Origin of the sequence: Algoriphagus locisalis, assembly GCF_900116615.1 — a bacterium.
Classification (GTDB): domain Bacteria; phylum Bacteroidota; class Bacteroidia; order Cytophagales; family Cyclobacteriaceae; genus Algoriphagus; species Algoriphagus locisalis.
Window position 1 is genome coordinate 173015 of sequence record NZ_FPBF01000004.1, and the last position, 57671, is coordinate 230685.

General features: G+C 41.2%; 56 protein-coding genes, 1 tRNA gene and 1 riboswitch (1 of these 58 cut by a window edge). Of the genes, 35 read left to right on the forward strand and 22 right to left on the reverse strand.

Annotated features, from left to right (window positions below):
• Nucleotides 1–32 precede the first annotated feature (32 nt).
• Entirely contained in the window at nt 33–833 is an 801-nt protein-coding gene (locus BM386_RS12950) for an XRE family transcriptional regulator (protein WP_091694903.1), read from the forward strand.
• A 166-nt stretch (nt 834–999) separates the two neighbouring features.
• The gene (locus BM386_RS12955; protein ID WP_091694906.1) at nt 1000–1299 is read left to right on the forward strand and encodes a DUF3892 domain-containing protein; all 300 of its coding nucleotides are present in this window, start codon (nt 1000–1002) and stop codon (nt 1297–1299) included.
• Here BM386_RS12955 and BM386_RS12960 read toward each other — a convergent pair.
• The 4 genes from BM386_RS12960 to BM386_RS12975 all read right to left on the reverse strand — a co-directional run bounded on the left by BM386_RS12960 (nt 1296) and on the right by BM386_RS12975 (nt 5110).
• A complete protein-coding gene (locus BM386_RS12960; RefSeq protein ID WP_091694908.1) occupies nt 1296–2024 on the reverse strand; it encodes an SOS response-associated peptidase in 729 nt (242 codons plus the stop codon). The genes BM386_RS12955 and BM386_RS12960 overlap by 4 nt on opposite strands.
• 115 nt (nt 2025–2139) lie before the next feature.
• Nucleotides 2140–3123 (reverse strand): ArdC family protein, encoded by a 984-nt coding sequence (locus BM386_RS12965; protein ID WP_091694911.1) that lies wholly within the window; start codon nt 3121–3123, stop codon nt 2140–2142.
• A 177-nt stretch (nt 3124–3300) separates the two neighbouring features.
• Nucleotides 3301–4263 carry a gliding motility protein GldB-related protein gene (locus BM386_RS12970; protein ID WP_091694914.1) on the reverse strand — a complete coding sequence of 321 codons (963 nt, stop codon included), beginning with the start codon at nt 4261–4263 and terminating at the stop codon, nt 3301–3303.
• 13 nt (nt 4264–4276) lie between these two features.
• On the reverse strand, nt 4277–5110 hold the full coding sequence (locus BM386_RS12975) for a DUF5694 domain-containing protein (protein WP_091694917.1): 834 nt from the start codon (nt 5108–5110) through the stop codon (nt 4277–4279).
• A gap of 427 nt (nt 5111–5537) precedes the next feature.
• On the opposite strand from BM386_RS12975, the gene BM386_RS12980 reads away from it, so the two are divergent.
• The gene (locus tag BM386_RS12980) at nt 5538–6287 is read left to right on the forward strand and encodes a sensor histidine kinase (protein ID WP_170857094.1); all 750 of its coding nucleotides are present in this window, start codon (nt 5538–5540) and stop codon (nt 6285–6287) included.
• Nucleotides 6287–6982 carry a LytR/AlgR family response regulator transcription factor gene (locus BM386_RS12985; protein ID WP_091694923.1) on the forward strand — a complete coding sequence of 232 codons (696 nt, stop codon included), beginning with the start codon at nt 6287–6289 and terminating at the stop codon, nt 6980–6982. Before BM386_RS12980 ends, BM386_RS12985 begins: the two co-directional genes overlap by 1 nt.
• A gap of 373 nt (nt 6983–7355) precedes the next feature.
• Here BM386_RS12985 and BM386_RS12990 read toward each other — a convergent pair whose 3' ends face one another.
• Entirely contained in the window at nt 7356–7826 is a 471-nt protein-coding gene (locus BM386_RS12990) for a JAB domain-containing protein (RefSeq protein ID WP_091694926.1), read from the reverse strand.
• A 517-nt stretch (nt 7827–8343) separates the two neighbouring features.
• Between BM386_RS12990 and BM386_RS12995 the strand changes: the two genes are divergently transcribed.
• Nucleotides 8344–10140, forward strand: a complete 1797-nt coding sequence (locus tag BM386_RS12995; RefSeq protein WP_170857095.1) for a S41 family peptidase — start codon at nt 8344–8346, stop codon at nt 10138–10140.
• A 362-nt stretch (nt 10141–10502) separates the two neighbouring features.
• Here the strand turns inward: BM386_RS12995 and BM386_RS13000 are convergent, their stop codons facing one another.
• The 8 genes from BM386_RS13000 to BM386_RS13040 all read right to left on the reverse strand — a co-directional run bounded on the left by BM386_RS13000 (nt 10503) and on the right by BM386_RS13040 (nt 23857).
• Entirely contained in the window at nt 10503–11165 is a 663-nt protein-coding gene (locus BM386_RS13000; RefSeq protein ID WP_091694931.1) for a hypothetical protein, read from the reverse strand.
• 337 nt (nt 11166–11502) lie between these two features.
• A complete protein-coding gene (locus BM386_RS13005; RefSeq protein ID WP_091694934.1) occupies nt 11503–12876 on the reverse strand; it encodes a hypothetical protein in 1374 nt (457 codons plus the stop codon).
• 781 nt (nt 12877–13657) lie between these two features.
• On the reverse strand, nt 13658–13990 hold the full coding sequence (locus BM386_RS13015) for a DUF6984 family protein (RefSeq protein WP_091694937.1): 333 nt from the start codon (nt 13988–13990) through the stop codon (nt 13658–13660).
• Complete coding sequence (locus tag BM386_RS23815; RefSeq protein WP_211482909.1) at nt 13980–18074, reverse strand: DUF6443 domain-containing protein; 4095 nt, start codon at nt 18072–18074, stop codon at nt 13980–13982. The genes BM386_RS13015 and BM386_RS23815 overlap by 11 nt, the downstream gene beginning before the upstream one ends.
• Nucleotides 18075–18082: 8 nt before the next feature.
• The gene (locus BM386_RS13025; protein ID WP_091694940.1) at nt 18083–21394 is read right to left on the reverse strand and encodes an RHS repeat protein; all 3312 of its coding nucleotides are present in this window, start codon (nt 21392–21394) and stop codon (nt 18083–18085) included.
• Nucleotides 21395–21397: 3 nt separating this feature from the next.
• Nucleotides 21398–22264 carry a hypothetical protein gene (locus BM386_RS13030; protein ID WP_139235910.1) on the reverse strand — a complete coding sequence of 289 codons (867 nt, stop codon included), beginning with the start codon at nt 22262–22264 and terminating at the stop codon, nt 21398–21400.
• Between the two features lie 31 nt (nt 22265–22295).
• On the reverse strand, nt 22296–23129 hold the full coding sequence (locus tag BM386_RS13035) for a hypothetical protein (protein ID WP_139235911.1): 834 nt from the start codon (nt 23127–23129) through the stop codon (nt 22296–22298).
• Between the two features lie 500 nt (nt 23130–23629).
• Nucleotides 23630–23857: a hypothetical protein gene (locus BM386_RS13040; RefSeq protein ID WP_091694947.1), complete on the reverse strand. Its 228-nt coding sequence runs from the start codon at nt 23855–23857 to the stop codon at nt 23630–23632.
• Nucleotides 23858–24250: 393 nt separating this feature from the next.
• Between BM386_RS13040 and BM386_RS13045 the strand changes: the two genes are divergently transcribed.
• From BM386_RS13045 to BM386_RS13110, 14 genes are read left to right on the forward strand one after another with little or no spacing between them, the layout of a single operon-like run.
• On the forward strand, nt 24251–24685 hold the full coding sequence (locus BM386_RS13045; protein ID WP_091694950.1) for a hypothetical protein: 435 nt from the start codon (nt 24251–24253) through the stop codon (nt 24683–24685).
• Nucleotides 24686–24739: 54 nt separating this feature from the next.
• Complete coding sequence (locus tag BM386_RS13050; protein WP_091694953.1) at nt 24740–25066, forward strand: DUF4134 domain-containing protein; 327 nt, start codon at nt 24740–24742, stop codon at nt 25064–25066.
• A gap of 28 nt (nt 25067–25094) precedes the next feature.
• Nucleotides 25095–25424, forward strand: coding sequence for a DUF4133 domain-containing protein (locus tag BM386_RS13055; protein WP_091694956.1), 330 nt, complete (start codon nt 25095–25097; stop codon nt 25422–25424).
• Between the two features lie 52 nt (nt 25425–25476).
• On the forward strand, nt 25477–27936 hold the full coding sequence (locus tag BM386_RS13060; protein WP_091694959.1) for a TraG family conjugative transposon ATPase: 2460 nt from the start codon (nt 25477–25479) through the stop codon (nt 27934–27936).
• A gap of 25 nt (nt 27937–27961) precedes the next feature.
• Nucleotides 27962–28666, forward strand: a complete 705-nt coding sequence (locus BM386_RS13065) for a conjugal transfer protein TraI (protein WP_211482910.1) — start codon at nt 27962–27964, stop codon at nt 28664–28666.
• Between the two features lie 28 nt (nt 28667–28694).
• On the forward strand, nt 28695–29342 hold the full coding sequence (locus BM386_RS13070; RefSeq protein WP_091694962.1) for a hypothetical protein: 648 nt from the start codon (nt 28695–28697) through the stop codon (nt 29340–29342).
• Nucleotides 29343–29349: 7 nt separating this feature from the next.
• Nucleotides 29350–29973 (forward strand): hypothetical protein, encoded by a 624-nt coding sequence (locus BM386_RS13075; RefSeq protein WP_091694964.1) that lies wholly within the window; start codon nt 29350–29352, stop codon nt 29971–29973.
• Between the two features lie 29 nt (nt 29974–30002).
• Entirely contained in the window at nt 30003–31226 is a 1224-nt protein-coding gene (traJ, locus tag BM386_RS13080; protein ID WP_091694967.1) for a conjugative transposon protein TraJ, read from the forward strand.
• Nucleotides 31227–31238: 12 nt separating this feature from the next.
• On the forward strand, nt 31239–31856 hold the full coding sequence (gene traK / locus BM386_RS13085) for a conjugative transposon protein TraK (RefSeq protein ID WP_091694969.1): 618 nt from the start codon (nt 31239–31241) through the stop codon (nt 31854–31856).
• A 2-nt stretch (nt 31857–31858) separates the two neighbouring features.
• Nucleotides 31859–33145: a conjugative transposon protein TraM gene (gene traM / locus BM386_RS13090; RefSeq protein WP_091694971.1), complete on the forward strand. Its 1287-nt coding sequence runs from the start codon at nt 31859–31861 to the stop codon at nt 33143–33145.
• A gap of 28 nt (nt 33146–33173) precedes the next feature.
• A complete protein-coding gene (gene traN / locus BM386_RS13095; protein ID WP_091694972.1) occupies nt 33174–34013 on the forward strand; it encodes a conjugative transposon protein TraN in 840 nt (279 codons plus the stop codon).
• 60 nt (nt 34014–34073) lie between these two features.
• Nucleotides 34074–34853, forward strand: coding sequence for a hypothetical protein (locus BM386_RS13100; RefSeq protein ID WP_091694975.1), 780 nt, complete (start codon nt 34074–34076; stop codon nt 34851–34853).
• Nucleotides 34854–34864: 11 nt separating this feature from the next.
• Nucleotides 34865–35173, forward strand: a complete 309-nt coding sequence (locus tag BM386_RS13105) for a hypothetical protein (protein WP_091694978.1) — start codon at nt 34865–34867, stop codon at nt 35171–35173.
• A gap of 27 nt (nt 35174–35200) precedes the next feature.
• Nucleotides 35201–35458: a MerR family transcriptional regulator gene (locus BM386_RS13110; protein WP_091694980.1), complete on the forward strand. Its 258-nt coding sequence runs from the start codon at nt 35201–35203 to the stop codon at nt 35456–35458.
• 345 nt (nt 35459–35803) lie between these two features.
• On the opposite strand, the gene BM386_RS13120 is transcribed toward BM386_RS13110, so the two are convergent.
• On the reverse strand, nt 35804–36661 hold the full coding sequence (locus BM386_RS13120; RefSeq protein ID WP_091694985.1) for a nucleotidyl transferase AbiEii/AbiGii toxin family protein: 858 nt from the start codon (nt 36659–36661) through the stop codon (nt 35804–35806).
• Nucleotides 36658–37296: a type IV toxin-antitoxin system AbiEi family antitoxin domain-containing protein gene (locus tag BM386_RS13125; protein WP_091694987.1), complete on the reverse strand. Its 639-nt coding sequence runs from the start codon at nt 37294–37296 to the stop codon at nt 36658–36660. The genes BM386_RS13120 and BM386_RS13125 overlap by 4 nt, the downstream gene beginning before the upstream one ends.
• A gap of 1193 nt (nt 37297–38489) precedes the next feature.
• On the opposite strand from BM386_RS13125, the gene BM386_RS13135 reads away from it, so the two are divergent.
• From BM386_RS13135 to lepB, 5 genes are read left to right on the forward strand one after another with little or no spacing between them, the layout of a single operon-like run.
• Entirely contained in the window at nt 38490–39272 is a 783-nt protein-coding gene (locus BM386_RS13135; RefSeq protein ID WP_091694991.1) for a ParA family protein, read from the forward strand.
• Nucleotides 39273–39274: 2 nt separating this feature from the next.
• Nucleotides 39275–40186 carry a ParB/RepB/Spo0J family partition protein gene (locus BM386_RS13140; RefSeq protein WP_091694994.1) on the forward strand — a complete coding sequence of 304 codons (912 nt, stop codon included), beginning with the start codon at nt 39275–39277 and terminating at the stop codon, nt 40184–40186.
• A gap of 2 nt (nt 40187–40188) precedes the next feature.
• Nucleotides 40189–40797: a DUF5683 domain-containing protein gene (locus BM386_RS13145; protein ID WP_244545522.1), complete on the forward strand. Its 609-nt coding sequence runs from the start codon at nt 40189–40191 to the stop codon at nt 40795–40797.
• Nucleotides 40798–40799: 2 nt separating this feature from the next.
• Nucleotides 40800–41522, forward strand: coding sequence for a 4-hydroxy-tetrahydrodipicolinate reductase (gene dapB / locus BM386_RS13150; protein ID WP_091694999.1), 723 nt, complete (start codon nt 40800–40802; stop codon nt 41520–41522).
• A gap of 15 nt (nt 41523–41537) precedes the next feature.
• Nucleotides 41538–42611 (forward strand): signal peptidase I, encoded by a 1074-nt coding sequence (gene lepB / locus BM386_RS13155; RefSeq protein ID WP_091695002.1) that lies wholly within the window; start codon nt 41538–41540, stop codon nt 42609–42611.
• Between the two features lie 37 nt (nt 42612–42648).
• Here lepB and ung read toward each other — a convergent pair whose 3' ends face one another.
• Nucleotides 42649–43311, reverse strand: coding sequence for a uracil-DNA glycosylase (ung, locus tag BM386_RS13160; protein WP_091695005.1), 663 nt, complete (start codon nt 43309–43311; stop codon nt 42649–42651).
• Between the two features lie 62 nt (nt 43312–43373).
• Between ung and apaG the strand changes: the two genes are divergently transcribed.
• Together apaG and BM386_RS13170 are read left to right on the forward strand one after the other, a co-directional pair.
• Nucleotides 43374–43760 carry a Co2+/Mg2+ efflux protein ApaG gene (gene apaG, locus BM386_RS13165; RefSeq protein WP_091695007.1) on the forward strand — a complete coding sequence of 129 codons (387 nt, stop codon included), beginning with the start codon at nt 43374–43376 and terminating at the stop codon, nt 43758–43760.
• A 1-nt stretch (nt 43761) separates the two neighbouring features.
• Nucleotides 43762–44541: an O-methyltransferase gene (locus tag BM386_RS13170; RefSeq protein ID WP_091695010.1), complete on the forward strand. Its 780-nt coding sequence runs from the start codon at nt 43762–43764 to the stop codon at nt 44539–44541.
• On the opposite strand, the gene BM386_RS13175 is transcribed toward BM386_RS13170, so the two are convergent.
• On the reverse strand, nt 44530–45120 hold the full coding sequence (locus tag BM386_RS13175) for a class I SAM-dependent methyltransferase (protein ID WP_091695012.1): 591 nt from the start codon (nt 45118–45120) through the stop codon (nt 44530–44532). The genes BM386_RS13170 and BM386_RS13175 overlap by 12 nt on opposite strands.
• A 17-nt stretch (nt 45121–45137) precedes the next feature.
• Between BM386_RS13175 and BM386_RS13180 the strand changes: the two genes are divergently transcribed.
• The 4 genes from BM386_RS13180 to rplI all read left to right on the forward strand — a co-directional run bounded on the left by BM386_RS13180 (nt 45138) and on the right by rplI (nt 47297).
• Nucleotides 45138–46067, forward strand: a complete 930-nt coding sequence (locus BM386_RS13180; RefSeq protein ID WP_091695015.1) for a hypothetical protein — start codon at nt 45138–45140, stop codon at nt 46065–46067.
• A 127-nt stretch (nt 46068–46194) separates the two neighbouring features.
• Complete coding sequence (gene rpsF, locus BM386_RS13185) at nt 46195–46566, forward strand: 30S ribosomal protein S6 (protein WP_091695017.1); 372 nt, start codon at nt 46195–46197, stop codon at nt 46564–46566.
• Nucleotides 46563–46814, forward strand: coding sequence for a 30S ribosomal protein S18 (rpsR, locus tag BM386_RS13190; RefSeq protein WP_057937597.1), 252 nt, complete (start codon nt 46563–46565; stop codon nt 46812–46814). The genes rpsF and rpsR overlap by 4 nt, the downstream gene beginning before the upstream one ends.
• A 39-nt stretch (nt 46815–46853) precedes the next feature.
• On the forward strand, nt 46854–47297 hold the full coding sequence (rplI, locus tag BM386_RS13195; protein WP_091695020.1) for a 50S ribosomal protein L9: 444 nt from the start codon (nt 46854–46856) through the stop codon (nt 47295–47297).
• A 55-nt stretch (nt 47298–47352) separates the two neighbouring features.
• Here the strand turns inward: rplI and BM386_RS13200 are convergent, their stop codons facing one another.
• Nucleotides 47353–47595 carry a hypothetical protein gene (locus BM386_RS13200; protein WP_091695023.1) on the reverse strand — a complete coding sequence of 81 codons (243 nt, stop codon included), beginning with the start codon at nt 47593–47595 and terminating at the stop codon, nt 47353–47355.
• Nucleotides 47596–47911: 316 nt separating this feature from the next.
• Here BM386_RS13200 and BM386_RS13205 point away from each other — a divergent pair.
• A tRNA-Gln gene (locus tag BM386_RS13205) sits at nt 47912–47984 on the forward strand.
• 65 nt (nt 47985–48049) lie between these two features.
• Here the strand turns inward: BM386_RS13205 and BM386_RS13210 are convergent.
• The 4 genes from BM386_RS13210 to BM386_RS13225 form a co-directional block, all read right to left on the reverse strand.
• The gene (locus BM386_RS13210; RefSeq protein ID WP_091695025.1) at nt 48050–49207 is read right to left on the reverse strand and encodes an aminotransferase class V-fold PLP-dependent enzyme; all 1158 of its coding nucleotides are present in this window, start codon (nt 49205–49207) and stop codon (nt 48050–48052) included.
• 50 nt (nt 49208–49257) lie between these two features.
• Entirely contained in the window at nt 49258–49974 is a 717-nt protein-coding gene (locus BM386_RS13215; RefSeq protein ID WP_091695028.1) for an EcsC family protein, read from the reverse strand.
• Between the two features lie 73 nt (nt 49975–50047).
• Complete coding sequence (locus BM386_RS13220) at nt 50048–50791, reverse strand: hypothetical protein (protein ID WP_139235912.1); 744 nt, start codon at nt 50789–50791, stop codon at nt 50048–50050.
• 201 nt (nt 50792–50992) lie between these two features.
• The gene (locus tag BM386_RS13225; RefSeq protein ID WP_244545523.1) at nt 50993–53686 is read right to left on the reverse strand and encodes a M14 family metallopeptidase; all 2694 of its coding nucleotides are present in this window, start codon (nt 53684–53686) and stop codon (nt 50993–50995) included.
• A 394-nt stretch (nt 53687–54080) separates the two neighbouring features.
• Here BM386_RS13225 and BM386_RS13230 point away from each other — a divergent pair, with 394 nt between their 5' ends.
• The 4 genes from BM386_RS13230 to BM386_RS13245 form a co-directional block, all read left to right on the forward strand.
• The gene (locus BM386_RS13230; RefSeq protein ID WP_091695037.1) at nt 54081–55007 is read left to right on the forward strand and encodes a ribose-phosphate pyrophosphokinase; all 927 of its coding nucleotides are present in this window, start codon (nt 54081–54083) and stop codon (nt 55005–55007) included.
• A 24-nt stretch (nt 55008–55031) separates the two neighbouring features.
• The gene (locus tag BM386_RS13235) at nt 55032–55610 is read left to right on the forward strand and encodes a 50S ribosomal protein L25 (RefSeq protein WP_091695040.1); all 579 of its coding nucleotides are present in this window, start codon (nt 55032–55034) and stop codon (nt 55608–55610) included.
• Between the two features lie 80 nt (nt 55611–55690).
• Entirely contained in the window at nt 55691–56251 is a 561-nt protein-coding gene (gene pth / locus BM386_RS13240; RefSeq protein ID WP_091695043.1) for an aminoacyl-tRNA hydrolase, read from the forward strand.
• A gap of 59 nt (nt 56252–56310) precedes the next feature.
• A riboswitch (SAM riboswitch) is annotated at nt 56311–56413 on the forward strand.
• A 101-nt stretch (nt 56414–56514) separates the two neighbouring features.
• Nucleotides 56515–57671, forward strand: partial view of a trans-sulfuration enzyme family protein gene (locus tag BM386_RS13245; protein WP_091695046.1) — the 5' portion only. 16 nt of this gene lie beyond the right edge of the window; 1157 of the gene's 1173 nt are visible here — the first part of the coding sequence; its start codon is at nt 56515–56517; its stop codon lies beyond the right edge, outside the window.

A 57671-nucleotide genomic window follows, 5' to 3' on the forward strand; every position in this document is an offset into this window, starting at 1 on the left:
CATTGTATCGCCATTAATTGTATCGAATAAAAATGAGAAGTCAAAAATATTTTTGGGCAAGCAATCTTAGATTCCTCAGAAAGAGGAAGAAATTAAGTCAGGATGAGCTCGCTGAAAAGCTGGGTGTAACCCGTGCAAAACTGAATGCCCATGAAAACGGGCGCAGTAAATCACCTCCCATTGATGACCTGCTGCTCTGCGCTGATTTCTTCCGGATGAGTGTTGACACCCTACTGAGGATAGATCTCTCCAAACTCAGTGAACTGAAAATACGGGACCTTGAAGCTGGAAACGACGTTTTTCTGAGTGGATCCAAAGTAAGGATATTGGCAACCACCGTAACCGGAAACAACGAGGAAAACATAGAATTGGTGCCGATCAAGGCAAAGGCAGGATACCTGGGAGGATATGGGGATCCTGAGTTTATCAGTACCCTCCCGGTGTTCCAGTTGCCCAATTTACCCAAGGATAAAAAGTACAGAATGTTTCAGACAGAAGGTGACAGCATGCTTCCTGTACCCGGGGGATCCTACATCATCGGCTCTTATCTGATGGACTGGAAATTCAGCAAGGAAACTCCCTGTGTGGTGGTGACTGAAAATGAGGGGATCAGTTTCAAGATGGTCAGCTTCATGGAGGAGGAACGGACTTTTATACTCCGCTCAATCAATCCACTTTATGAACCCTTCCGGATACGGGCAGAAGAAGTGCGGGAGATCTGGAAGTTTGAATACTCCATGATACGGGAATTGCCGACCGAGACCCTAACGCTGCAACAGATTGGATTGGGAATAGCAGAAATCAACCGGAAGTTGGAAGACCTGAAACTTTAAATTCTAGGGCCAGCAACTTCAGATAAACACATCAATTTTAAAGGGATTAATTTGGGTATAAAAACCCTGGAAATTCTAAGCCCGTAAATAGCCATTGACTAAAGATCATTACTCAAATGTTTGTCAAGTATTTTACATATTTGCAGCAGTAGAGAAGTAGAGACGCATGAGAAAATTAACCGTCCATTTTATCGAAAAGGACAAAAAAAGCAAGGATTCTATCCAGATCCTGAAGATCGGTGGAGTAAACAATACCGGTCAGCGATGGGCAATCAGCACCAAAGAGGCAATTCAGGGAATCGAATCCGGACAATGGGAACTGTTTGTTTTATCCAACACCAATGAAATTCCGGTGCGGATCAGACTGGGAGAAAACCAACCTCCTGTATTGATCGCTCAGGGGGACGGATACCTCCATAACCTCCTGGAAGACCTGCCGGAAATCAATTTGGAGGAGCCTGTTTAAGAAAGCAGTTGGGGAAGTTCTTCGTATACCTCCTGTGCTGCCACTTCCGCCACATTGGAGTTTTCGGTACGGGAAGTCACCAGCCTGCTGATGGTATGGGCTTTCATCTTTGATGCCTCAAGGGGGTTCATTAAAGTTTTAATTTCTTCCTTAACCAATCCAGAGTTTAGCCATTCCCTGGCGTTAGCGCTATCTAAAATCAGGGGCATTCTTTTCTTGGTATTATGGATCTGTTCCATCAATCCATTTGCCGCAGTGGTAATGATGGAACAAGTATTTCTGATTTCTCCGGTTTCCTTATCGGTCCATTCTTCCCAGATCCCTGCCAACAGGTAGACCTTGCTATTCTCCGGATAGATAAAATAAGGATAGGTATTGCTCTTAAAATGTCTCCATTCGTAAAATCCGGTAACAGGGATTATACATCTGCGCTGCTTGATGGCTGCCCGGAAGGAGGGCAGTTCAAATACCGTCTCAGATTTTGCATTGAGGGTTTTATTGGCAATATCCGCAGCCTGCCCGGCGTTTTTCACCCAGAAGGGAATCAATCCCCATTCCATCTGCTGGAGTTCCCCAGGCTTATCCGAAGCAATCACCCAAAGCATAGGATGGGCAAATCCGTTCAAGTGGTGGCGATCTGCACTATCCTTTACATAATACTCAGGAACTGTCACTTTGAAATCCTCATCAAAATCCAGGGAAAACTGGTTCACATGATAGCACATAACAATCGGTATTTTGTTGTGAAGATTTCAATTTAATCAATCAAAAGTAAACTAGAAGAACAAAGCCCATTCAGTATTCAGCCAAGACCAAAAAAAGGGGATTGCTCCCCTCTCCCTAAAACGGAGGTTCCATCAGAATGTAATCCACCGCCTTCTGTGCTTTGCTCGCTGCCTCTATCAGTAAGTGCTTATCATTTCGAAGCTCTTTTAGCCAGTTTTGGATATAGGCTGCCGAGTTCTCCAGCAGATGCTGATCCAATATCCCTGTAAGGTTATTCAGGTACCCTGCTCCCATCTCGGCTATCAATTCCTCACGGCTGTAAATCTCAGAGGCAAACTGTTGGGGTTCTGAAACTCCTATTCTGTTTAATCTGGATGGGTGCCCTGTAGAATGGACTAGCTCATGGTACAATACCCCAAAATATTGCTCAGCGGAGTCAAACAGTTTTTTCTCCGGTATCGTGATCTGATCCAGGTCTGCCCGGTAGTAGGCTGAGGAACCGGAATGAATCAACTCAGGAGCCCGAAGCATTTCCTCATAGATCTTACGGCATTGTTCAATATCAGGTAGTGGCTCTTCTTTGCTGATTTCTGGAAACTCCCAGTCTATTCCCTCAATCTGTTCTATGGGAAACACTTTAAACTCCTTGAGAAAACCGGATTTACTCACCAGTTTCAGATCATATTCTCCTATCCTATCTTCCGGAATCACCTTTCCCGTTTTCTTGTCCCGAAAGGCAAAATTCCAGTAGCAGATCGGAAGTGCCTTTGCTCCCTTCTTTATTTTGCCTCCAAGTGAGTTCGCCTGCTTAAAAGTTAAATAGTAGGGATACTGATGTCCACAGGATAATAAAAGCCAAAGGTTAATTCCCTTATATGGCTTTTTAGTCAAGTAATTAGAGGGCATTCCCATCTCATGCCAGGGCTGCTTCCAGGGTATCACCCCCTGCTCCAGTTTCTCGATGATCAGATCCGTAAACTTCTGATAGATATCCGATGATCCTTTTGGGCTTCGCGAGCTGTAACCTCGACTTCCAAAGTCATTTCCCCCTTTTCTCTTAGTGGATGTTTTTACTGATGATTTTGCTTGAGTCTTCATAGTCTTTTGTGTTTTGGTTTGACAAATACTTATGAAGCTGCACCAGCCTGAGACTGGCACTAAGTGCAAGAGGAATCGGAATAAACCAGCAGAAGCAAGAGCATGGGCTTTATGCCGAAGTCTCTTGCCTCGTGTGACCGGATCAGGCTAAATTGGCGGAAGAAGGAATGGAAAAAACTACTTTTTAGTACTGATCATCAAATAATCTTCTACCTTACTTTTCTCCAAAAACTCCTCATAGTTCTGGATAGTGAGGATATCTTTCAATACTTGCTCAGTATCCTTAATTTGGTGAAAATATGCCTTACATATGGTATACCCCATCCAATATCCCGCATTTCTGGGCCTGGCATCACTAGCCTGTTGCCACGGACTCCAGATGCTTTTGTTTTGGTCTTTTTGAAAATCTTCCCAAATCTCCCATTCCATTCCTTGAAATCCCTGGTAATCAGCATCGGTTTCTCCACTGATCAGTTCAGCAATAAATTCTGCGGATCCTTCTCTGATACATTTCCAGAGCAAGGTATTCCCTGCTGCCATCTTGTCCTGATTGAAATGCACCAATTCATGGCATACGGTAACAGGTATGTGGTTTCTTTCAAGACTGACCTTAAGCAGGTTTTCATTCCAATTGACAGTATCTGAATGGGGTGTCCTTGCGAGTACCTCTGTACCGATCAATATTCCATCATTCGAGACGGTCCCATTGGACTGGAATTTACCGACCAAGAAATAAATTGAAGGAAATTGTGCTTCTGGATAGAGCTTCTCAAATGCTTGGAAATTTTTATCAATTACTCCCTTAAAATCATCCAAACAGGAAACATCTTCCCTTATGGACTGGTAATAATCTTGAAATGAGATAACAAACTCTGCAAACTTTTCCTTGGACTGAATCTTTGATTTGTAAAAATCATGCAGTCCCTTTGAGCCCTTTTTGAAATAATGCTTATTGAAGATCTTTTTTGCATTTCCTGGATCCGCCTTGGCCAAATCAAAAGCTTCATAAAAGTGACTAATATCTGAGGTTATAATTTGCGGCTCTATTGATAAGGAAATTACCAGATTATAGTTTAATCCGGGAAGGAATTTGATTATTAAAACTAATAGAAGAATTAGCTGCGCTTTTACTAAACTCATATTTGTTTATAGTTTAATCATCCAACTGTACTGCATTCAAATATTCAGTTACATCCTCTAATTCATATTTAGGACTTCTTTTTAACCACATGTTGAAAAAAGCGGTGTGAGTCCCTCCCATCAGAATAAATACACGATCACCTTTGTCTAATCGAATTTGATTCAGATGGGAATACATAACCAGGTTTCGATGGTACATTTTTGTAGCTTCATCTGCCCCCTCATAATTCCCGGGACTTGAAATATGAGTTAGCATATCTGCATTAATATTGAGTAGTATATCAAGGTAGCGTGGGTCATTGGTCATCTGCAAATGCTCCAATACAGTCATTTCTTCGGCTACATATTCTTCTTCCAGCTTTTCCAATAGTTTCATATACTGAAAATAAGATTCGCTATCCACACTGTTTTCAAGCTGATAGGCCAATGAGTAATTATATCCCTGTTGATAATCTATGCCGTATATCCTAGTGCTGTTTGCCAACCTTCCTACTTCAAAAGCCAATAACTGGACTTCACTGGTATTTGTAAACTCCATATCCGGGCTCATCAAATAATCCTGATAAGCCTGCTGTAGTTTTTCATTTTCAGAAGGCTCCACCTCTACCAAAATTACCGTCGGCTTGAATGCGGCAATTGCCTGAGCGATTTGATGAACCTGGGCGATATTCCCTTTGTCATGCTCATCAAATTCAATGGTATTAGCATCGGGAGAATACCCCATGTGAAAGGTCCCCAAGTTTAAAACCGGAATAGGGTTATCCAACTTCAAGGAGATATCCTTGTTTTGAGCTTTTACGTGAGTTGCCAAAAACATCATTATTGCAAAAATCAGCTGTATTTTCATATCTAGTTTGTTTAATTACAGCTCAAACATGCGACAAATAGCACTTTATAAGAAGTTTTTTCGACAAACCCCTTAAGTATTTCGGCAAACCAGTTCTCGGAAACTTTTTTGAAAGAGTAGCTTTACATTCATGGAACCAATGAATTTCAATTCTGACTTGACTGCAAAGAAGGAAGTAGGGTATCATGTGGCCTTTTGGCTTTTGGTAGCCTATTTTACACTGTTGGATTATAACGGTGCGTCACCTACCAATTTTTCTGTTCAAAGACCTGACATCCTGAGTTTATTTTGGGCTTTGGTATTTGTGATCAGCTTTTATTTCAATTACCTAGTTCTTTTGCCCTGGGTCTTTAAACACCTTAACTGGGGAAGGTCAATTTTAGGTTTGGCATTATTTTACATCTTTTTTGCCTTTTTAAGGTATCTCATGGAAGAAATTACGATGCCTTATTTCTTTAATTACAGCAATTACGCCGAGGGGACACCAATTCAATATTATCTTATCGATAACCTGTATTACTGTACTCTTCCACTTATTCCAAGTTCTATTTTCTGGCTAATAGTTTATTTGATCCGGCTGCTGAAAAACCATGCTTCTCTCTCTGAAGAAAAAAGAAATATGGAAGTGAAGCTCTTAAAATCGCAGCTTAATCCCCATTTTCTGTTCAACACATTAAACAATATTTATTCACTGGTCTACATGAAGTCTGAAAAAGCTTTGCCCGCAATTGATAAACTGAGTGGTATCATGAGATTCACTACCTATGAATCTCAAAAAGATTTCATCTGGCTACAGGATGAGTTAGACTATATGAATTCATTGATTGAACTTGAACAACTCAGGCATGAGAGAGGTATAAATATTTTAATTCAATCAGACACTGATAAAACGACTATTAAAATCCCTCCCCTACTACTTACACCATTAGTTGAAAACTCTATTAAACACGGTTCCTTTGATGAGCACCACCCCATTGAAATTGCATTGACATGTGGTGATTCAAAAATGATTTTTACGGTAAAAAATCGAATTGGAAAACAGAAAAAGGATCGACTGAACGGAATTGGCCTGGATAATCTCAAAAAAAGGCTTCAGCTTTACTATCCAGGCAAACACAGGTTAGATATAGAAAACAAAGGCGGTTTTTTTAAAACAAAATTGGAAATTGAGTATTAATGAAAAAAAAGGTAAGCTGTATAATCCTTGACGATGAACCCTTTGCGGTGGAATTGCTTAAGAACTATTCTGATAAAGTTTCTTATCTCGAGGTAATGTATGCGGGTGGAGATGTCTATAAAGCAATAGAACTTTTGAAAAATCACACCATAGAGCTCATATTTATAGATATTCAAATGCCTGAATTAACAGGTATAGAATTCATGCAAATTGCTAATAAAGACCAAAATTTTATCATCACTTCAGCCTATCAGGAATATGCTTTGGAAGCCTTTAATTTCAACGTAATTGATTTCCTATTAAAGCCTATAACATTTACACGTTATTACCAAAGTCTTGAAAAATATTCTCAATGGAAAGAACGGTATGTCGAAATAAACTCACAGGAGGACCTCTTTGTTAAAGCAGACCGAAAAATTCACAGAATATCTATTGACCGGATTAACTATATCGAGGGGCTGCGGGATTACATCCGTATTCACACAGATGATGAAAAAATAATGGTCTATGAAAACATGAAGGACATTTTAAAGAAACTACCACAGCATAAATTTTTACGTATTCATAGGTCATATATCGTTTCGATCCAGCATTTAAAAGTACTTGAGGGAAACTTTGTTATACTCAAAAATTCAACACAACTAGGCATTGGGGAAACTTATAGAAAAAAAGTCAGTCAATTTTTTAAGATATAAATATAGTTTAAGGCTTTACTTAATAAAATATTACAAGGATATGGGCAAATTTTTAAATCCTGGCTTCTTGCCTCGTGTGATGGGATCAGGCTAAATTGGCTGAAGAAGGAATGGAAAAAAACATAAGTCCTATTATTGGCTTTTTTGAAATTCCTAACTAAAAGACTGAATGATCCACTTGTACACATGGCATTTACCCCAGCTAAAATCACATACAAAAGGCTACTGGATCACGAAATGCTCATTAGTAGAAATACCCATGTATAGAAATCTGCAATCAATCGAGATTTTATAAAAATGAATGCCTACAAATAGCTTCCATGGACTTTCCGAAACGGAAAGTTCATGGAAGCTAAAAAAAGAAAAGAGAGCCCTAAAGCTCCCCTTCATCTGCAAAGGAATAGTATCCCTCTGCTGTCATGATCAAATGATCAAGTACCGGGATATCCAGTATTTCACCCGCTTTTCTAATCCGCTGGGTTATTCTTTTATCCTGTTCTGAAGGCAGAAGATTCCCACTCGGATGGTTATGGGCCAAAATCATCGAACTACTGGCACTTTTCAAGGCAGCTGCCAACACTAGTTTGACATCCACTACCGTTCCTGCTGTCCCTCCTGAACTGATGGTTACAATACCCAGCACACGGTTTGCTCTTGAAAGCAGCATCACCTTAAAGTCCTCTACAAACTCTATCCTGTCCTGATCCCAGGCTTGGGCAAACACTTCATATACCTGTCTTGAACTTGCTACCCTAGGTCTTTGGGATGACTTTACCTTTGTACTGTAGCTCAGCTTGATTTCAGCTACTTCAAACAAATCAATTTTTCTTTCCTGAGTCTCCATAATCTTTTTCGTTTTTGTGGAACAATGAATTATGAAGCTTCATCAGGCCGTGGGCGACAAAGACCTGAAGGCAAAGGAATAAATAGCGCAGCGCAGCAAGCGGCTTTATGCCGGAAGCTTACGGTCGCTCAGAGCCCTAAGGACTAACTTGGTGAGGAATTCAGGGGTGAAAAAACATTATCTCTTAATTAGTCTTCTACATGAAAATATCCAGAATAATAAAATGTTTACTCTAACCGCTCTGTACATATTAAAATTGGATACAACGATAAAAAGTCGTGTCAACCCAAGCTGAATCACTGCTATTGAAGATGGATAAATAAATCCTCTCCGGGATTGAAAAAAACACAGCCGCAGGAACGGTCAAACGAGTTAAAACAACAAAGCTCAAAACGGCTACATCAACTAATCTAACTTTTTTCGATATATTGAGTAGTCCATATGGTAGCCTTGATATAGCACTTAATTTCCCAACACGATGAATCTTATCCGAAAATCACTTTTTTGTTATCTCATTATGGTATCCTTCATACTCTCCTGCCACGCGCAGAACAATCAGGAGATCAATAACCTGGTTTCCTTTGCCAAAGCATATGGCTATGTCAAGTATTTCCACCCCAGTACCGAAGCAGACCAGGTGGATTGGGGATGGTTTTCCGTTTATGGAAGTGAACAAGTGATGCAATGCGAAAACACCGAAGAGCTGTTGCAGACCATGCAGCGGATCTTTGAACCTATTGCGCCGACGGTAAGCTTCTCTTTCGCCCAACCTTCTGCTGATTATCCCATAGAAGCAAAGCCGACAAACGAACAGGGTTACTTACTGGTATATTGGCAGCATTTCGGTGTATCCAGGGACATGAATAAAGGAAATCCACTTTACCGGAGTATCAAAGTGAATTCGCTTCAGAAGACAGATGGAAATGAAACGCCATCAGGCGAAACCCAAGAGTCCAATCCTAATAAAAAGGCGGGAAAAGATGAATTGGCTCCTGCCCCACCGCTCTTTCAAGGTTCCCCGAAAGAAAATGAAAACTGGACAGCCCAGATCGGAAAAGAACTGTGGATCAGTATGCCCTTGCTACTCTATAGTAAAGACGGGCAAACCTTCCCAAAAAGCACTACAGACATAGAAGAATTCATGGTCTCCGGAGAGCAAACAACCGCAACAGATGCATCATCCCTTTCCTTTCGATGTGGCAATCTGATCAATACCTGGAATGTGTTCCAACATTTCTATCCCTATTTCACAGAAATGTCAATAGATTGGGATAATGAGCTGAAGGCGAGTCTCACAAGAACCTATAAAAGCGATTCAGATGGACATGTGGATGACCTGAAACGCCTTACCTCTGCCCTCAAGGACAACCACGTCAGCGTTAGGGGAACTGAAAACCCCTATTTCGCACCACCCATTGATGTAGCATGGATAGAAGGACAGCTGGTCATCACAGAGGTGTTTGATCCTACGATGGGATTTAAACCGGGAGATACGATTGAACAGATCAACGGAGCAACTCCGCAACAACTCTACGAAAACCTAAGACCAAAGATCTCTGCTGCCACGCAAGGCTGGTTTGATTACATCGCACCTATCCTAATGATAACCGGTAAGCTTAATACTACCCTGAATATCACGGTAGCTGGAAAGACCGCTGAACTGGAAAGAAAACTGAACTACTATGCCCAGAAAGATTCAATAAAGCCCTCTGAGCCGGGATATAGATTCCTTGAGGATGGCATTGTCTATCTCAATCTGGACGCAATCCCCATGGATACTATCAACAAAATCATGCCCCAACTGGAAAAAAGCAAGGCAATCATAGCGGATGTCAGAGGCTATCCCAATAACAACCATGAACTGATCAGACATCTAATCTCCAAAAAGGATGATCACAAGTGGATGCAGGTGGATCATTTCATCTATCCTGATCAACAGCAAATACCTGGATATTCAGATTTTGGATGGTCAATGGAGCCGAAAGATCCTTTCTTGGGAGATAAAAAAGTCATTTTCATAACCGACGGCAGAGCTGTAAGCTATGCAGAGAGCTACCTGGGATTTATAGAAGGATACAAACTGGCTACTATTATAGGGCAGCCCAGTTCCGGTACCAACGGAAATGTCAACAGCTTTACGCTGCCCGGTGACTACATTATTTCCTTTACTGGAATGAGGGTTTTAAAACATGACGGATCCCAACTCCACGGAATAGGCTTCCTACCTGATGCATATGTAGAAAGGACAATTGAAGGAGTAAGAGCTGGAAGAGATGAGTTTTTGGAAAAGGCTATTGAACTGGCTAAGCAATAACATGGATCAGGCCATTTTCTTTGGAAGACAATACCTTTATTTCAATCCGTACAGATTAATTATAAACCATCCAATTTTATCCTCTAATACAAGGTGTTAAGAACTCAAAGCGTTAATCGTGTAGTCATCCTCATACGGTCATGCTAAAGAGCTGGAAATCATTACCACTAAAGTTAAGGTTCGAATCGGGGGGGAGATTGAGTAAATTCCTGCAAGCATAAACCATGATCTATCATCATTGGCAATTTAAATTACTGTCCAAAACGTAAGCGACTTGTTAGAGATTTTTCCGTCACTATCCCAAATCAGGTCAAAACACAGTGCCTAGAGTATTGCTATCTCAGTCTTTAGATTCCAATTTTTCAAGTCGTAATTGTAATTCGATAAGTTTTTCCATTAATCAACTTTAGTTGTTCAATTTCTTCTTCCTGTCTAATAAGTTTAGAATTTTGTTCATTTAAATTTTTCTCCTGAGCAATTATATACAGCGTCAATTCCTCAATTTTCTGCAATAATTTAGAGTCCATTTCCCCTAGGAAAATCCCATTCTCTGCAACCTCCTTAGCACTAGGTATGTCCTTTAAATGCCCCTTCTCATTGATATGATTTTCCACCTCCTCTAGAGTGGGTAATTGATAGTCTTTTTCAAAAACAAAATCAGACCAACCTGTCTCAACTTTAATTTCCTTTGCCCGGATTTGTCCGTTTACTGCAAGCTTCCAATCACCTGCATTGCTAACTCCAAGTCCAACATTCCCGAATCCATTCATCGTAAATTGCGAACTATTCAACAATCCTCCTGCATTCAGACTAAACATACCCCCGTTTGATCTGTCAATACCCAATGAATACCAATTATCGTTAGGGTCATGAAAAGTAAGCCAAGAATCCTCATTGTCTCTTTCCATCATTAATGTCCTTCCTGTAGGATTTACTAGCAAAGTTTGCCCAGTAATATGCTGAACTTGGCATTCAGCCAAATAGCTTATTAAAAATGCTGTAATTAATAATAATATTTTTTTCATTTATTAAGTGTTTTAATAGACTAAATTAAATTTATATAATTGATGTGGAATTACTTGAAACCAAATTATCTTTAGTTAAGACAGAATGCAGTTATTTCATCTATCTGATTTGTAACATCAAAATGATTTCATTTAAGGAACGCTTTGACAAAATAAAACTATCAATATTACCTATATGTATAAGGATTGAACTGAATTATTGATCCTGGTAATAAGTGAAGCTTAAGTTCTCGTGTATAATCCAAATTTTTAAATTTATACCAACTATTATTTATGTTTTCCACTATCTTAAGAGTAGAGCCATTTTCAAAGACTCTAAGACATCAAAGGATGACCATCAGTTCTCCAGATTCTTCAAGTAATACTCAACCTTCTCATCTGCTTTATCCTCCAATCCATCCAGCGGAACCAACTCCTTCACTTCTCTCCTGATCTTCTTAAAGGACCCGATTTCAAAGCCTATCTTGAGTTGGACCCTGCTTTTATAAAAAGAACTTTGTTCATTAAAAAATGGATCAATTGATCCGATCACCACGGATCGAATTACTTTGCCCATAGGAATCGTTCTACCAATGGCCAAACTAGAAGCCCATGCTTTTCCATTAAAATTCCTGGATTCATACCCCGCAGGATTGGTTATGGTCATCTGATTGCGGTTTACTGTACCTTGAGCAAACCAATTCCCCTTACTAAAACGTAAACCGGTAAATACACCGAACCCTTCTCTTCTGAGATGTTCATCTTCATCAAACTGTTTTTTCCATGTAACTCCTCCCAAAATGGATAACTGCTGGGAAAAGGAAAAGGAAAGTCCATAATCCAATAATAACCCTTCACCAAAGGAGGTAAGCGGATCATACCAGAGTAGCATTCCTATACGATGAAAATAAGGCTGTCCTGCCAATTTATTTGCCTCGAAGAAGTTTGCCTTTTTCTTATTAAGGTCAGATGAAATAGTTTTGACATTCCCAAGTGAATCAATTTTCAGTTTAGAAAAATCCTTTCTTGCCTTTTGAATGTATTCTTCGCTGATATGTCCCGCTTTCTCGGTTGCAAGTGCTTTGGCTTGATCAAAAGGTACTTCAGAAGGCAATCCATTTTTTGTCAGTTCTGCCAGTGCATCTTTACCATAGAAGTCTGGAAGTTCGGTGCTTCTGGGATCAAACCCATCTTGTACTACTCCTGAGATTTGCGCTTCAATTTTGGGCATGATCCATTCATTGGTAAGTGCCTTGAGATTTTCATTGTTCTGATCTATGAGTGATTCCAGCTCATCAACTTGCCTGATATCCTCCAACTTTGCTTTGGAATCATTCACTCGATCCAACGTATTTTTTGCGGCATTTTTGATTTCTTCCCCTGGGATATCCCCACTTTGGATCAGGCTTTCCAGCGTTTTGTTTTCCTTTTCCAGCACTTCCATGCTCCGTTCCTTGACCAGGGTAAATAGGCTATCCCTTTGGGTACTGTCAGCAGTGATTTCCTTGAGGTCTTTTAGTTCTTTCCGCAGGGAATCGTAGGATTTCTTCAGTGACTGGATTTGCTTGAGTTCTTCCAAATAGGGGATTTCAGGTTTGGAGGGTAATGCAGAAATAGAATTTGAAATCGAAGGCTTTGGAAGTTTTGAATTCAAGCTACTTGGCAAGTTTTGAGCTTTCAAAAAACAGGATGAGAGCATCAAACTAATTACAAAAATGAATTCTTTTTTCATAGTAGAATTGTCAAACCAAACACATTTATACCCTTCCTTCGAAAGTTATTTATCTGGTAGTTTATATCCTCTTTTCACCTTTTGAATTACAAATTCTACTATATAGAAGGTGTAGATACAATCTACACCTAGTCCAGCAAAAGATGGAACCCAAAGTCCTGATGCTAGGACGAGGAAACAGAAAAGAAAAAATACTTTAGAAGCATTTGGTTATTAAAATGAGATTTATTGAATGAGTTGAAGTTTTATTTATTTCTCATTCTATTTATTACTACATTAATTCAATTTTCAAACTACAATTTTGCATTGATATAAAGGTGTAGATGCAATCTACACCTAGTCCCGACCATATTTCTTCTACTCCCATAGGGGGGGGGATGCCGTACCCTCCATCGAGGCGGCAAAGAAGATAGCGGACGCATTTGGCGTATCGCTGGACTATCTTGTCGGCGAGGGGATCAACAGCTCCTTCGACAGAAAAACCGTCAAACGCCTGCAGGATATCGAAAAACTACTGCCCGAGGACAGGGAGCACATCTTCGCACTCATGGACGCATTCCTGTTCAAGTGCCAGGTACAGAACTCCCTCAGCGCATAAAAACACAAAAGCCCGGCATTCCTGCCGAGCTTCTTAATAGCTACTAAAGCCTATATTTTTCTAGTTCCAATTTTTGATGACATAGATTATCAATGCTATTCTGCCCTTTGATTTAAAATATTCAATTAAACTTTTCCTATATTTTTCAACCACTTTAAGTTGACTAAAAACGAAAACATCAATTCATTCCAATTCAGGAAAACATCTCAAAGGACTAAAATCAGTCTTCCAAACATCTAGTTCAAAAAGCTTGCCTTCTTTATCAATATTTAGCGACACAATTACTTCAACTCCATCACAGTCCGTATATTGATACTCACTTACTTGGCTTCCGAACTCTCTTCCCTCAATAATCTCTCCATTAGGAAACAATAACAACCCCCCCATCCCATCATCTTTCATTGGCATAACTAATAATTGAGACTCCCAATCTATTGGAAGAGCCATTCCTGCCTTTTCAACTAAAATATTAAGCAATCCGCTTTCTTGTCTTGTTATTTCTCTGCTATAAACCATGTATTCTACCTACATTGATAACTCCATTTTCCAATTTAAACGCCGTGTATTGAATCTTTTGTCCAGCAACTTCAATTACTTGATTAAAAGGCTTACCTGTGACTATCTTCTGAGAAACTCCTTTGAGATGAGTTTCAACGGCTGACATAACAGCATTACGACTCAGTCCTAGCTTATCTGTATGTCTAAACGCATGGCTAACCTGATTTGCAGTTTGTCCAAATTGTATTGTGGGAGTTCCAAAACCACGTGCAATCATTCTAGACGGCCTAATAGTACTTCCACTACCCCCTCCTGTCATAAACGAAAGGCCAAAAGAAATGTCGGAAATCAAGTCACCTGTTGCGACTAATCCCTCTGTGTTTATTTTGTCTTTGAAGGATTGGTTGACATTAGTCTGGAAATCAGAAACTTGCCCCATATCAAAATTATTCGAAACAAAAAAGTCATTGACAAATTGACCTCCGTTATTGAAAATTTCATCCTGACTCATCCCCTCCTTAAACGCACCATCATAAACGATAGCCTCTCCACCAGCGCCAAGTTCATCATACCCCAAAAACTGTCCTCGGGAATTGACTATCGGATTAGTCCATTCTCCAAATGGATTCTCCATGTTATCCTCAACCCACATCCCGTTGGGATCGATCAGTCTTACAGGATTGTTCAACGCATAGTTGTAAGGGCTAAACGCCTGGTACATTTCCGCCAACGGATCCGGACTGGTCCAGCGTCCTATCACTGGGTCAAAATACCTCGCCCCATAATCGTATAGATTGAGGCTTTGGTCGTCCAGAAGCTCCTTCCCGTTGTAGAGGTATTTATTTGCCTTAATTAATCCATGCTGAAAGCCCAGCCCTTTGAGTTCCAAACCCCAAGGATCATAATGGGTTTCTTGGACTATGGCCGAACTCACACTCATCACCATCATATTGTCAAACCAGACATCCTCTGAAGTCTCGTTCACCACAAAGGTTTCCATATAGCCGTCCTTGGAAATATACATCTCCTCTTCCAGAACTTCATGCTGGTTTGCCGCATTTTTGGTCAGGACTTTCTTGCCGACTTCATATCGGTTGCTGTCCTGGTCATACAATGCATACATCAGGTAAGCCTCCGGGGCTTCTTTCTTCTGAAGGTCCTTGGCTAAGATATCTGCCAGGTTAAGCAATGCAATCGGGTTGGCTCCCCCTGCACGCTGGTTGCTCAGCGCCAGTTCATTAAGGTCGGCAATTAGCCTGTCCTTGCCCCCTGCTGCCATAAAGCTGGCAGCATTGGCTTTCTGCTTTTTATCTTCTAGATACTTGCCATGCACCTGTAGCTTCAGGCTGTCGCCGGCATAGATTTCCTGGGTTCTTCCCGGACCTACCATTCTTCCTCTGTTGGCATTCAGCCAAGCAACCTTGTTTCCACCCTGTGTCACATTATGTTCAGGTTCGGTCTGTCTGGATGATGACACCTGTGAAAACGCTGCTTCTTCCGCTTCGGCGTTCTGGGTTTCCATCGTCGCCATAAAAGTCTGGGTGGATGTGTTACGCAGTACCTGTCGGATATTTCCCAGATGATCTTTCACATAATACTCGTAATTATAAGCGCCGCTTTCATAGGCTACTCTACCTTCCTCATGGAGCAGATAGTCCAATGATCCGTTGAGCAGCACCACTTCTCCAATGTAATCCTGGGTCTTAGTCAAAGCTCCCCCGCTGTCGTAAACTTTTTGGGTCAGCTTGTTCCCTTCAGCATCATAGGCGAATTTTAACTTTGTACCTGTGGTGAAACTGATCTCCTGCGGTAAATTCAGGTGATTATAGGTGATCAGACTAATCTGCTTATCCAAGTTACTTTTCTGGTTCCCGTTGGCGTCATAGCCATAAGCTGTCGTGCTGCGCTCCTTAAAATCTTGAGCCAGATAACCTAATACGGTATTGTTATCTTTTACCTGGGAAAGACGGTTACCATTTGAGTGATATGAATAAACCAAATCATCTACCAATGCCCATGTGGTAGAGGTCCGCTGGTTATTCCGCTGCATTGTTTTGATATTTCCATTCCCGTCATAAGTAATCCCAGTAAGGGTGAAATTCTTTGAAGCATCTCCGGAGAATGTCGCTGCAGAAATTCTGTTGGCGTTGTCATAAGCATAGGTATAGGTACGTGATAATGCATCCTGTCCGCCTGTCCACGACATCTGTGCTATGTTTCCATTGTTAATTAACGTGGCGTTATAACTGAGTGTCTGGGTAAACACCCCTGTGAAACCTGTTCCCAGTCCTGTAAGCCAACCCCGAATATTAAAGCTGCTGGTCTGGGTGGCATTGGAGGCCACATCAGGGAAGGTCTTACCCACCTGACGCCCAAGATCATCATAGGTATACTGGGCAATTGTTTTGACCCCATTAGTTCCTACCTTATGAGTAACTGAAGCTAATTGGCCGATCACATTATAGTTGTAAGTCCGCAGAACCGTATAATTTGTAGAAAGAGAATTGGTCACCAGACTGTTGGTCGGCTGGTCTTCAAAGTTATAGGCGGTGGAAGCACGGACAGTCCCTCCTGCCTGATGCTGCCCCACAGTCTGGATTACCCTGCCTTTATTATCATAAAAAAACGCACTGGTATAAAACTCGCCTGTCTCCAGGTTCTTGACCTTTTTGCCGGTCTGAAGACCATGAACCCGTGTACTGGCAGACGACGGAAAAGGTGATCCTGGATTGGCATACGTATAGCCGGTCAGGTATTGATAGGAATCGTAATAGTTTACCGTAAGAATTTCTCCCTCATCGGTGGGCCATGCGCCCGCGGATCCAGAAGCCGGTAGTGTACCAATCCTTGCGGTAAAGCTCTGGTTTTCCGTCGCTTTCATAGTAAACCCGCTCTGGAGGGTAATTGAGCTTGAGGCCACGTACTCCTGGTAACCATCGTATTTGGAAGATGTAATGGTTGTCCCGGTTTTTATCTTTGCCGTGTTTGCTTTAACCGTAGCGTTGTTGGGACCTGAATTCAGGCCTGACTGCAGGACACTCATCGAGTCTGTACTTGTAGTAAGGCCGGTGACAATCACTCTTCCAAGTGCATCATATTTGGTGTAAAGCCACTGGTTCTTACCCCGGAGGTTTCCGTCCTGAAAGCCAACCTGTCTGTCCTGAGCGTCGTAGAGGTAATACTCCCCGCTTTTACCGGGTACATATTTTTTGACCAATCTCCCCCTCCCGTCATAGAAATACCGAAAGTATAATTCCGCCGAGACTGTTTCATTTGCGCTGGTCGTACTAGCCCATGAGGCCGCAGCTATCAATTCTAAAGCCCGGGGCGGTATCACCACCCGAAGCTGCCCGAGGTCATCATAAACATAATAGGTACATAACCAGCCTGTGTGTCCACTTCCGGTGGGGCTAGCCGTATTCTGTACCTTTTTAAGAATTAGCCTTCCAAGCTTGTCAGTATACTGAACAGTTGTCTTATTATCCTCATCCTGGGTGATATCAACCCACAGCAGGTTGTTGCCGTAGGCAGCAGAGGTAACAGGATAACCAGTACCGTTTATCGTAAATATCCTTACCCCTTCCCCTGAGGTGTTGGTCCTTCTGCTGAACTTCACTTCTTTGGTGGATCCCATTCTCCAGGCATTGCCCGGAGCTGCCTGCTTGTCCAACCGGTTCAACGGGGAAGGCTCAAACAGTTTTTGGGAATAGCCATAGGTATCTCCATATATGGGATTGGTCCGGCTGGAATGGTCGCTAAGGGCGGTGCTTCTGTATCGTCCATCCTGGCCTGTCGATGATGCCTCATAATATGGTAGGTACTCTTTTTCCTGGCGTCCATAATCATCGTAGTCCATGGGCGTAATGAGATCCTTTCCGTTGATTGTAGCCTGTTTGCCAACGGTTTGTTTCGGCCGGCCAAGACCGTCCAGATAGGTAAAGCTTTTATAGGACTGGCTGGAAGTACCCGTGGTAACGGTTGTTGTGGATGTCGTAGGAATTCTGGCCTTATACGTCTTCACAAAGTTCTCTGTCGTCTGACCGAAGGATGCCGATACAGTTACCAGAATCAGAAAAAGGGTCATAAATAAATAGTGTCTCATCTTAAAAATCAGTTACCGGTACCGTAATTATATTCGTAATGTTCAACGATGTTCCCGTCTTCGTCCTTAATAGTTTTCAGACGGTTGGCAGTATCGTATTCGTAGATGAGAGTATATCCCCTAGGATCGGTCTGGCTGGTCATACCAACCAAGGCTTCATAGGTATAGCTGGTCATCATTGCATCCAAAGGATGAAGCCTGAGCTCATCTATTATAATATTGCTACCTGATATGGTAAGACTGGTAGAGGTAATGTTCTTTTCCACCCACTTCCATGCGGTCGAGAGGGATTCGGTCTGGCCCCCTACATTCACAGAAGCAGTACCTGATACTGTCTTTGCCCAAAAGCCCACACGGTAAGGGCTGGCAGTGGAAGCTGTAATCCCCGTTTTGGTAACCGAACCCGAACTTAAATTATACCCCTTCTTTCCGGTCTTATAGGTTGTAATTGGCGCACCACTATACGACCAACCTCCTTTGTCTGTGGTCTCAAATGATGTAAAGGCAATTTGACTAAGAGTTGCATTGACAGCTTCGGCGATTGGAAACTGATAATTGTATGACCAAAGGTAAGATGTAGATGTACCTTCCTTATTTTTCAATTGTTGGATATTTCCTTTCAAATCATATAATTCGCCTAATACACGTAGACTATACTTACTATCCGGTAAAAACCCAGTGCTTGAGCCCGAAGGCGGTAGGACACCATTTGATCTATTACTGAATTTAAATGAACTCAAGGATATAGGATTCTGGACTTCCAGATTTAACACCTCGTCAATCAAGCCTGCTCCTCCTGTTTTGTACTTATTTATCACACCGGAGACGATTGTCCTGACTGTTCCAACCTCATTATATCTAACAGTCTCAATAGGATAACTGAGAAGGTTTTTTGTTTTCAAGTTATCTATAAATGTGCTTCCTGAAGGGTAATCCGACGGATAGGAAACATTGGTTATTTCCTTGGCTCCATCACTTTTTTCAACAATAGTTTTAGTAGTTTGAAAGTGTAAAGGATTGTCATATGCATAAGTGGTGGTTGTTACAAATGGATTTAAACCTGTTGTATTATAATCCTCTACTATCTGGCTCTTTATTCTAATAAGTGCATTTGGTACATAGTATCTAGAATATATGAATTCTTGTGAGGCGCTCCATCCGAAAATTTTATACCCGGGTGTAACAGACAAAAGAGTTCTTTCATAATCAAATTTTTCCTTCTTTAAAATTTTGCCCAATTCGTTATATGTACTTCTTGATTTCAACCTACCTCTTTTCCACGAATTGCTATAAGAAACAGGATAAGGAGCATCCAATACGCTAATGGTTTTTTGCAAATTTGCACCTTGAGGAGTTTCGGGAGATACAATAGAAGTAATATGTTCAGAATTAAATAGATTATCCATATGGAACATATCAATATCATCGTAAATGTCATCAATGCCATTATAATCAGGAAACAAAAGGTTGTTGTCAAACTCATTTATCACATACCCATTTCCTGGCTGTACAACTTTTACACTACCGTATCCAAATTCAGAACCACCCCCAAGAATTGCTTGAGGTGAAGTTGATATTTTAATATAGCCACGTTCAAGAAAAGGAGAGTTTCCAGGAGGCAACCCAAAATGTGATAATAATTCAGACCCTAAAAGTGGAGAAGTATCAGATCCCCTATATTTAATTGTAAAATACTTATAATAAAGGTCTCTGGGATCAGAGGTCAGCAATCTATAATCATAGATAAAATTGGTTTCCTTTGTTTCATTATTACCAAAATGATCAATAATCTTACCTATTCTTAAACCATCTCCAACCCCTGAAGCACCGGTAAACACATTTGATTCAAATTGAAATTCCTTGCTCCCACCAGTGGGATAGTAAACAGTCTTAAGTGAATTAGCCTTAACAGGCTCAGCACTGGGTTCCCTGTTCGCGCCATTTCCAATGGTGGTGGTAACATAAATATCTGAATACTCTGCAAATTCGACGTACCATCGATCACTGCCAATACTTCTTCCATCACTGTTCCCTGGAAAAATATGCTGATTGCTCGAATTGTTAAAATATCCCCAATGATCCTGCTTAGGAGAAAGACGATAAGGTAAAGTGTAGACATCATTTGTTACTGGATTATTATCTCCCCAATACTCAAATTTATAAGGTTGCCCTATTTCAATTCCGGCTGATGAAAATTGTTGCAGGGAATCTAATCTCAGTCGGTAATTTAAATGTTGGTATACACTTGGATTGCTCCCATTGTATTTATTGGCATTATTTGCTTCAAAATGACTGGTATATAAATTCATTCGTTTAGAAATACTACCGTCAGCATTATATATAGTAATGAGGTTCAAAGGATATGAACTTGTTTTATAATCAAGTCGTTGTTGGCTGCTTGTCGTAAATTCCACCCATCCACTAGAAGTAATTATTTTTTTTACCCTCATTTCAGTTACAGAGACTCCAGTTACAGGAGTTAATGCTGGTATAATTGTTGGTGTAGTTGTAAGCTCTACCACATATTCAGAATATTGTCTGATATCGTGACTTACTGAAGGCGTAGATTGGTATTCAAATATTATTTCGCTACCCGTTGGTGACTTAATTTTTGTAATATACCAAGCGGTAATATGCATTTGATTAATTCCTGTGAAATAGGTCTTTTCATAGGAACTAAATTCATATATATTTCCATCTTCGGTAGTAATAATAATATTGAAATCAAAACCACTAACATATTGCAATTCTACACGGATATCATCGGCTTGACTTAACTTCACATTTCCGTTGCTATCAAACACAAAACTCCCTGACCTGCCATTAAAATTAAAAATGTACTCATCGGGCTCAGTATCAATACTATTATTAGCTGCAGCATCTAAATTATTCTGCTGAATAAATTGTGCCCGAGTAATCCCTTGAGAAAGACTGAAGAATCCGATATTTGCCCTTTGAGGGAGAAGTACTCCTGAAGATGACAAATATTCTGCTCTCCCCCTTACCTTTCTTACTATTACCCCTCCGGCGTTTAATGACCAGCCTAACCCTACCCACGAAGCCACTTCATCCACTTTTATCCCTGAACCATGATAAGACAAAGAGATATCTAGGGAAAGATTACCTTCCCGCATAGTACAAACAGGAATAGATATGTCAGGAAGGCCGTTATATAAATTCACTGGAACATCTCCGTATTTTGCCAAACCATATGAATTTGGAGAAGGTGGAACAAATTCCGGCTTATAGATCTGCCCAAATAAATTGAGAGAATTTAGGGATAAAAGCAGCACAAAACTTGCTGAAAATAATTTTCTCATTGCTTAATTTTTATTTTCTAAAAGTTCAATTCTACTTTTTAATTCATTATTATTTTTCTGAAGTTCAATAACATAAAGTGTTAACTCCTCTACCTTCTCCAGCAACTTCTTATTCATCTCTAAAAGATTCACTCCATGTTCCAAAACTTCCTTTTCTTTAGGGACATTTGGAAGGTGCCCATTCTTGTTGATAAAAGCTTCTACTTCTGAGAGAGGCATCAATTCATAGTTAGTTTTAAAAACATAATCAGCCCAATCAGAAGTAGTGATGTTGATTTCATGGGCTTTTATTTTTCCATTAACCGATAGCTTTTCCGTAGGTGAAACAGTTCCAATACCAATGTTTCCATTCTTACTGATTCTCATTCTTTCAATATAGGGACCCGATTCATTGGTTACGAATTTTAAATTATAACCTTGGCCCGTCATGATAAGTCCGTCCTTTCCATTAATAAACAGACCCGATGAATTGGAAAAACCTTCTATAGATGAAGAATAATCTACAAGGTCAAGAGTGGTGTTACCATACTGAAACCTAGATCTCTGACCGGCAATAGACAATAGATGAAACGGATTCGTTGTAGGACTGACACCAAACCCAACATATCCTAGCGAATTTATCACTATTGCATCTTTCCATGTTGCTGAATTATGCCTAGCCTGTAAGTTTAAAGTTGTAGCCCCCCCTGGATCACTACTTATCAATCTATGTCCAAACCCAGAACCAAAAGATGATGTATTCCAAGAAATAGTTTTCTGAGATCCAACGTTGGAATTCATATAATCAAACGTAGTTGTTTGGGCGCTTACATTCAGTATTGATCCAATACTAACTAAGAGTGTTAAAACATGAATAATGCTTATTTTCATAATACCTTATAGTTAAAAGTAGATTCTGTTATTATAATTGAAATTCATCTAGTTTTGCTAGCATAGCCTTTATTCGTTCGTTCTGTCTAACCAAATAAAGTATCAACTCTTCTACCATTTCTAAAAGCTTAATTTTCATTTCAGAAAGGTTCACCCCATTTTTTAAAAGCCCTTTTTCCAATGGAATATTTTCTAAATGACCATAGGAGGAATAGAATTGAAGAACTTGCTCCACGGTCATTAAAGAATTTCCATTATCAAAAACATAATCAGCCCATCCACTAGCGGTAACATTAACCTCTTTGGCTTCTACAGTTTCATTAGCACCAATTCCGCCATGTCTAAATTCTGCCTGATAGGTACCTGAATAATCTCTTGTAAGCCAACTGAATATACCCGCAGCTTTATACTGCCACATGTAAGAACCACTTCCATTGGAATTAACCTTTGTATAACTTGAGGAAGAATCATTAAATCTTCCTGAACCACCGACATGGAGTTTATGTGATGGAGACATTACGCCTATACCAACATTTCCGTTATTCTGGACTCTCATCTTCTCAGAATTACCAGAATTCTTGGTCCAAAAAGAAATGTACCCACTTCCTCTATTTGCCTGCAATGAAATCCCGTTACTTGAACCTGCATCTCCTGTTGTTCTAATGAATCCCGCATCATTTCCATCCAAACTTTGGAGTCTCACATCTCCCTGCATTCTGGTCTCTCCCAAAACATGTAATGGAGCACTAGAGCCTGTTCCAATCCCAATTCCCACATTACCTGTGGACGGAAAATAGTTTGACTGTCCATATGCAGTAAAGGCTATAAAAAGTATTACAATTGGAAATAGTATCTTCTTGATCATCTCTTGATTTTTTGTAAAAGCCTGCAATTCAAATCAAAATCCTAATAAGAAAAAAATACCCTATACAGGGTATTGTAGGTGTACTGATATTTACATTCATATACATAACAATAATTTCTGTATATAAACTGCAAAAAAAATGTGTTTTAAAAAAAAATATACAAATCACAGTATTTCTTAATGTGCTGAAAATCAATAGATTTATTTTTATTTTTTTTTCACTTAAAAAAAATTATTTTAGGTGTTATTTAAAATTTTGAGGAATGATCTACTTAATTATAACCTTCTAACCAAACCTTTTATAGGTATTTTTACTATTTCCAACAGATAAAATAAATTAGTAATCATGTACTAGTCCGAAGCGATAACTTACATAAAATGGCAAAAACGACCTACAAAATAAAAAGTTCAACTCCCACCACCCAAGCACAGGTAGGTTTGAAATAGCCATTACTCAATCAATTTCAAAACTGAAAAGCCCAATGGTAGACCTTGATATTTTAAAAAAGAGGGCTATAAAGCTCACTTTTACCTGCAAATCTAAAATTGCCAACTACAGTAAGAATGACATGGTCTAAAAGAGGTAGATCCCTAGCTTTGGCAAACACTTCATACACCTGTCTTGAACTTGCTACCCTAGGTCTTTGGGATGACTTTACCTTGGCACTGTAGCTCAGCTTAATCTCAGCTACTTCAAACAAATCAATTTTTCTTTCTGCAGTCTCCATAATCTTTTTCGTTTTTGTGGAACAATAAATTAGGAAGCATCATCAGGCCTTGGGGGACAAAGACCGAAAGGCAAAGGAATAAAAAGCGCAGCGTAGCAAGCGGCTTTATGCCGGAAGCTTACGGTCGCCCAGAGCCCATAGGACTAACTTTGTGAGGAATTCAAGGAACTAAACTCTCACCATATTATCAGATTTTAGGTTTTCAAGAAAAAACCAAGCACTATCAACGGATTCACGCGATACTGCAATCAGTCCATCCTCACTTTGGCAGTAGAAAAACTTTCAAAACTTTTTTTAGTAGCTACCACAACGGTGTAAAAAACTGGGATTTACACTACCCAAATTTGCTTCTGTCAGCGGGAAAAAAACCCGCATCAACAAAACAGAAATCCTATGTTGGAAGCAATTACCTGGAACAGCTACTTCAGCACCTTGGCATTAGGCATCACAGCTTACTACCTAATCATTATAGGATTATACTATCCCAAAGAACTCCGCAGCTTGATTTCCGGAAAATCATTGCAGTTCAATCCTTCCGGTCAGCAGGATAAGGAACGGCATCTGAACAGGACTGACCAAAAGGACATTGATCTCTTTGAAGAACTGGAGATTACGGTTGCGGAACTCCAAGGCATCCTCGGAAGGGCGGGAAACATGACAGACAAGAACCAGCTGCTTGGGCAGCTAAGCCAAGTTCTGTCCAACCACCCCGGGCTTCGGGATCCCGTCTACCGGGTTGCCATTGGTAACTACCTCTCAGAGAACATTCCCAAACTAACCCACCTCAACTTCAGAGAATCTGAGCTGGAAAAGATCTGGGATGAATAATCCAATTAACTAAACTCCAATCAAAACATACCAACACTTCTAAAACCCCTTCCCATGAAAAAGCCAAACCTTCTCAAACCAACAAGTAGCAAAGCCTTTCTCGCATCATTGCTCCTCTTACTTATTTCCATCACAGCACAGGCCCAGGATGGCCTGGCAGGAATAGCTGAAGCAGACCGTCAGGTCAGAAGTTACTTTGCCGCAGGCACCAGTCTGATGTATGCCATCGGAGCCATCCTGGGACTTATTGGCGCGGTAAAAGTCTATCAAAAATGGAATGCGGGAGACCCCGATACAGGAAAAGTCGCTGCAGCCTGGTTTGGCAGCTGTGTGTTTCTGGTGGTAGTAGCCACAGTCATCCAATCCTTCTTCGGAGTCTAATCAACCAAACATCCAAATCTCCAAAGCCATGGCCAACAGCGTCTACAAAATCAACAAGGGAATCAACAAGCCCATTGAATTTAAAGGATTAAAAGCCCAGTACATCTGGTACCTCGGTGCCGGTGTGCTGGCACTACTTATCGTATTTGCAATCCTGTATTTTCTGGGAATCAATCCATTTGTCTGCCTTTCCATTGTGGGGATTTCAGGAACCCTACTGGTCATCCAGATTTACCGGTTCAGTAAGGCCTATGGGGAACATGGATTAGGCAAAAAACTGGCTTACCGCCAAGTTCCCCACGCTATCCGCCTCAAATCCAGAGGAGTATTCCGAAAGGTGAAAACCACAAACAAATAACCATAATATCCCAAAGCTAAATCAATCCCTCATTTCCTAACCACTGAATCTAATGGAACGATTACTGGAAAAGCATTTCCCAATTCTTAGCATAGAGCAAGACTGTATCCTTTCCAAAATGGGAGATATCACGGTAGCTTACCAAGCCATCCTTCCTGAAATCTTTACACTCAGCGACCGGGATTACGAAGCATTTCATCAGGCCTGGATTAAGGCAATCAAAACACTCCCTAAAAACAGCATTCTCCACAAACAGGATTGGTTTACAGAATGCAACCATCAGGCAAATTTCAGCAAAGACAACCCCAGTTTCCTGAACAGAAGCAGTGAGCGCTTCTTCCATGAAAGACCCTTTCTCGACCATTCCTGCTACTTGTTTCTTACCCTTAAACCCAAAAACAGGAAACAATCCAGTAGTCTGTTCTCCACCTTACTCCGCTCCCACATCATTCCGGATGAACTGAACTTGCCACAAGGACTTCCTGATTTCCTGGATGCCTGCGGACAGTATGAGCGAATCCTATACGATAGCGGATTTGTCAGCTTAAACAGACTTAAAGAGGATTATCTGTATAGCAATCAAACTCAGGCAGGGATTTTGGAAAAATACTGCAGCCTTACTGGCGACAACAGACCTTCCTGGATTTCGGATATCAGCTTCAAACCCAGCCTCCAGGTCGGAAATAAATCCTGCAGGATTTTCAGCATAAGTGAAACCGATGATCTGCCATTGCTCTGTGGCTCCCGGATCAACTACGACAAGTACAGCACGGACACCACAAAATTCAGTGTGGGTTTTGCTTCCTCCCTGGGCCAGCTGCTCCCATGCAACCATATCTACAACCAGTACCTCTTTATCGGTGACACGCAGCAAACCCTCAAAGATCTGGAATCCAAACGGCTGCGGTTGCAGTCCCTGGCCAATTACAGCAGGGAAAATGCTATCGCACGGGATGCCACCAACGATTTTCTCAATGAGGCCATCAGCCAGCAACGCATTCCGGTCAAGGCACATTTTAATATCCTGGCCTGGACAGAAGACACAAATCAGCTTTCAGAAATTAAAAAGCAGGTTGGCTCAGCCTTCTCCCAAATGGAGGCCTCGGTCAAGGAGGAAACCGTCGGTGCCCCACAGCTCTTTTGGGCAGGGATACCCGGAAACAGCGCTGACTTCCCTATGAATGACAGTTTTGACACCTTTGTGGAACAGGCCAGTTGCTTTCTCAATCTGGAAACAGGCTATCAAAACTCCATCAGTCCATTTGGAATCAGACTGGGTGACCGACAGACCGGAAGGCCTATCCATGTGGACCTGTCCGATGAACCGGTAAAACAGGGAATCTGCACCAACCGGAATAAATTCATCCTCGGTCCCAGTGGGTCCGGTAAATCCTTTTTCACTAATCACCTGATCCGAAGCTATTACGAACAGGGCACCCATGTGGTCTTGGTGGATGTGGGAAATTCCTATAAAGGGCTCTGTGATATGGTTAAGGGATATTATTTCACTTACGATGAAAAGAACCCTATTCGTTTCAATCCCTTCTTCATATCCGAAGGAGATCAACTGGACACCGAGAAGAAAGAAAGCATCAAAACCCTCTTGCTTGCCCTCTGGAAAAAAGACAATGAAACGTTCAAACGAAGTGAATACGTCGCCCTTTCCAATGCCTTAAAAGGTTATTATGAAAAGCTGGATTCAGATAAATCCCTGTTTCCAAGTTTCAACAGCTTCTATGAGTACCTGCAATTAGATTTTCAGGAAACACTCACATCCGACAAGGTCAAAGAAAAAGATTTTGACATCGGCAATTTCCTATATGTCTTACGCCCTTACTACAAAGGTGGGGAATTCGACTATTTGCTCAATGCCTCTGAGAACCTAGACTTGCTTCAAGAACGCTTTATCGTCTTTGAACTGGATAATATCAAAGACCATCCTATCCTTTTCCCTGTGGTGACCATTATCATCATGGAAGTCTTCATCAACAAAATGCGCAAACTAAAAGGTATCCGCAAACTGATCCTCATAGAAGAAGCCTGGAAAGCCATAGCCAAGGAAGGTATGGCCGAATACATCAAGTATCTGTTCAAAACTGTCCGCAAATTCTATGGGGAAGCCATCGTGGTTACCCAGGAAGTAGAAGACATCATCAGCTCACCTATAGTAAAGCAGGCCATCATCAACAACAGTGACTGTAAAATCCTGCTGGATCAGTCCAAATACCAGAACAAGTTTGACCAGATCCAGCAACTCCTGGGACTTACCGATAAGGAACGGGCCATGGTACTTTCTGTCAACAAGGCCAATGACCCCAAACGCAAGTACAAGGAAGTCTTTATCAGTCTGGGTGGGACGCTTTCCAAAGTTTACCGCACCGAGGTCTCCAAAGAAGAATACCTGGCCTATACCACTGAAGAAACTGAGAAAATCAAGGTCATGCAATATGCTGACCGGTTTGGCTCCATTCAAAAAGGAATCGCAGCTCTTTGTGCTGAATCAACAACCTAAACCGCAACCCAGAAACCATTCACTTATGATGATTTACAGAAACATCCTCCGAAGAAGTCTGATCCTAACCCTATTGTGCTCCTTCCTGACGCTATCCCCACAGCAGAGTGAAGCAGCGGTTCCCTTGGCCATACTTGAAATCATCAAAGCTGGTGTGAAAAAAGTGATTGTGGCCATGGACCTAAAAATCCAGCGTGAACAGAACAAAGTACTCTGGATGCAGAATGCACAAAAGGTACTGGAAAACACCCTATCCAAACTCAAGTTGGAACAAATCGCCGGTTGGACAGAAAAACAGCGGGACTTATACGAGAGATATTTCAATGAATTGCAGTCTGTCAAATCAGCCATCTCAGGATTTCAGCGGGTCAAAGATATCTCCCAGAAGCAGGCCCGCATCGTATCAGAATACAAAAAGGTCTGGGCAGTCATCCAGCAGGACGGACATTTTACCGCAACCGAAAAAGAATACATGTCCAGGGTCTATACAGGCATTTTGGCAACTACGGTGGAAAATCTGGATCAGATGGCCATCCTGGTCAAATCCTTTACCCTGCAGATGAGCGAGGGGGAACGACTGGCACTGATCAATGAAACTGCCAACCGGGTGGACCAAAACTATCAGGATCTGATCGCTTTCAATCTCAGCAACGGGCAGCTCAGTCTTCAACGGGCTGCAAATACCAAGGAGATCAACCAGATACAACTTCTCTATGGAATCAACCGCTAAGCCAAATTTCAATTAAAATCCAAAAAACATGAAACGATTGATTCTCATTTTCTATCTGGGAAGCATATCCCTGCCTTCCCATGCCCAAACTTGGAACGAATGGTGGAAGCAGAAAGATACCCAAAAGAAGTATCTGGCAGAACAGCTCATTGCCTTGAAAGCCTATGGAGCTGTGCTTAAAGAAGGGTATGAAGTAGCATCCAAAGGATTGGGTTTGGTGCATACCATTCAGAACGGTGATTACACGCAGCATGAAACTTATTTCAGCTCATTTTCTTCCATCAATCCCCAGATCAAAAACCATCCGAAAGCAGAAAAAACAATCGCCCTGTATTCGAAAACCAGGCAACTGACTCTTCAGATTCCCAATAGACTCTTTGCCGAGAACAGGTTCACTGCCTCAGAGGAAAATATCATCCGGCATGTGCTTCAGTCCATTTATAAAGACTGCGACCAGATGCTACTGGATCTGCAAACCCTGCTTAGAAAGGATCAATTGAATCTCAGTGATTCTGAACGGATTTCTCAACTCAGCCAAATCCATGCTGGGATGCAGGAAGCCCATAGCTACACCATCTGGTTTTACCAGAACTGCCATAATCTAAGCCTTTCCAGGCAGAATGAATCCAGGGCAATTGAGCATCAGAAAAGTGTATTTCTCCCATCCATAGACTAAATCATTTATGAAACCATTCCTTATTCTCTTACTTCCTATTTATCTGACTCTTGGACTTCAATCTTCGAATGCCCAGGCCGAGGAGGCTGCACAACTCCTACTCAACGTCACAAAACTGGAACAGCTCAAACAGATCCTGACAGATTTGGAAAAAGGGTACACCACCCTTAGGACAGGCTATTCCCAGATTGAAAATCTGGCTTCGGGGAATTTCAGCCTGCATGAAGCCTTCCTCAATAATCTCCTTCAGGTCAGCCCTGCTGTAAAAAACTACCACAAAACAGCGGAAATCATTGGCTATCAGCTCAAGCTGGTCAGGGATTACAAACAGGCAATTTCCGGCTTCAAAGCTTCAGGCCAGTTTACCGCAAATGAAATTTCCTACCTATCCCAGGTCTATGGGAGTCTATTCGAAAAAAGCCTGCACCAACTCGATGAACTGACACTGGTATTGACCGCCGGAAAACTGAGAATGTCCGACGAAGAACGGCTGGAAGCCATAGATCGTATCCACACGGATATCCAGGACAAGCTGATGTTCCTGACTGCATTCAACCAGGAAACACGTGCACTGGCTATCAGCCGATCCAGAGCCGAGCAGGAACTGGATGGAATAAGAAACCTCTATTAAAATAAGGACAACTAAGCCTATCAAACACCATGAAAGCACTTCTTAAATCCATCACTACCCTTTTATTAACCTTCCTTCTTCCGCTGACTTCCCATGCACAGGTTGGATATGACAGAGGACTGCATGGTGTATTGGAAGAGCTATACACCGAGATGATGCCACTGTGCAGTCAGTTGATCAGCGTGGCACAGGGAATAGCAGGATTTGGTGCTTTATGGTATATCGCCTCGAGAGTCTGGCGGTCCATTGCCAATGCGGAACCCATCGATGTTTACCCCCTATTCCGCCCCTTTGTCATCGGTTTTTGCATTCTTCTTTTTCCCTCAGTATTATCCCTCATCAATGGGGTGATGAATCCAACAGTGAGGGCAACCGCTGCTATGGTGGAGCACTCCAATTCATCGATCGAAGCACTACTCAAGCACAAAGAACAGGTTGCCAAAGGGACTACCAAAGGTCAAATGCTCGGAACCAACATCCAGGAGCACGATTACGACAAATGGCTCAAATACTCAGAGGGCTTAGATGATGACAGCCCAACACCCGAGCAGGGTCTTTGGGATTCAATCAGTAACAGATTGGGCTTTGCCGCTTCTAAGTCAATGTTCAATTTCAAGTATTGGATCAAACAGGCTCTATCCGAAGTCCTTCAGGTTGTCTTTCAGGCAGCTTCCCTCTGTATCAATACACTGAGAACCTTCCAGCTGGTTGTACTGTCCATTCTTGGCCCCTTGGTTTTTGGACTCTCTGTATATGACGGCTTCCATCACACATTGACGGTCTGGCTTGCCCGGTACATTAATATCTATCTCTGGCTTCCGGTGGCCAATATCTTCGGGGCCATAATCAGTACTATCCAAGAAAAAATGCTGATCCTGGACATCGGTCAAGTTGAGAATTATGGCGACACCTTCTTTTCTGCTACTGATACTGCTTATTTGATCTTTATGGTCATCGGTATTATCGGGTACTTCACTGTCCCCTCGGTTGCCAATTACATCATTCATGCCGCATCAGGCGGAGCTTTACCTCATAAAGTCACCGGTATCTTTTCACGAACTGCAACAAGAACTACGGGCATGGTAGGAAAAGCCGCCGGCATGACCTATAGGGGATCATCCATGGTAGCAGACTACCTGGGAGATCAAGCTGGCAGACTCCGCCAATCCATGTCCTCTCACAGCACCTCCTCGGGATACTTCAATGAGGGAAACGGGTATCAATCCGACAAACTCAAAGGAAACAACAGCTAAAAAAGAACGACCATGTTTACCAAACCAAAAAACATCGATACTGCCTTCCGTCAAGTCCGACTGTTCACGCTCGTAATAATTATCGGCTGCCTATTCTTTTCCGGGTTTACCCTATACCAAAGCCAGCAACTGACTGCCGCATTGCAGCAAAAGGTTTATATCCTGGCCAATGGGAAGGTACTGGAAGCCCTGTTGACTGACCGGAGGGAAAACCTTTCTGTAGAGGCAAAAGATCATATTTCCACATTTCACAGATATTTCTTTAGTCTGGACCCTGACGAAAAAGTGATCAGTTCCAATACGACCAAGGCACTCTACCTGGCCGATGCTTCTGCAAAAAGACAATATGACAACCTGCGTGAAAGCAATTACTACTCCAACATCATTGCAGGAAATATCAGCCAGGAAATCCAGACTGACAGTGTGCAGGTGGACTTAGGTCAAACCCCTTATTATTTCAGGTACTACGGCAAACAGGTTCTTACCAGGACTGGATCCATTGTCACCAGACAATTGATCACAGAAGGCTATTTAAGAACTGTTTCCAGAAGCGGGCACAATCCCCATGGATTCCTCATCGAAAACTGGACTACCCTTGAAAATTATGACATCCAAATCCAAACACGATAGCTATGAACCATTCAAACAACCAAAAATTCCGGAAAAAGCGACAGCTGCTGCTTATGATCCCAATCCTGACTGTACCCTTCCTGACCCTTACCTTTTGGGCCCTGGGCGGTGGAAAAAACCCGCGTGACTTCCTTAATGATTCTGCACAGAAAGGCTTCAATCTGGAGCTTCCGGGAATAGCAGAAGAAGGAAAAAAATTCCTGGATAAAATGGGGCATTACCAACGTTCCCATGCTGACTCCACCCGATACCTTCAGGAAGTCAAAAAAGACCCCTACTACCGGATGGCATTCAATGCTGAAACAGAAGTGGGATCCAATCCATCATTGCAATCAACAGGGATACCAAGAAGTCCCAACCAGCATACTTCCGACAAGCTGTACAGTGATGCACAGGAAGAATTGATACTGGAAAGACTGGAAGCACTTAAAAGTACACTTTCTGAGAGACCTGAACCTGTGACTGCATCAGCAACCCATCCTAATGAAGTCAGTTCCACATCAATTCCATCAAACTCAGGATTGGATGGGGATCTGGACCGGCTGGATCAAATGATGCAGCAAATGCAGAATTCCCATGCTGAACCAGATCCCGAATTTGAGCAAATGGCAGAATTGCTGGACAAAATACTCGACATCCAACATCCAGACCGGGTTCAGCAACGGTTGGATGCAGAAAGAAAAGCATTAAACGAGAATCATCATCCAGTCATTTCAACAGTTTCCATTCCTCAGTCCACGAGTCTGGATAACTCATTACCAGATATTAAGAATGAAAGCCCAGCACAAAACGGCTTCTTTGGATTGGAATCCGATGCAACAAAACCCAGTGTTTCCCAATCAATCCAGGCGGTAATCCATGAAGAACAAACCTTGGTTTCCGGAGAAACGGTCAAATTACGGTTAACACAAGAGACAAACATTGCCGGAACCCTACTGCCCAAAGACCAGCTGGTGTATGGCATAGCTTCTTTGAACGGGGACCGGTTGAAGATTTCCATCCGGCATATCCGCATAGCCGACAATATTATCCCTGTAGATCTCCGCATCCATGATGCCGATGGCATGGAAGGGATACGGATTCCCGGTTCCATTCCCCAGGAAGTCAGTAAACAATCAGGAAGTCAGACTTTACAGGGCCTGGGCTTCAGCAGCTTTGACAATTCTCTGGAAGCCCAGGCCACCAGTGCCGGAATAGAAACCGCAAAAAGCTTCCTAGGTAAAAAGATCAGGCAGGTCCGGGTTAATCTCAAAGCAGGCTATCAAGTCTGGATTATTGAGAACAGATAAACTTTACCAACTCCTTAAATCCACTCCCATGAAAATCACCCATCTCATTTTATTTGCCGCCTTGGGCCTGCTTACTACCGTTGATTTAACCGCACAGGTGATTTCCAGTGGTGAATCACAGTCCATCCCTGCCTCCCATCTCCAGATCAGCGATCAGATGACCACCAACCTGATCTTCCATCATACTATAAAAAGTGTTGACCGGGGAAACCGCAACATTCTCGTTCAGAAAGCCGATGCTGTTGGAAACATTCTACAGGTCAAAGCTAAGAACAGCGAAATGCAAAACAGCAATCTCACGGTAATAACTGAGGATGGCAGCTTCTTTTCCTTTGCAGTAGAATACGCAGAAGTACCTGAAAACCTTAATCTGAAAATCCAGAAAGCAGGCAATTCTGACTTAGCAGATTTTGGGAATCAGATTCAAGCAGAATCTGAACTGGAAGAGACAGCAGGAAAAGTGGCCAGAAAAAACAGATCCATGCCTGCTATCCGCCAACGGAGGTTTTTGACAGGGGTTGCACTCACTGGAATTTACATTGATAAGAACCTGCTTTACTTTCAGCTCAGGTTGGAAAACCAGACCAATATCCCTTATGACATAGAGCAGTTTCGACTGTTTATCCGGGACAACAGGCAAGGTAAACGCAGCGCATCCCAGGAGCTGGAACAGATTCCCAAGTTGATTTATGGAGATGTAGATCGCATCCCTGCACAATCCACGCAAACGCTGGTTGTTTTACTACCCAAATTCACCATTCCCGATCAAAAGCACCTGAAAATCGAACTGATGGAAGAAAACGGTGGACGTCACCTACAGATCAAAGTAAAAAACCGACACCTGATGAACGCCATGCCAGTGGACTAGAAAACCACGCCAGTAAACATCCTTCACATACCTAATCTTTAAACACAAAACACAAAAGCCATGAACGAACAAAATTTTGATTACCTCAAAAACCAGGTCAAGTACAGCGGATTCGGAGATTCTCTGGAAGCGCCCCTAAAGGAACTGATCCAAAAAGGAGAACCTGATTTCTCGCTCAAGCATCAGGCTGATTTCGGAGGCGATACGGTCAATGCCAATCTCCACTTCAGAAAATCGGCCATGACAGATATGTATTTCTTCAACAAATACGATCTGAGCCTTACCAAATCAGGACAGGACGAACCTGCCATCAACCAGACCTTTTACATCGGAAAGGACAACAACATCACCCTGAAAGAAGGCTATAATCTATTGGACGGACGTGCTGTCAACAAAGACCTGGTAAACAAGGAGCAGGAAAAGTACAATGCCTGGATGCAGCTGGACTTTAAGGAAACCGATAATCAGGGAAACTTTAAGCTCAAGCAGTTTCATGAGAATTACGGATTTGACCTGCAAAAGGCGTTGGAAAAACATCCGATCAAGGAGCTCAATAATCCAGAGGATTTATCCAGATTGCAGGATTCACTTAAAAAAGGAAACCGACAATCCGTCACCTTTCAACTGGAAGGTGGAGAACAGAAACGGTTTATTGAAACAAGCCCCCAGTTTAAGAACCTCAATGTGTATGACTCCAACCAGATGAGGACTTCAGAATCACAGAAGGAAACCGCCTCAGAATCAAAATCAAAAACCCAGAAAAAGGATGTAGCTGAGGAGTCGGAAGATTTACCCTCGAAGAAGACAAGAAAAAGGAAAAGAGCAGGAATAGCCAGTTGATTTACCCCAGAATGGAGCAGATAAAAAAAGCACTGGAAAACTTTATGACCGGGATTGATAAAGATCCAAGGATCAGTCTTTCCCATATCGGACTGTTCTCCGTGCTGCTCCATATAAGGGAAGAATTTGACGGCAAAGAACCCTTTCCTGTCAAGCGGGACGAGTTGATGAAATCAGCCAAAATATCCAGCACTGCCACTTACTTTAAGATCATCCGACAACTCCATGAATACGGCTACATCCACTACCTACCTACATTCAACCGGATGAGCCAAAGCAAGGTAAGCTTATCCTCCAAAGATGAAACTGTCCAAAATTAAATCTAGACAACCTGAAATCAGAAAACCATGGAAACCATCACCAAAGAAGATCTGGAAACACTACGCTTTCAGCTGTTTGCCGACCTGAAAGAACTGTTGGAAAAACAGGATGAACCCAAGACAGACAGCAAAGAATGGCTAAGAAGCAGGGATGTCAAAAAAATGCTGAGCATCTCCGATGCAGCATTGCAGAACTTACGCATCCGAGGAGTAGTGCATCCTGTCAAAATCTCTGGACTTTACTACTACAAAACAGAAGAACTCAAATCACTTTTCAAACAATAAAACTGCGACCTATGACAGCTCTCAAAATGGAACATTTGGTGGAAAGAATCGTCAAGGAAAAAGGACTGCAGCCAAGCCGGACGGCTGTATTCCTAGCGATGCTCCAACTCTGGAAAGAACAGAAACGTTGTAACCCCTTTCAAATATCTCGCAGAAAGATCATGAAACTCTCAGGCATAAAAAGTATCGTCACGTATCATAGCTGCATTTGTGAATTAAAAGACCTGGGTATTGTGGAATACCTGCCGTCTTATCACCCGAAACTGGGGAGTGAGGTGAGGCTAAAATCAAAGTAACCATTTAAGCTATTTCAATTGAAATTACCTTAAAGTAATAAAGACCGACTTATCCCTCCTTGAATTTTAAACTTTCTATGAGGTCTGTAAAATATTGCGGACTCCAGATTGATAATGATGAATCATCTTGGATAAATCGGATTACATCCTCCCTAATACTATTAAAGTCTACACTTTGTATTTTTTCTCTTATAAGTTCTAAAACCTGCGCTTTCGTAATTGATTTTTCCTGCCAATCACCCGTGTCTAAAGTCCTAAGTAGAAAATGGGAAAGATCTAAAGGAACTCCTTTTTTAATATACCATTCCAGATCATACCAATCCCTCCCCTTCACTCTTTTTTGCCACTTCCTGAAAAGCAATGCATGCATTTTGCCTGCAAATAAACTTGGAGGCGTAAAACATTTAACATAGAAAGAAAATGGGCGCAACAGCAATTTCTCCTCAGTTTCAAAACCTAAAGGTGGAAGTCTGTCAACTTCCAATTTAATCTTTATACTAGGCATCAATTTAACACCTGATTGGGGGATGATACCTTCCAATATCAACTCTTTCCAAACAGTTGCAGATTTGAGAAAAGCGGAATCTATACTTGACTCTTTCTGCTTTTTCTTTTCAGCAATTGTGACCTTCATCCCAAGAGCGTCAAATTCCGTGATAATAGCTTCAAAGTAAATATCCAGTGAAAATTCAGGATCAACTTCCAATAGTGAAAAGTCAAGATCTTCAGAAAATCTCTCCAGTCCATAAAAAATCCGTAATGCCGTTCCTCCATAAAATGCGGCTTTCTCAAAAAAACCCGCACGCTGCAGTCCTGCCAAAGCTACCTCCTGCATGATTTCACGTAAAGCTGAGAATGCCTCATCCTGTGATTTGGGATCATATTCGGCTAGCCACTCCTTTATCATAAATTTCGGATTGTTTTGATGAGCATAAGTAGGCTGTTCTGCTTTGGAGCATCTGAAGACCAGGTTTCGATCATTTCTAGGTTCAAACCTCCAATTAAGTCTTCGTCAATCCTCATGTCCTCTATTAAAAATTTCATTACCTGTTTGATACTTCTCAAATTCAGTCTGCTTGTCATAACAATTTTGTCACAAATAGCCTTTTCAGGTGAAGCAATCATCACTGCCTGCTTAGAAGAAACATCAACCGTTCTGATACCAAAAGAATAATACGGTAATGAAGCATGTTTAAAACTAAATCTCCCAAGCTCAGTCTTGAATATCTTAGAAGGTTTAACTGTGACTGAAGTAGTTTCAAAAACCCGTTCAGGTATAAATCCCCAGTAAGAAAGAGCTGATTCCATAGAGACATAACTTGGCCCCCATAGGTGATTTGCAACAAGAAGGGATTCAGGCAACAACAGTTTACTTTTTGGTCCCGGAACATACAAGCCATTTTTCAAACCTATCAGCCATCCTGCCTTTATTAATTCAGAAATTTTATCATTCGGTCGCTTATATTTCTTCAATAGAGACAAAATAACCTGCCTCGTTAGTGGTTCTTCTTGGTACTCATATAAAAGATCTTTAAACTCCATGATGTCACAACATAGCACAATAATCGGAAATTTTCCGATTATTTATCAAATATTTGACAATAATTGAAAACATCATTCAAAATCAGACTTGCACGTCTACGTGGGAAGCGTCCACCAACGGGCCGAAAGGACCGGTATAATCTGAAAGACTATTTATAGCATAAAAGGTTCAACAAGCGTAGGAATTGGATAGCATTTAAATGTCCTCAAAGTCTTTGGACTTGAAAAGAATATCCTGAAATTGGCTAAAGATGATAAGATGGGAAGAAAGCCACAAGATGCCGGATTGGTAATAAAAAACATGCCTCCTAAAAAGTAATAATTGAAGCAACAAGATCAACAAGCCCTGGCTTTTTCTCAGTCACATGAGTGAGATTTATAAATCTGCCAAACCTAAAATTGTCAAAATTCCAGACTATAATCGGAAAAATTCCGATTCCCTCCCCGTTAATTAACAACATTGTGATATACTTTTCATTTGGATTACCATAAATTCCATAAAGCGTAATAGGAAGGAATTAAAACTATCCATACAGATAGGATATTCTCTAGTGAATTTTATAAATTTACCCATGGAATAAAGTTCATTCAAATAATAGAAGTAGTACAGGTTCTAAAAAGGAAGATTTCACACAACTAACTGTAAATCAATTATTTAAAAACCTAGCGTAAATCGTGTAGTTCTTAAAAATTTACAATTATAAAGGACTGAAAACCAGACATATAAGACCTAGGTTCACTTCCCTCTTCCTCTGCACTACAAAACCCTAACTTCAGAAAGTTGGGGTTTTTCTTTTTACCCTATTCTGTAATCTTTCTAAAATATCTCAAGAGGGTTTAGTTATAACTACTCTTTAAGCTAACTGCATCCCTGTTTAACAAAATTTGTTCTGAATGAATAAGAAATACGTTATTCTAGTACACGAATAATTAAATGAAAAACCATTCGCTGCACTTGCCTAGGCTCTTTTATTGCAATTATTAAAAAATGTTAGGTTGGCATGGTAATGCCAACTTTGGCAAAGTAAACCAAACCACTAAACATCAATAGATTACCGTATATACCCAAGAAGCTTTGATCTTAAAAAGGATAGCATAGATCAATTTACATCCGCTAAAAAAAGCAGGGATTTCAGCCAGAAAAGAATTCATTTTGCTTAATATTGAAATTAAATTACTCTTCAATTAACACCATGGGAAAAATCATTGCCATAGCCAACCAGAAAGGCGGAGTAGGCAAAACTACCACAGCGATGAACCTGGCGGCTAGTTTGGCTGTCTTGGAATTTAAGACCCTGGTGATTGACGCTGACCCTCAGGCCAATACTACCTCTGGGCTGGGTCATGATCCCAAATCAATCAACACCAGTATTTACGAATGCATGGTGGATGGAATTGATGTAAAAGAGATAATCCATAAGACAGAACTCGAACACCTTGATCTAGTACCTTCTCACATAGACCTTGTTGGCGCGGAGGTTGAGATGATTAATTTGGATAATCGGGAGGAGAAGATGAAGGAAGTCATTCAAGATCTGAAAGAACTCTATGATTTCATCATCATCGATTGTTCCCCGTCCTTAGGTTTAATTACCATCAACGCCCTGACAGCGGCCAATTCTGTGATAATTCCTGTTCAATGCGAATATTTTGCACTGGAGGGTCTGGGTAAATTGTTGAACACAATTAAAATCATTCAGACAAGACTGAATCCAGATCTGGAAATCGAAGGCATTCTACTCACCATGTACGATGTCAGACTTCGCCTGTCAAATCAAGTAGTAGAGGAGGTTAGATTGCATTTCAAAAACATGGTTTTTGAAACGATCATCCCTCGAAATGTAAGACTCAGCGAAGCACCAAGCTTTGGTTTACCTGCTATTTCCTTTGATGCAGATGGAAAAGGTGCAGTTGCCTATTTGAATCTGGCTGGTGAGATAGTGCAGAAAAATGATGTACAAAAAGTGACCAAATAACTATGTCAGATCAAAAACCTAATCGAAAAAAAAGTGTCTTGGGAAGAGGTCTTGGTGCCTTACTGGAAGATAGTCCAGCCAAGCACAAGTCTGAGGAGATTTTGCCTGAGGTAGTGAAAACAGGCATTTTTGAAATTCCTCTTGATCAAATCCAAGTCAATCCTTTTCAGCCGAGAGTTCATTTTGATACCGCTGCACTTGCTGAACTTGCAGAATCCATCAAGGTTCAAGGCATCATCCAGCCTATCACCGTCCGCAGACTCGATACTGATGAGTACCAATTGATCTCTGGGGAGCGTAGATTTCAGGCTTCAAAAATTGCCGGATTAACTCAAATTCCTGCTTACGTCCGTACCGCCAATGACCAGCAAATGCTGGAAATGGCTCTTATCGAAAACATTCAGCGTGAAAATCTAAACGCCTTGGAAATCGCTCAGTCTTACCAGAGACTACTTGCAGAATGTGATCTAAAGCAGGAGGAATTGGGTGATAGAGTCGGGAAAAACAGAACAACTGTCAATAATTATTTGCGACTGCTAAAACTTCCACCAACTATACAGGCTGCAATCCGAGACCAGCAATTGTCCATGGGACATGCACGCGCCTTGATCAACATTGAAGATGTGGATAAGCAGTTAGCTATTTTCAAAAAAGCTGTTGAGGAAGAGTTGAGCGTAAGAAAAGTAGAGGCATTGGTCAAAGCTTTGAATGAAGGAAAGCCAGAAAAACCTGCAAATAAAGAACTGGATCCTGTACGTAAATACGAGATCAATAAACTTCAACAGCGATTGGCCTCCCATTTTGGGACTAAGGTAGCTTTGAAGTCAAACCCCAAAAATAAGGGGGAAATAAAAATCCCTTTTAATTCTGCCTCTGATCTAAACCGAATTCTGGAAATCCTAGAAATCATCTAACATTGAAGTTCCTCTTTTATCATAGACTATTTCAAAGTAAAACCCCACTCATTTTAGTGGGATTTTTGCTTTTTTGTTTTAGTCTAAGTTCGGTATCATTTGCTCAGGAAATAGAAGTCGAGGCAACTGAGCAGCCAAGGTCCTCTAAACCAGAACCTGATTATTCCCTGCTTCCGAAAAACCCTAAAAAAGCAACCATCCTTTCTGCTATTTTACCAGGTGCTGGACAGGTATATAATGGGAAATCGTGGAAGGTCCCTCTTATTTATGGAGGACTAATCACAGATATTTACTTCATTAATTTCAACAACAGGAGATATCAGATCTTTAAGCAGGCTCTTTCTGATTTTGATGATGAGCTCCCAACTGATTTCCCAAGCTTAAACCGTGATGGATTAGTTCGAAATGTAAACTATTGGAGAAAAAACCGTGATCTTTGCTACCTCCTACTGGTGGGAATTTACGCACTAAATTTAATTGATGCGAATGTAGATGCTCACCTATCAGGCTTTGATGTATCGGACGACATCGCATTGAAATTCGAGCCTCACTATGAGCGGTTTTCTTCAAATAATAATTCGGTGGGGCTTTCTGTAAAACTCAACTTTTAAACATGAATATTTTACTCCTAGGTTACGGAAAAATGGGACAACTGATAGGTCAGTTGTCAGAAGACCGTGGCCATAGTATTGCTGGAAAAATCAACATAGACAACCGAGAGGATTTGGATTCTCTCGATGTCGCCAATATCGATGTAGCTATTGAATTCAGCCAGCCGGAAGCTGCTGTAGAAAACATCAAATGGGCGGTTGATAAAGGTATCCCAATTGTCTCAGGAACCACCGGATGGCTAGATCAAAAGCCTGAAATCGAGCAATTAACGCTGGCTAAAAACGGGGCATTTTTCTACGCCTCTAATTACAGCATCGGTGTCAATATCTTTTTTAAAGTAAATGAATTTCTAGCCAAACTGATGAATGAAACTTCAGGCTATAAAAGCTCCGTGGAAGAGATTCATCACACCGCAAAAAAAGACGCACCATCTGGCACAGCCATCACGCTGGCCGAAGGCATAATCAATAACATAACCGACCTGAATTCCTGGAACCTGTCCGAAGGTGTGAGCGATATTGAACATTCGCTTCCGATTACATCCAAGCGCATTGATCCAGCTCCGGGGACGCATATTATCCGCTATTCGTCAGAAATCGACGATATTGAAATCACTCACACCGCACACAGCAGGCAAGGATTCGCCCTTGGCGCAATTTTAGTGTCTGAGTGGATTCAGGGAAAGAAAGGCGTGCTTTCCATGGATGATTTTCTATCTTTCTGAACTTAAAAACCAAACATGAGTAAGTCAACTAAAAAAAAATCAGCTGCCAGAGAATGGGGTGATGCTTTGATTTTTGCCGTAGTAGCAGCCAGTTTAATCCGCTGGTTACTATTAGAACCATTTACGATCCCGACCGCATCGATGGAAAAGTCATTGCTGGTCGGAGATTTCCTTTTCGTCAGTAAGATGCACTATGGGACGAGATTCCCGATAACTCCACTGCAAGTGCCTTTGACCCATCAGAAAGTCTGGGGAACAGAAATCCCTTCTTATTCTGACGCCATCCAGATCCCTTATTTCAGACTTCCTGGCTTCTCAGATGTAGAGAGAAATGATGTCGTAGTCTTCAATTACCCAGTGGAATTCCAATATCCTACAGACCTTAAGACCAATTACATCAAAAGAGCCGTGGGGATTTCTGGAGATGTAGTCCAGATTAAAAGCGGAGATCTTTTTGTCAACGACCAACCAGCCGAGATACCTCAGGAAATGCAATATTCTTATGATGTCACTACTAATAGAGCCCTTACGGAAGATTTTCTCAAAGATTATGACGTCAACCCAGATAGTTATATGATCCTTAAGGATGGTCTATACATCGTTTTTGCCACGGATGAAGTGATCAAAAGACTGGAATCATCCCCTGTAGTAACTTCTGTAACTAAACGAATCATGAACACCGGTGGAGAATCTGAGATTACTTTTCTCGATGGGGCTAAACTAGGATGGAATCGTGATAACTACGGACCACTACAAGTCCCTCAAGAAGGATGGACTATCGAGATGAACAGTGACAATGTGATGAGGTATGCTTTTACAATCGAAAAATATGAAGGGCTCGAAAATGTAGAAGCCAAGGACGGTCAACTCTTCATAGATGGCCAGAAAGTGGACAGCTACACCTTCAAGCAGAATTATTACTTTATGATGGGTGATAACCGTCACGATTCATTGGATTCTCGCTATTGGGGTTTTGTACCAGAAGATCATATCGTAGGCAAAGCTTGGTTCCTGTGGCTTTCTCTGGACAAGCATGAATCCATGTTCAGTAAGATTCGATGGAGCAGAATATTTAACGGAATAAATTAAGCTAAGAGCCCTGGGAAAAACTTCAGGGCTTTTTCATTTACCACTCTATCGGTTTTTTGCCTTGTGCAACTAAGTACTCATTCGCTTTTGAAAAGTGCTTACACCCAAAGAAACCTCTATAGGAGGAAAGTGGGCTTGGATGTGGCGCTTTTAAAATCAGATGCTTTTTAGAATCAATTAATGCTGATTTTTTTTGGGCATAAGCACCCCAAAGCAGGAAAACAATATGTTCACGTCTTTCACTGATTGTGCGGATCACCTCATCTGTGAATTCCTCCCAGCCTTTTTTCTGATGAGAACCAGCCTGATGAGCCCTCACCGTCAGGGTAGCATTTAAGAGAAAAACGCCTTGATCTGCCCATCGGGTCAAATCACCATCTGTAGGCATAGGCTTACCCAGATCAGTTTCTATCTCCTTAAATATATTAAGCAGACTAGGAGGAAAAGGCACCCGGGGTTTAACAGAAAAAGATAAACCATGCGCTTGACCAGGACCATGGTAGGGATCCTGTCCCAGAATCACCACTTTGACCTCATCTATTGGACAATGATCAAATGCATTGAAAATTTCTTTTCCAGGCGGGAAAACCTTAGTGCTACCATACTCGTCTCTCACAAAGGCAACTAGATCTTTAAAAAACTGTTGCTCAAATGTGGTATGCAAAGCTTCGCTCCAACTTGCCTCTATCTTTACTTGCATAGGTATTTATTGATATTGCTACTATAAATCATATCTTTACAAACTTTTAAATGCTTTAATTCATGGTAATAGCAGTTACATCTGGGATTCAGGTAAGTGTGGAAGTCACTTACCAATCAGAATTTTCGAGCCCCCATCAGCACCATTTTGTATTTACTTACAAAGTAACTATCGAAAACAAGAGCAGCCAAACCGTTCAGCTATTACGCAGAAGATGGGAAATTTTTGATGCTGCAGAAACAAAAAAAATCGTTGAAGGTGATGGTGTAGTCGGTCAGCAGCCAATTTTGGAACCCGGAGAATCTCACAGCTATGTATCAGGTTGTAATTTAAAGTCCGGCTTAGGAAAAATGACCGGAGTTTACAGCATGGAAAAACTTTTTGACGGGACGAAATTCGATGTGGTAATTCCAGAATTTCAAATGATCGCCAGTTATTTCCAAAATTAGTTTGCTAAATAAAGTTTACCCCCTTCTGTCCTACTTCGGCTATTGGCTGAAGAAAGAAGATCACTATTCACTTCAGTCTCCATTACTCTATAACACCCACCGGGATCTTTCCAGTTTTATTCATTCCAGACAAGAGCAAGATCTGGATATAGAAGCATACAGAGAAAGGCTTCTTTCTTCTAAAGAACTAATAGAAGTGAAGGATTTTGGAGCTGGATCAAAACGCGTAAATACCAGCCGGAGAAAAGTTGCTGATATTACCAAATTCAGCACCAGCAGCCGAAAATTCGCACAACTTTATCAATTTTTCACCTCACTTACGCCTGCAGAAACAGTACTAGAACTAGGAACCTGCATGGGAATAAGTAGCAGATATCTATCAAAAGTCACCAAAGGCCGACTATTTACTTTCGAAGGGTCAGAAGAAATAGCCCGAATAGCCCAGCCATCAAAAGGCTTTTCTAACCTGGAAATCATCTTGGGAGAACTAAACAAAACGCTTCCTGAAACCCTTGGAAAAATAGAGAAAATAGACTTCGTATTAATCGATGCTACCCATACCTACGAAGGAACTATTCAGTATTTTGATCAGATCTTAACAAAGATTCACTCCAAATCCATCGTGGCCATCGGAGACATTCATTGGTCAAAGGAAATGGAAAAAGCTTGGAAAGAAATCAACCAAAGACAAGAAGTACGGCTAAGTCTGGACTTCTATGAGTGTGGAATTGTGTTCTTTGAATACCCAGGAGCAAAAACAGCATACGTCCTAGACTTTTGAATTTTCCCAAATCATAAAAACTTCAGAGCCCATTCGCTCAGGAATGGAGTTAAAACATGGTGCTAGGGTTTTTACTTCAAAATATCCTTCAAATAGAAGTTGATATTCCTCCTTTTTGCCTCCAAATGGTGGCCCTTCAAAGTCAAACTCCCGATCAAACCACACCCCCACCAATTTACCTTTTGGCTTTAGCAACTCCCTCATTTTAATAGCATAATCACTTCTCAAAGAAGGTTCAAGGGCACAAAAGAATGTTTGCTCCAACATCAAATCATAGGAACCTTGATGCTCAAAGAAGTCCTGATAGTGAATTTGATCCTTTGGAAACTCGGGGTCTATGGATCTAAACTGTACCAAAGCTTCTTTGGAAAAATCCAGAATATGGAAATTATTAAAGCCCAATTGCCTTGCATAAGCTACTTCATATCCCGATCCAGCCCCTGGAACCAAGACTTGAAGTGCCTTATTTTCAATTTGGTCTAAATATTGCACCAAGGGTGGAGAGGCAAAGCCTATATCCCAACCGGTTTTGCCTGAATTGTATCTTTCAGTCCAATAATCTTTATCTAAAAAAGCCATTCTAACGTCCTATTCTAATGAATACTGAATTTGAAAAAAATACACCCGAAAAGAAAGATCAGGGTAAAAACATTATCATTATCGTATTGGTCCTCTTGGTGATAATAAGTGGAATCAAGCTATATACTGATTACATAGATAGAACGAAAAAGACAGAAGAAATCTTATTACTTTCTACAGAAAATAATGAATTGAACAAGCGTCTGGATTCTGTCACCTACCAATTAGATCTTAGAATTCAGGAGATTGAAAAACTCGGAGGCGACGTGCAGGCATTGGAAAAAGTCCGTGATCAATTGATTGCCGAAAGAAATACCTCAAGACAAAGAAGTTCTTCAGAAATTGTGGCATTGAACGAAAAAATCAAAAGCTACAATTCGATGATCGTGGAGAAAGATCAGGAAATCTTAGAATTACGGGCTTTGAATCAGCAGCTATTCACCGAAAATCAAGATTTAAAAACAACTCAGGCAGAGATTGAAGAAGAAGTGGCTCAACTTAATATCCAGAAAGAGGATCTTCAGGCCAAAGTCAACGTTGCATCGATGCTTAAGGCTGAGAACATTGAAATTGCGGCGGTGAATTCCAGAGGAAAAGAGCGGGTAGAAACCACCAAAGATTTTAAAAACCGCCAGATCGAACGTATCAAAGTGAGCTTTAATCTTGCAGATAATAAGGTTGCCGAAAAAGGCCCAAGAAATATTTACGTGCAGGTTTTAGCACCAAATGAGCAGCCAATATTTGATGTAGCTAAAGGGTCTGGAACCTTTATGATGGACGGAGCCGAGAAGTTTTATACAGTGAAGCAAGATGTGATATTTGACAATACAGAACAGGAACTGACATTTTTCTATGAAAAAGGATCAGACTATGCCTCAGGCACACATCAAGTCAAAATATTCGTCGATAATTATGAGGTCGGCTCCAAGACTTTCACAGTGAAATAATCAAAGCCTCCTTCGGGAGGTTTTTTTGGCACCACTTCACTTTTGGTTTTGCTATTTGTTTGGAATACAGCGAGATTTCTCCTACTTTTGCATCCTGTTTATTAAATTCCTTAAACACATTAAAAAAATGTTCCAAAGAAATTACGAGACGGTATTCATTTTAACTCCCGTTTTATCTGATGTTCAGATGAAGGATACTGTCGACAAGTTTGTGAACTTGTTAAAAGAACTGGGGGCAGACGTTATTAATGTGGAAAATTGGGGTCTTAAAAAAATGGCTTATACCATTGAGAAAAAGACTACAGGTTTCTACGTTATGGTTGAATTCAAGGCCGATCCTACGCTCATTCGCAAATTCGAAGTAGAATTTAGAAGAGATGAGAAAGTGATGAGATTCTTGACTACTGTTTTGGATAAGCATTCAATTGTTTATGCCGAAAGAAGAAGAAAAGGAGAGTTTAACAAAAAAGTTGAAGCTAAGGAGGAAGCCACCAAATGACACTAGTAAACGAGCCAATCAATAGAGGCGAAATCAGAAAAAAGTATTGCCGATTCAAGAAGCACGGCATCAAGTACATTGACTACAAGGATCCTAATTTCTTGTTGAAGTTTGTCAATGAGCAAGGTAAAATTCTTCCAAGAAGACTTACTGGTAACTCTGCGAAATTCCAGAGAAAAGTAGCTCAGGCTATCAAAAAAGCAAGACATTTGGCGTTGTTGCCATTCGTAACCGATGGGTTGAAATAATTCGGTCTTGTATCGTCCAATCACAAAAGATCATTACAAATGGAAATCATACTAAAAACAGACATCAAAGGTCTTGGCTATAAGAATGACTTGGTAGCTGTAAAGCCAGGGTACGGAAGAAACTACCTGATTCCTCAGGGTTTCGCAGTACTTGCAACTGGTTCTAACAAGAAAATTCTTGCTGAGAATATCAAGCAAGCTGCTCACAAAGCAGAAAAGATTAAAACTGAAGCTCAGAACATCGCTGAAAAACTTGAAGCTCTTACACTAGAGATCAAAGCGAAAATCGGTGAGTCAGGTAAAATCTTCGGTAAGGTAACTACACTTCAGATTGCCGACGCATTGGCAGCTCAAGGCATCGACATCGACAGAAAGAAAATCTCTATCAATACACCAGTTGACGGTGCTGGAGAATTCGCCGCAGAAGTTGACCTTCACAGAGAAGTGAAAACTAACGTTAAATTCAACGTATCGGGAGAATAAGCACTCCCTGCTTTGATAAAAATAAAAACCCCGATAATTCGGGGTTTTTTTATGCTTAATTCAATGCTTTTTCTAGGCTTTCCACCAGTTTCTTAGAAACTGCCTTGCTATTTTTCTCTCTAGCTTCTTTGAATACTTCAAGAGCCGCCTGACCTTTTTCGATCACACCCACAGGGTTCTGATCATTCTGGAAGCTCACCCAACACCAAGACAGCTCCGCCGCCAATGTATCTGATTTCAACTTTGTTAACTTCTGTACCACTTCAGGCACTGTTTTTTCTAATTTCTCAACTTGCATAGCGAATGATGGTTAAACGTTTTTCAATAGTTCGACAAAAATGAATAATCATTTTCAATATCACAACATAACCCCTTCATTATTAACAATTTCACAATCAAATGGCATGGAGCTTTAAATTATCGAAATAAGAAATTCATATTCTGTTTATTTAAGAAAGGAGTCTCACCAAATTAAAAGACCCTTATTTTCAGGTGATTAAAAGACAATTAGCCCAAATACTTAAAAATGTTTCAAAGCGAGTTTGGAAAAAAAGAAGCAAGACTTTACCTTTGTGACACTTTAAGAGAGACCCAAAAGGAATCTCATCCAAAACTGGTCTATGGTGTAACTGGCAACACGTCTGATTTTGGTTCAGAAGAGTCCAGGTTCGAGCCCTGGTAGACCAACAGAAGTTAAAAAAACCGCTGAAATTCAGCGGTTTTTTTTGTGCTTTCTATCTAATAATCGAATATCATACACTCTGGCGACTAGCTTCTAAAGCCTCAATTAACTGCGTTATATCTTCAAATGTATTGAACACATTAATAGATACACGGAGATTTCCTCCTCGATTGGAAACTGATATTTTATTTTTATGAAGATTCTCTTTCAATAGCTCAGCATCAAACTCCACAGGAAGTCTGAGCCCAATAATATGACGCGAAGCGTATTGTTCATCTTCAAGAACAACCCCTCTGTTTTGTAAATAATTATGAAGCGGTACTGTGAGGTCTTTGCAGTACTTCTCGATTTCTTTGACCGTCCACTCATTTATCTGCTTCAGCGATTCGTTCAGCATAGGTAAAAGAATAAAATTACTCATCTCACCTACGTTATATCTGCCAGAATCCTCGGTGTACTCATGGTCGTATATTGTCAAATTCCCAAAATCCTGAGAGTTGGTACGATTCAGCCAAGACTCTTCCAATGGTACTCCTCCATCGAATGCATGTCCGAAATAAGAAATCCCCATTCCGTAAGGCCCGAAGAGCCATTTGTAACTTGCGCAGATCAACGCATCAATCTTAAAGCGTTTCACATCCATCTCTGCAGCGCCAGTGGATTGAGTACCATCAACGATAAATATCGCCCCCACCGTCTTGCATTTTTGCCCGATGCTCTCTAGATCGAATTTCAATCCATTCATCCAATGCACGGATGACATCAGAACCACAGCCGTCTCTGAAGTAATACTATCCAGTATTTTCCTATTCCAGCTTTCGCCTGGAGTGAGCGAATCCTTATCCGGGCCAATTACTCTTAACTGAGCCTGATTTCTATCACACCAGGTTTTGAGAGAAAAATATCCACTCGGAAATTCATCTTCCAACACGATCGCATGCTGCCCTGGCTCACAAGAAATATTACCAAGGGCTGTTGCAAAACCATAAGAAGTAGATGGAATCAATGCAATCTGTAAGGGATCGCAATTCACTAAATCCGCAAACCTTCCTTTAACCTCTTTCGCTCCATTGAAAAAATCCTCAGGTTTTATACTGCTGGGATTTCTTTCTCTTATCAAAGCTTGGATTGCGGCTTCCTCAGCTGCCTTCATCAGCGGGCCTTTGTAACCACAGTTGAGGTAGTGAATATCCGGATCAAGGCTAAAAAGGTGTTTCTGAGAATCCATAGGAGTTGAATTATTTCATTTAACTAATACTGTCTAGTCATACCAAACTATCACTCTAACACACGTAATCTATAAGCGTTCATTGCATACTTCCCAAGATGCTCTGTCAGTCGATAATTTGCTATCGCCCCCACTCCGGCCCCTACAATTGGAATCAATTGTGCTAGCTTGGCCAAGTCGATGTAATCTCTGTAATCCAGTTGAAAAGTCTTCCAATCAAACTCCTTTAGATCCTTCGGTAATGTTTCCCTATACTCCTCCCAATTTTCTATCAAACCTACCAAGTCATTCCTTCTTTGCTGTGAAGAAAAACTTAGCTGAAAAACATACAGGAGAAATAGTCTCTCATGGAAATCTTTGGTATCAAAACCATACAGCGCTGCGATATCGAACAGCATCTTCATTTTGATCGTGAGGAAAGCGGGAAAATCCGCAAAGCCCAGCAAGATACCTCCAGCACCAGTGACAGCTCCTTCAACTGAGGCTGTATTTCTATACCATTTGATCCGGCTTCTCACCTTAAATTCCCGCTGTTTAAACGTTAAGCTTTCGTGAGGCCTCGGCACAATCCAGCTAGAACCAGTGATGACTGCTTTGACCATGTTTTCTATAGCCATGGTGATTGCTTTGTGAATCTTTTCTGGAATCCAGCTATTGATTTTATTCTGAACCCCATGGGTGAAACGCCCGCCCAAACTGGGCTTTTTCTTTAGTTGATGTTGCCAAAGTGCAAGCTCAGCATGGGCATAATGTAAGTAGGAGTCCATTAAATCAATTAGTTTATTTTAGTATAAAACGGATTTCTGAGGAATAGTTACTAAGATTAAATACTGCACTGATTCAGTCATCAAATCCAGGACGAATAAAGACATTGTAATTCGGAACCAAAGCTATAAGTTGATTCCTTGACTTTTCCAAAAGAACCAAATGCATTAAAATTGAATCCTGCTCATCTTCAATTAGATCTAGTAATTGCTTCCATGCATTCATACTTCGCTCGATCGCGATCATAGCAACTTTTGCAGAACCGTTATAGCTTTTTTCAGACTCAGGATAGCCTTCCCAAAAATCACCTGAAAGATCGTTTAGAACTCTTTTGGATTTAACATGAATGAAGAATAAATACCACTGTATCACCTCAAGTGCATTCTCAATCTTAATTTTTTGAGTTTTACTATCAAACGGAGTGATCACCCCCAGTTGTTCCTGACGAACGAGCTCTTCTAAAAAATTCTTGATTCTGGATGAATCAAGCCAATCTTTTCCCTCAAACAAATACTTCTCAGTGATTGCACTTAGGGGATGTTCATCTAGTATTTTATCTTCTTGCACAGAAGTATCGGCCTTGCTTTCTTCGATTATTTGGCCGATATCGATACCGCGCTCCTCTGCCATTGTACGTAGCATTTCCAACGTCTCCTTAAAATTATCAGATACGGCATTCCAGAATTCTTCAGGAGATTTCACATCTCTTTTTTGCTCACGCTCAAAGACTCTACATCTAGCGGTAAAGGCGCATTTCTCACACCAGCGATCGCACCAATTGTGTATTCCTGAAATAAAAGTTGAGTCGTAGTCATTCATGAATAAAGGTGATATATGTGAATACATTTAAGTTAAAAAAGAAAAATGAAATAAAGTGGTCTATGGACGCAACTAATGACCGGGATAAAGATAAGCATCAACTGATTGTGCTCTTTGCGTCCTCTATGGTTAAAAAAACTCTAATCACAAAAAAAACCGTCTCTTTCAAGACGGTTTTCTATTCATCATCACAAGGAATTATTATTTATACAATCCATTAAACAACATTTTAAATGTGCCATGCGACTGAGCCCTGAAAGTAATCTCTGGTCCAAAAGCATAGAACTTCCCTTTGCCCATCTTGGCTTCAAATGCAGTCACACCATTTTTCAAATAGGACTGTCCCCAGGCCCAACCACTTCGAAGTGGCTCTTCTTCTCCAAACCAGGCAATAGGCTTGACACCTCGGTTTCCAGCAGAAGGAGCCAGCTTAAATACTGGACTTCTGTTGAACATGATATACGCCTCATCACCCATACCGTAATTTATCGGCACAGAATTATCTACGTGCATTTCCAGTACTGAGCCAGGCACATAGTATTTTTCCCCACTCAGCGACTTGGCCTTTCCATCTGTACCTATTTCCACCAAGGCATCTTCCACTGGCAACCCAAAGTGGAAGGCAAGCTCGGTAGCAGATCCCACAGAAATGATTTCACCGCCATTTTCAACAAACTTCTTAAGCTGCGGGATAGATTCATCAGCAGTGAAACTCCCTAGCATATGGTGGTACTTCTCATCAATTTCTTCTGGTTTTGGCTGGGAACGCGAATATCCTCTTGATCCAACTGAAGGAATCCCAGAACTGATGAACAATAACACATCATATTTATCATTCAAATCACCTGCATCTATCTCTTGCGGAAACACCAATTGGTACTCAAAGTGGAACTGCTCCATCATCCAGCGCACCCAACCAGAAGGCATAGATCCTCCATAGTAGTCATATAACCCTATTCTAGCTGGCTGAATTTGAGTAGCGCCCTTTGGCATAGATGCCGGAACCGGATAAACTCCATATTCTTTAGCCGCAACTTCCAATTCCTTTTTACCTCCGCTCACATAAAATGAACCTGTAGGTAATCCACCTACTGTTGCAGCAGTTCTGTAAACTTTCACTTTTGCTTTTAGCAAATCATTAACCGCCATGAAGCTGTTGTTATTTCTGACATCAAGTAAATACCCTGAGCCATTTGCTAGTGCTTTTGAAGGAGGAGATTGAATTTCCCCGTACGGGATTCGCTCAAACGGCCCATCAAATCCTTCATAGAAACGATCTACCTCAACACCCATTTGAAACGCCAATGTCCAACCAGCAGCATCATAAGGGCGAATTGGAGGCCCTCCTGGGTAGAGAAAATCATTTGGATGGTCTTGTGGCTCAAACATATCAAGGACGTGAGGACGGAATGCTTGGGCAGTTTTCACTATAAATGAGTTTTCAGGATAAGTTTTCCCATTTACATTAAATTCCTCAGTGGCTTTTTCAACCAAAATACCTGACTTAATCAGCGCATTCATAAACTTAACGGCAGTTGGAAAATCAGGCTGATCAGCTGAAAGTATATAGCCCCTAGGATCTCGATTACCAGGATCGGTATAGACTGAATCATAATACTGTGAAGGGATTCTAGATCTGGAAGAATTTTCGCCAGCATTTTTTTGGGATTCAGCAAATTCATCTTGCACAGCCTGAGCAAATTTCGGATACATAGTCCAGTTGTCCTGACTTCCCTTTTCAATGGACTTTCTTCCCATCAAATAGATATTGTACAACAGTTCATCTCCATGACGTACAGCATGATTGAAAATCGCGTAGTTCAAGGACACAGAATAATCGATTGATCTGCGGAAAGGCCAAACCTGAGGAGTCACTGGATAGGGGGTGCCATTATTTGGAATCAATCGATCGGGAACAAGCGGTATGGTGTACGGCGTAGGATTTCCGATGATTTCAGTCAGGATACCAATAATGTTGTGGTAATAAGGAGTTGTCCTTAAGCCACCATTCCACCAAGTAGAGAACACCGAGCCGTCCAACCTTGTGTAACCTGGCTTATCTTCCTGATGCATTCTATTGATCATAGCAGCGCCAACTGCATCGAGACTGGTGATGATGAGTGGATCAAAGACATGATTAAACGGGTCACGGTAAGGAGGTCCCGCCACAACTGCGCCTGCGGGAGCAGTCTGGTGATGATTATAGATAATCTGTGGAATCCACTCTACGTACTGCTGAAGCGACATATTAGCCGCCTCACTCATATTATTCATGTAGAAATCTCGGTTGTTGTCATGCCCCACGTATTTCTGATAGAGGATCGGAATATTTTGATCACGCTTCTCAGGATCATCATTTCTCATGTACCAATCAGACATGATTTCCATCCCGTCCGGATTTGCATGGACTAGAAGAATAATTACATCTTCAAGAATTTTTAGTGTCTCAGCATCATCTCTAGAAGCTAATTGATAGAGGGTTTCTATCAATTGATGGGGACCCACTACCTCATTGGCATGCAGTCCTCCGTCAATCCAGATTACTGGCTTCCCTTCTATAGAAAGCTTCTGAGCTTCTTCTTTGGAAATTTCTGCATGAGCGAGGGTCTGAGAGATTTCTTTGTATCGGTCAAGCTTCGCAAAATTAGAAGGTGCAGTCACGATCATCATAGGCTGGGATCTGCCGTATTCTGTTTTGCCGATTTCTACCATTTGAACACGATCACTGGCATCAGCTACTTTCTTGAAATAAGCCTCTGTCTGGGAGAAATTAGCAAGTTTATAATCATCTCCTATATCAAAGCCAAAGTGTGATTTGGGAGTTGGTACATTCTGTGCAAATACTCCTAAAGTGAAGGAAATAAGCAGAATAACTAGAGTAGTTTTTAATCTCATAAGCATATGGGTTGATAGATTACTGGTATTCAGCTTTCTAAAATAGTATGAAAAAAGAGGCGATCATTGATTGAAAGCCTCTTTTATCAGAATTTTACAGGACTGGGAAAATGGGTAAATAAGCTAAGTAGAAATACTAGATGAGTAGGCTACTTCAAACTTATTATTCAGGTTGATTTAATGCTAAGGTTCCATTACAGCAAAAATGTCCTAATCGGTGATCCCTTAATTTAAAAACTTATATGCCCAATATAAATTCCCGTAAAGTTATTGATGGTGCTAATAACCAAAATTATCTTCTGATTCAACTTCAAAGATCATAGCCTTCCATTCAAAAATCATTACTTTTGACCTTAAATCCATTCTACATCTTTCCCGAAAAAAACAACTAACCATGTCCGAGGTTAAAATCTTTTCAGGCACCAATAGCCAAACACTTGCACAAAAAGTCGCTAAAAACTATGGCAAAAAGCTAGGTGATCTTACACTTTCTAAATTCAGTGATGGCGAGTTATCGCCAAGCTTTGATGAATCTATCAGAGGGTGTACCGTCTTTTTGGTGCAAAGCACAACCCCGCCAAGTGACAACCTTTTGGAACTTTGCCTAATGATCGATGCTGCCAAAAGAGCCAGTGCATATAAAGTGTGTGCAGTAATTCCTTATTTCGGATATGCTAGACAAGACAGGAAAGATAGACCTCGTGTAAGTATTGCAGCTAAGGCAATTGCGAACATGATTACTTCAGCGGGAGCTGATCGAATCATGACTTGTGACCTACATGCCGGACAAATTCAAGGTTTTTTCGATATACCTTTGGATCATTTGAATGGATCAGCTATTTTTGTGCCCTATTTGAATTCGCTAAGGCTTCCGGATATGATTTTTGCATCACCAGATGTAGGAGGAGTAGCCAGAGCCAGGGCTTACGCCAAGCATTTTGAAGTAGAAATGGTGGTCTGTGATAAGCACAGAAAAAGAGCCAACGAGATCGCTTCTATGCAAGTAATCGGGGATGTAGAGGGAAAAGATGTTATTCTCGTGGACGATTTGGTAGATACTGCAGGGACTCTCTGCAAAGCTGCCGAAATGGTCATGGAGAAAGGAGCCAATTCAGTTAGAGCCATTGCAACGCATGGCGTACTTTCTGGAAAAGCCTATGAAAACATCGAAAACTCAGTTTTGGAAGAACTGGTCATCACTGATACAATCCATCCAAAGCAACAATCATCCAAAATCAAAGTATTGACAGTAGCAGATCTATTCGCAAAGGCAATTCACGCCGTGACTGGAAATACCTCTATCAGTTCTTTGTTCATCTAAGAACCAATTTAATACAAATACATAATGAAAAATCTAGAGATTATAGGGTTTAAAAGAGCAAATCTCGACGGCGCCAGTCTTTCTGAATTGAGAGAATCAGGTAATGTTCCCTGCGTGGTTTACGGACCTGGTATCAAAGAGCAGATTCACTTCTACTCTCCAATTATCCTCTTCAGAGACTTGATTTACACTCCTGAAGTTCACATGGTGGAGTTGAATATCGAAGGAACTATCATCAAAGCAGTATTGAAAGATGCTCAGTTTCACCCAGTAAGTGAGGCTCTTCTACACGCTGACTTTGTTGCTTATGCAGAAGATAAACCAATTAAGTTTGAGATCCCTGTGAAAGTATTTGGAAGCTCTCCAGGTCTTGCAAAAGGTGGTAAATTGGAATTGAAAACCAGAGTATTGAAAGTGAAAGGTCTTGCAAAAGATTTTCCAGACCTTATTCCGGTTGATATTTCTAATCTTGACTTGGGTAAATCTTTCAAAGTAGAAGATTTAAAAGTTGAAGGCTTCGAAATCCTTACAAGCCCTAACGTTTCTATCGTGACGATTGGTATTCCAAGAGCACTTAGAGGCAAGAAAGGCGGAGACGAATAGTCTGCCAATTGAAATTGACTTAAATCCTGCCCAAAACTGGGCGGGATTTTTTATTTTCAAGGCAATATTATTAGCGTAAAATGAAATACCTCATCATAGGCCTGGGAAACATTGGCCCGGAATACGAATTGACTCGACACAACATTGGGTTCTTGACGGTGGACAGGCTTGCTGACGCAAAAGACTGCTCTTGGAAAAGCGATAGACTTGCCTTCAAGACAGAATTCAAATTCAAGGGCAGAACAATTCATATGATCAAACCTACCACGTATATGAACCTAAGTGGTAAGGCAATGAATTTCTGGATGAAAGAACTTCAAGTCACCAAAGAAAACACCTTAGTGATCGTAGATGACGTAGCCATCCCGTTTGGTAAACTCCGCATGAAGCCAAAAGGCAGCGCAGCGGGTCATAATGGCCTGAAAAACATTGAGGAATTGACAGGTGGTCAAAACTATTCCAGACTAAGAATGGGGATAGGCGACAACTTCCCAAAAGGAAGACAGGTTGATTTTGTTTTGGGCAAATTCACGCAAGAGGAATTTGCTGAATTGCCCACTATAATGGACAAGGCCATCGACATGACCTTAAGTTTTTGCTCCATAGGAATAGAGCGAACCATGAATCAATTTAACGATTGAGCGAATTAGATTTGGAAATCCCCAAATCAAGCTCTTTCTTTGCATCACTTCAGGCAACTGATTTATAAAGAAGAGGCGAGAGATTAGGCTCTATGACCCTCTGGCAACCATCCCGAAACGGAGAACGGTGCCAAATCCTACCCTTCGCGGGAACTATAGATTGGCTTACTTCACAAATAATCCCTTTTAGTTCGTGCTCCGCCTCTGGGTTTGATTTTCTCAAATCTGCTTGATTAGTATTGAAAATTCTAAACTGATCAATAATGAGTAAGCATTTCGAAACGAATTCTGTACGAATTTCACCATCCAAGTCCAGCCAGCGAGAGCATTCTGCTCCGATCTACCTTACCTCCAGTTTTACTTTTGATTCTGCCGAAGAAGCGAGAGCTACTTTTGCCGATGAAATCGAGGGAAATATCTATTCCAGATATGCCAACCCTAATTCTAGCGACTTAATTGAAAAAGTTTGTGCAGCAGAAGGAACTGAAGATGGATTTGCAACAGCATCCGGCATGGCTGCAATGTTTGGAAGCATCGCCGCGTTACTTCAGCAAGGGGATCACGTATTAGCAGCTCGTTCTCTTTTTGGATCTACGCATCAGTTATTGACAAGAGTTTTTCCTAAGTGGGGAATCACCTCGACTTACGGGGATATTTCTGATTATTTGAATTGGGACAAGCTAGTTAAGCCAACTACTAAAATGCTTTTCATCGAAACCCCTTCCAATCCAGGTTTAGAGATAATCGATTTGGAGTGGGCTGGGAAATTCGCAGCAGCTCATAACTTGATTTTGGTCGTGGACAATTGCTTTGCTTCTCCATACCTACAGCAGCCTGCAAAATGGGGTGCTCATATCGTGACACACAGTGCTACAAAATATATTGACGGCCAAGGCAGAGTTCTGGGCGGCCTGATCTTGGGAAAAGCTGATCTGATGAAGGAAGTACACTTTTTTGCAAGACATACAGGCCCTTCCATTTCACCTTTCAATGCCTGGATACTTGCTAAAAGCATGGAAACACTGGGACTAAGAATGGACAGACATTGTAGCAACGCACTAACAGTAGCAGAGTATTTTGAAGGAAATCCAGAATTGCTAGCAGTAAAATACCCTTTCCTCAAATCACATCCGCAATATGAAATTGCCAAAAAACAAATGAGTCAAGGAGGTGGTGTAATCACTTTGGACTTGAAAGGTGGAGTGCAACGCGCCCAACGTTTTATAGATCAGCTCCAGATGATCTCCATTACAGCAAACCTCGGCGATAGCCGCAGCATAGTGACCCATCCAGCATCTACCACGCATAGCAAACTTTCTGTGGAAGAACGAGCGCAGGTTGGTATTTCCGATGGATTGGTAAGACTTTCTGTAGGTTTAGAGCACTACGATGATATCATCCAAGATGTGGAAAGGGCTAT

Excerpts from the sequence above, each read along its gene's own strand:
- BM386_RS13065 (WP_211482910.1), top strand. The coding sequence starts at position 27,962 with ATGATGATTTACAGAAACATCCTCCGAAGAAGTCTGATCCTAACCCTA.
- BM386_RS13200 (WP_091695023.1), bottom strand. The coding sequence starts at position 47,595 with ATGCAAGTTGAGAAATTAGAAAAAACAGTGCCTGAAGTGGTACAGAAG.
- BM386_RS12980 (WP_170857094.1), top strand. The coding sequence starts at position 5,538 with ATGGAAGAAATTACGATGCCTTATTTCTTTAATTACAGCAATTACGCC.
- BM386_RS13035 (WP_139235911.1), bottom strand. The coding sequence starts at position 23,129 with ATGATCAAGAAGATACTATTTCCAATTGTAATACTTTTTATAGCCTTT.
- BM386_RS12995 (WP_170857095.1), top strand. The coding sequence starts at position 8,344 with ATGGTATCCTTCATACTCTCCTGCCACGCGCAGAACAATCAGGAGATC.
- BM386_RS12965 (WP_091694911.1), bottom strand. The coding sequence starts at position 3,123 with ATGAAGACTCAAGCAAAATCATCAGTAAAAACATCCACTAAGAGAAAA.
- BM386_RS13135 (WP_091694991.1), top strand. The coding sequence starts at position 38,490 with ATGGGAAAAATCATTGCCATAGCCAACCAGAAAGGCGGAGTAGGCAAA.
- BM386_RS23815 (WP_211482909.1), bottom strand. The coding sequence starts at position 18,074 with ATGAGACACTATTTATTTATGACCCTTTTTCTGATTCTGGTAACTGTA.
- BM386_RS13045 (WP_091694950.1), top strand. The coding sequence starts at position 24,251 with ATGTTGGAAGCAATTACCTGGAACAGCTACTTCAGCACCTTGGCATTA.
- BM386_RS13050 (WP_091694953.1), top strand. The coding sequence starts at position 24,740 with ATGAAAAAGCCAAACCTTCTCAAACCAACAAGTAGCAAAGCCTTTCTC.
- BM386_RS13060 (WP_091694959.1), top strand. The coding sequence starts at position 25,477 with ATGGAACGATTACTGGAAAAGCATTTCCCAATTCTTAGCATAGAGCAA.
- BM386_RS13105 (WP_091694978.1), top strand. The coding sequence starts at position 34,865 with ATGGAGCAGATAAAAAAAGCACTGGAAAACTTTATGACCGGGATTGAT.
- BM386_RS12975 (WP_091694917.1), bottom strand. The coding sequence starts at position 5,110 with ATGAAAATACAGCTGATTTTTGCAATAATGATGTTTTTGGCAACTCAC.
- pth (WP_091695043.1), top strand. The coding sequence starts at position 55,691 with ATGAAATACCTCATCATAGGCCTGGGAAACATTGGCCCGGAATACGAA.
- BM386_RS13040 (WP_091694947.1), bottom strand. The coding sequence starts at position 23,857 with ATGGAGACTGCAGAAAGAAAAATTGATTTGTTTGAAGTAGCTGAGATT.
- BM386_RS13140 (WP_091694994.1), top strand. The coding sequence starts at position 39,275 with ATGTCAGATCAAAAACCTAATCGAAAAAAAAGTGTCTTGGGAAGAGGT.
- BM386_RS13015 (WP_091694937.1), bottom strand. The coding sequence starts at position 13,990 with ATGGTTTATAGCAGAGAAATAACAAGACAAGAAAGCGGATTGCTTAAT.
- rpsF (WP_091695017.1), top strand. The coding sequence starts at position 46,195 with ATGTTCCAAAGAAATTACGAGACGGTATTCATTTTAACTCCCGTTTTA.
- BM386_RS13210 (WP_091695025.1), bottom strand. The coding sequence starts at position 49,207 with ATGGATTCTCAGAAACACCTTTTTAGCCTTGATCCGGATATTCACTAC.
- BM386_RS13180 (WP_091695015.1), top strand. The coding sequence starts at position 45,138 with ATGAATACTGAATTTGAAAAAAATACACCCGAAAAGAAAGATCAGGGT.
- BM386_RS13220 (WP_139235912.1), bottom strand. The coding sequence starts at position 50,791 with ATGAATGACTACGACTCAACTTTTATTTCAGGAATACACAATTGGTGC.
- BM386_RS13125 (WP_091694987.1), bottom strand. The coding sequence starts at position 37,296 with ATGGAGTTTAAAGATCTTTTATATGAGTACCAAGAAGAACCACTAACG.
- BM386_RS13025 (WP_091694940.1), bottom strand. The coding sequence starts at position 21,394 with ATGAGAAAATTATTTTCAGCAAGTTTTGTGCTGCTTTTATCCCTAAAT.
- rpsR (WP_057937597.1), top strand. The coding sequence starts at position 46,563 with ATGACACTAGTAAACGAGCCAATCAATAGAGGCGAAATCAGAAAAAAG.
- lepB (WP_091695002.1), top strand. The coding sequence starts at position 41,538 with ATGAGTAAGTCAACTAAAAAAAAATCAGCTGCCAGAGAATGGGGTGAT.
- BM386_RS13230 (WP_091695037.1), top strand. The coding sequence starts at position 54,081 with ATGTCCGAGGTTAAAATCTTTTCAGGCACCAATAGCCAAACACTTGCA.
- rplI (WP_091695020.1), top strand. The coding sequence starts at position 46,854 with ATGGAAATCATACTAAAAACAGACATCAAAGGTCTTGGCTATAAGAAT.
- BM386_RS13225 (WP_244545523.1), bottom strand. The coding sequence starts at position 53,686 with ATGAGATTAAAAACTACTCTAGTTATTCTGCTTATTTCCTTCACTTTA.
- dapB (WP_091694999.1), top strand. The coding sequence starts at position 40,800 with ATGAATATTTTACTCCTAGGTTACGGAAAAATGGGACAACTGATAGGT.
- traK (WP_091694969.1), top strand. The coding sequence starts at position 31,239 with ATGTTTACCAAACCAAAAAACATCGATACTGCCTTCCGTCAAGTCCGA.
- BM386_RS12970 (WP_091694914.1), bottom strand. The coding sequence starts at position 4,263 with ATGAGTTTAGTAAAAGCGCAGCTAATTCTTCTATTAGTTTTAATAATC.
- BM386_RS13055 (WP_091694956.1), top strand. The coding sequence starts at position 25,095 with ATGGCCAACAGCGTCTACAAAATCAACAAGGGAATCAACAAGCCCATT.
- traN (WP_091694972.1), top strand. The coding sequence starts at position 33,174 with ATGAAAATCACCCATCTCATTTTATTTGCCGCCTTGGGCCTGCTTACT.
- BM386_RS12985 (WP_091694923.1), top strand. The coding sequence starts at position 6,287 with ATGAAAAAAAAGGTAAGCTGTATAATCCTTGACGATGAACCCTTTGCG.
- BM386_RS13215 (WP_091695028.1), bottom strand. The coding sequence starts at position 49,974 with ATGGACTCCTACTTACATTATGCCCATGCTGAGCTTGCACTTTGGCAA.
- BM386_RS13175 (WP_091695012.1), bottom strand. The coding sequence starts at position 45,120 with ATGGCTTTTTTAGATAAAGATTATTGGACTGAAAGATACAATTCAGGC.
- BM386_RS13000 (WP_091694931.1), bottom strand. The coding sequence starts at position 11,165 with ATGAAAAAAATATTATTATTAATTACAGCATTTTTAATAAGCTATTTG.
- BM386_RS13120 (WP_091694985.1), bottom strand. The coding sequence starts at position 36,661 with ATGATAAAGGAGTGGCTAGCCGAATATGATCCCAAATCACAGGATGAG.
- BM386_RS12955 (WP_091694906.1), top strand. The coding sequence starts at position 1,000 with ATGAGAAAATTAACCGTCCATTTTATCGAAAAGGACAAAAAAAGCAAG.
- apaG (WP_091695007.1), top strand. The coding sequence starts at position 43,374 with ATGGTAATAGCAGTTACATCTGGGATTCAGGTAAGTGTGGAAGTCACT.
- traJ (WP_091694967.1), top strand. The coding sequence starts at position 30,003 with ATGAAAGCACTTCTTAAATCCATCACTACCCTTTTATTAACCTTCCTT.
- BM386_RS13030 (WP_139235910.1), bottom strand. The coding sequence starts at position 22,264 with ATGAAAATAAGCATTATTCATGTTTTAACACTCTTAGTTAGTATTGGA.
- BM386_RS12960 (WP_091694908.1), bottom strand. The coding sequence starts at position 2,024 with ATGTGCTATCATGTGAACCAGTTTTCCCTGGATTTTGATGAGGATTTC.
- ung (WP_091695005.1), bottom strand. The coding sequence starts at position 43,311 with ATGCAAGTAAAGATAGAGGCAAGTTGGAGCGAAGCTTTGCATACCACA.
- BM386_RS13005 (WP_091694934.1), bottom strand. The coding sequence starts at position 12,876 with ATGAAAAAAGAATTCATTTTTGTAATTAGTTTGATGCTCTCATCCTGT.
- BM386_RS13110 (WP_091694980.1), top strand. The coding sequence starts at position 35,201 with ATGGAAACCATCACCAAAGAAGATCTGGAAACACTACGCTTTCAGCTG.
- BM386_RS12950 (WP_091694903.1), top strand. The coding sequence starts at position 33 with ATGAGAAGTCAAAAATATTTTTGGGCAAGCAATCTTAGATTCCTCAGA.
- BM386_RS13235 (WP_091695040.1), top strand. The coding sequence starts at position 55,032 with ATGAAAAATCTAGAGATTATAGGGTTTAAAAGAGCAAATCTCGACGGC.
- BM386_RS13075 (WP_091694964.1), top strand. The coding sequence starts at position 29,350 with ATGAAACCATTCCTTATTCTCTTACTTCCTATTTATCTGACTCTTGGA.
- BM386_RS12990 (WP_091694926.1), bottom strand. The coding sequence starts at position 7,826 with ATGGAGACTCAGGAAAGAAAAATTGATTTGTTTGAAGTAGCTGAAATC.
- BM386_RS13100 (WP_091694975.1), top strand. The coding sequence starts at position 34,074 with ATGAACGAACAAAATTTTGATTACCTCAAAAACCAGGTCAAGTACAGC.
- BM386_RS13070 (WP_091694962.1), top strand. The coding sequence starts at position 28,695 with ATGAAACGATTGATTCTCATTTTCTATCTGGGAAGCATATCCCTGCCT.
- traM (WP_091694971.1), top strand. The coding sequence starts at position 31,859 with ATGAACCATTCAAACAACCAAAAATTCCGGAAAAAGCGACAGCTGCTG.